This window comes from Neptunomonas sp., from assembly GCF_041601355.1.
In the GTDB taxonomy this organism is placed as follows: domain Bacteria; phylum Pseudomonadota; class Gammaproteobacteria; order Pseudomonadales; family Balneatricaceae; genus Neptunomonas.
Window position 1 is genome coordinate 1 of sequence record NZ_JBFIIH010000013.1, and the last position, 48200, is coordinate 48200.

The following is a 48200-nucleotide window of genomic DNA, read 5'->3' on the forward strand; positions in this document are numbered from 1 at the left end:
ATGTTACTGATGCCTGAAAACAAAGATCAACTCGTTTCTGTGCTCACCTACCACGTAGTATCCGGCAAAGTGAACGCTGCTGATGTCGTGAAATTAGAAAGCGCAGATACAGTACAGGGTGAACAGCTAATGATTAAGACCACTGATGGGGATGTAATGGTCAACAATGCCAAGGTCGTTATGACTGATGTAGAGGCGAGTAACGGTGTTATACATGTTATCGACACGGTGCTTTTACCGGAATAAGTGACCACATAATGGGGCCTGGTTTTTCTAAACTACGTCCTTTTTTATTTCAAACGCAAATAGCCGCAAGATTACTGAAACGTTAGAAATAGCCAGATTGGCTGCAAATAGAAATAACAGGACAGTGGTTATAAATGGATAAGTATTTTTCACTGAGAAATGCTGAAACGATAACCTCGTTTGCCGTCAAAAGCGAAGCTTCGTTTTTTCGGCAGCAGTCCTCATAACACAGGAGGATTGAGTAAAGGCCTGGTGATAGTCTCTGCCAAGATTTAAAAATATCGAAGATACTTTTATTCGAGCACGATGCATCATTACTATTGAAGGAAGAAAAAATGAAACACAGTACGATTGATCTTAAACGTAGAAATCTTTTAAAGAAAAGCCTTGTTGGTTTAACGGCTGTTGCAGCGGGTTCTATTATTGCAACTAGCGCTTCCGCTGACGAGCTACCCGAATTAACCGAAGATGATCCAATGGCCATTGGCTTAGGTTACAAAAAAGATACAACCACCGTAGATGCAGCAAAACAGCCAAAGCACACCGTTGAACAAAGGTGTGATGGTTGTGCTTTATATACCAGTAAATCAGCTACAGCAGGAGCCTGTGCTATTTTTCCTGGAAAGCAAGTTAGCGCGTCAGGATGGTGTTCAGCTTATGCTAAAAAACCTTAATTTTATAACAATCTGTAGTAGCTCAGATTTAGTCTGAGCTACTACACTATGAAGCACGAAGATTTCACCTTTACATACAAAAACTCACTAACTTGGCAGTACCCTGTCGGGTTATAAAAGTGAGTATTGCACCTGGAAGTTGAATTAGCGGTTAATGTTTTTTACTGCTCTGTTTTTCCAGGTAATTCCTTTTGAATATCATCAAGCGCTTTACGAACTTCGTTTATAATTAACGTGTTTGTCAGACTCTCATCTATCTCCGGCACATCCCATTCAAAAATAGTCCGATATTTTTCAATTAAATCATTTACATCTTTAATAATGTCGCTGCGATGTGCCGATAATTCTAATTCCTCAATGTGGGCCATACTAATCACCTTGGTCAGCTCTTATATTTAGGAACATACTATAAGCAATTATTTACTTCCACTTAGTACGACAACGCACCGAACAAATGTGACGTTGCGTGTGAGCTCATGCTGAATTTTGCAACACACTATTGAAATGATCAGGCTGTAAATATCGATATATTCCGATATATCATATTATGACTCGCAGGATGGGATTGATTATGATTGATGAAAACCTGGATCAGATTATTAAAGCACTGGCAAATCCGGTACGTCGTGAGATTCTGCAGTGGCTGAAACAGCCTGAACAGGAGTTTACGGTGCAACCTAATGGCTTTGAACAGGGCGTTTGTGTGAGCCAGATTTTTGCAAAGTCTGGATTGTCGCAGTCTACGGTTTCTTCTCATCTGGCTTTAATGCAGCGTAGCGGTTTGCTGAGTTCTCAGCGCCGTGGACAGTGGGTCTATTATCAGCGAAATGAAGCGGTTATCCGCGAGTTTACTGAGCAAATTCAACAAACACTATAGAGCGTTTCAGGAGTCGTTATGAGTCCCTTGTTTAGCCCCGTTCAAATGGGTGATTTCTTATTGCCAAACCGTATTGTGATGTCACCTTTAACACGTTGCCGTGCCAGTGAAGGACGCGTGCCCAATGAGCTGATGGCTGAGTATTATGCACAGCGCGCCGATGCGGGTCTCATTATTACTGAAGCGACGTCGGTAACACCGATGGGGGTCGGGTATCCGGATACACCGGGCATCTGGTCCGATGCGCAGGTTGAGGGCTGGAAAAAGGTAACCAGCGCGGTACACAAGGCCGGTGGACGAATCGTACTGCAACTATGGCATGTAGGGCGTATCTCCGATTCGGTTTATCTGAATGGTGAACTGCCGGTTGCTCCCAGTGCATTGGCGGCACAAGGGCATGTCAGCCTGGTGCGCCCGGAGAAGGCTTATGAGGTTCCGCGTGCGCTTAGCATTGATGAGATTGACGAGATCATTCAGGCATTTAAAAAGGGTGCGGAAAATGCCAAAGCCGCCGGTTTTGATGGCGTAGAGGTCCATGGTGCGAATGGTTATTTGCCGGATCAGTTTCTGCAGGATTCGACTAATCATCGTACCGATAGTTACGGTGGCAGCATTGAAAATCGTGCCCGCTTCTTGCTTGAAGCCACGGATGCAGCCATCAGCGTTTGGGGGGCAGGTCGGGTAGGTGTGCATTTGTCGCCTCGCTGTGATGCGCATACGATGGGAGATAGTGATGCTGAAATGACGTTTGGATATGTGGCGCAGGCCTTGGCGCAACGTAACATCGCTTTTATCTTTACTCGTGAGCATTTCAATGCGCCAGGTCTGACGCGGATGCTTAAACAGCGCTTCGGTGGTGCCGTGATCATTAATGAGCAGTTGATTAAGTCTCAGGCGGAGCAGTTGTTAGAAGAGGGTGTTGCAGATGCCGTCGCGTTTGGTAAAACCTATATAGCCAATCCGGATCTGGTAGCGCGCTTGCGTCAGGATGCACCCCTTAACGAGCCGGATTCTTCGACCTTCTATGCATCAGGTGCGGTGGGTTATACTGATTATCCGGTGCTGACTATCCGGTAATGATAAGTTAACTCGTGTTACCTTCATTATTAGTACTCAAGTAAAATTCAAGGTGAGATTTATGTCTGTCGAGGAAACAAGAGGCCGTTTAACGACGCGCACCATCGCTATGCCTGCCGATACCAATCCTTCAGGTGATATCTTTGGTGGCTGGGTGTTGTCACAAATGGATATGGCTGCGGGTATTTGTGCCGGACAGCGTGCGCAAAGTCGTGTTGTTACGGTGGCGTTGGATAGTATGAGCTTTATTCGTCCTGTAAAAGTGGGTGATATATTAGGTGTCTACACTGATATTATTTCGGTGGGGCGTTCGTCTATGAATATACACGTTGAAGCATGGGCGAGACGGGGAAGAATTGGCACACGCGAGAAGGTTACAGAAGCGACCTTTAAGTTTGTTGCTATTGATGAAGCCGGGAGTCCGATTGCCGTGCCAAATGAAAAAGACCTCCCCGCCTATGCGATGGAAGGTTATTCTTACTAAGTAGCTAAACTGCTAGTCCCCAATCCAAGGATGGGGATTCAGTCCCCAATAGCTAATAGTCAATAGATACTGTCAAATTAACGCGGGCAACGAAATAATTAAACATAAATTCACCCTTGGGTAATTACATACATTATCGTTTTCGTCAGAAATCATCCAGTATGTAGTTTGGTTTATATCACATCAGCCAACGAGGGTTTGGAGCGGGGTATAAGACCATTATTAACCGTTGCTCCGGGTAAGTTGGAACAACGGTCAGTTATCTATCCGCGCAAGGTTATTTGATCAATGCTCTGTAACTGTACCAGGTAGCATACCCAAGAACAGGAAAGATGATGGCTAGACCGGCGAATGCCGTTGCTACACCAATAGCTGTCAACAGAACAATTGTCGCCGCCCAGATAAACATGGCTGCAGAATTAGCCGTTACAGTTTGGTAGCTGGTTGTCATCGCACTGATGAAGTTGACGTTTTTATCCAGAATATAGGGGATAGCCACTGCACTGAAAATAAACACGACAGTTGTCAGCAGCAAACCTATACCGACAAAAAAGGCCAGAGTTATCAAACCGTCTGAACTGGACAGCAGGCTCACATATGCGTTGACTGTCGGGTTTAGGGTGCTGGTTGTAACCGCAAGCAGCAGAGCTGAAAAACGGATCCAGGCTGCAAATACTAGCGTCAGCAGCAGCGAAAAGAGTGCCAGATCGGTCTTGCGTTTGATTACCAGGCGCAAACTGCCGACTATACTAGGCGTTATTCCCCGCTCGATGTCCCGGCTGGCGGCATACAGTCCCGCAGCCACAAATGGGCCGATAAATACAAGGCCGGTTAAGAACGCGAGAGTAAACCATGGCGCGTTCAGGGTCGCAAAAAACAAACCGGCGCATAGCCCGGCGAATAGGGCGCCGTAAAGCACACTTAAAAAGGGTGCACTGAGAAAATCCTGAACACCTTTTTGAATCCAGCGTAAGGACGCAGTTACCTCAACCTTGGCAGCAATGGGATTTACATCTGCTGGTATATCTATCTTTAGTTCTGAGGATAATGTTGACATGGTATTCTCCAGTCCGTTTTTCGGAAATAATTTCTTATTTGTGAAATATACGCCGCGGGTTATTTTTTGGATCACATTGGCGACCGAGCTATATAACGCTGGCTGGGAGAAGTATTGAATAACCACTTTAGCCATCCTGGCTATTGTTGTTCCTTGTATTTGGCTCATGCTTGTCGACAGCGACCACACAAACGAGGTGCGTGTCATTCACGCCTGACTCCGCGCGTTGTGATCTGAATTTCGGGGACAGTTTACTTAATCCCGCCTGTCTTTATGCACTAATTGTTATTGATATAATCAATCATATCATTCAGGGTTAATACTTTTGGGTAGTCTACTTCAGGAATATTGACCTTGGTTTTTTGGGATACTGCGATCACTAAACTAAGAAAGTCCATCGAATCCAGTTCCAGGGCTTCGCGGAAATCCTGATCATCAGGCACCTCATCTTTTTCTATTTCAGGAGCGATATTACACAACTCAGTCAGGATCAGTTCTCGTAGTTCCTTCGTATCCATAAACCCTCCATATACCAATTTTTATAAGTTTAACCTGGCGTTTGCCATAAACTTTCCGGATTTTGTAATAGTTGATTAAGTTGATATAAAAAACGTGCTCCACTATGGCCATCACTGACTCTATGGTCGGCAGCCAGACTGGCATCAATAACCCAGCGTATGTGGATTGCGTCATCAATTACCAGCACTTCCTGATGTGGACTTCCCAGGGCAATAATTGCCACCTGAGGAGGGTAGATAACAGCAAACATTTGCTCAGCCCCTCGCTCGCCAATACTGGTTACCGTGCAAGTGCCGCCAGTTAATTGCGAGTAAACTAAATTCCCATTCCGTGCCCGAGAAACTTGCTCTTTAAGCGCTTCCATCATCAATTCTACGCTAAGGTTTTGCGCATCATGAATCACCGGCATGACTAAACCGCCACCGCGTAAGTTGATCGCGTTTGCCAGATTAACAGTTTCACCAGGCTGGAATTTCCCTTCAAGATATTCACCATTAAATTGTATGTTGGTGATTAGTAAACGGGCAATGGCACATAATAAGGGAGCCGCTAGTAACAGGCGTTGCGAGACAGGCACGCTATTATTATAACGTTGTAGGTGATTCTGTAATGCGCTGATATCTAAACGCTGAGTTAAGTAATAATGCGGTATTTCTCGTTTTGAACGGGTCACCGTATCACTGATCGCCTGCCGCATGGCATCCTTATCAAAGCCTGTTTTTACCTGTGTGTGTTTATGCTGATGGCTGTTCGGGTCCTGATCTTGGCTTGCTTGCTCAACCATTGCTAAGGTGACGACTCTATTGTTGTTATTAACACATATTGCAGCGAGGGATAACTGCTGTTGTTGTGCTAACTGGCGTGCTGCTGGCGTTGCCAGAACAAAGTTTTTGTGTGTCGCTAAATGACTGTTTGCGGCTTGTTGGCTTGTTGATGTTTCAATCGTTGTTAAATCAAGCGCTTTTGCTGGTGTTGTCAGGGTGCTTTCTTGGTTAGTTGTTGCTGGTTTACTACTTGTCTTAGCTGCACTTAAACGCGCAATCGGCTCGCCTACTGCAACTATGTCACCCTCTTTAACCAATAATTGTAATACCTGCGCATCTTCAAATATGTCTAACTCGATGGCACCTTTGCTTGTTTCAATGACCGCTACCACATCACCCCGTTTAATATGATCACCTTCCTTAACTAACCACTCGGTCAAGCAGCCGTTATGCATATCTGAGCCAAAAGAGGGCATTTTTAAATCATGCTCGTTGGTGCTCATTATTTGTCCCCCATCGCAATTTGAGATTCTGCGACCATCTGCTGTGCAACCGCTATTATTTCGGCTACTTGCGGCAAGCTCGCTTGCTCTAAATGGGTGGCGTAGGGAATCGGTACTTCTTTAGAACAGACGCGGCGAATTGGCGCATCCAAATACCATAGCCCTTGTTCGGCGATAGTGGCACTTATTTCGGCGGACATACCAGCCGTTTTCCATGACTCATCAATAATCAAAGCCTTGTGAGTGCGTTGTACTGAGTCTAATATCGTTTCCCTGTCTAATGGTCGTAAACAGCGAAGATCAACAACTTCTGCGTTAATGCCTGAATTTAACAATTGCTCCGCAGCGTCCAGTGCTTTAAATAAGCAACCTCCCCAAGTGATGATACTTAAATCGGTTCCGGTTTTACGGATAACGGCTTTCTCCATGGGGGCAACGGTATGTTTTTCTGGCAAGCTAGCCTGTTGATTATAGAGCATCACATGTTCAAAAATGATCACTGGATCGGGATCAGCTAAAGCCATCTCTAACATGTAGCGGGCATCGCCGATAGTCCCGGGATAAAGTACCTTAAGACCCGGTATATGGGCATATAACCCTTCAAAACTATGCGAGTGTTGAGCGGCAAGTTGTTTGCCCGCACCGCAGGCCATACGAATCACCAGCGGCACTGAAACTTGCCCCCCCGACATATGCCTTAAGGTTGCGGCATTATTGATGATCTGGTCTAAAGCGAGCAGGCTGAAATTAACGGTCATCACTTCCACAATAGGACGCATTCCCGCTATTGCAGCACCAATGCCCGCACCGACAAACCCTGATTCCGATAGCGGCGTATCAATGATCCTTTGCGCACCAAAGTCATCAATCAAACCTTTGGAAACCGCATAACAGCCTCCATAATTTCCTACATCTTCCCCCATTAAAAAGACGCGCGGGTCGTTGTTTAATGCTTCCACTATGGCCGCTTTAAATGCTTCTCTGAAGGTTATTTCATTCATCAGAAATCTCCCCATAAACATGCTGCAATAGAGTCTCTAGCGGTTCAATTTCAGCCGCTTCCGCAAAATCGACAGCGGCAGTGATCTCCTCATCGACTGCCAACTCCATGGCTTGAATCTCTTCTTCTTGTATTTGGTGATTGTTTTTCAGCCACTGACTTAACTGTAAGACAGGGCCTTTTTTTTTCCATTCATTTACTTCTGCACTGTCACGATACAGCTGGGTATCGAACATGGAATGACCACGAAAGCGATAGGTTTGGCACTCTATAAATTGTGGTCCTGCGCCGTTACGTATTGCTGAACAGGCAAGTTTTGCAGCGCGTTCAACTTCAACGACGTTCATACCATCAATAACCTGTGCGGAGAGGCCATAACTCGCTGCTTTTAAATGAATTTGTTGATTGGACTCTTCTATTTCCAGGGCTGTGCCCATGGCATAACGGTTGTTTTCACAGATAAATAAGACAGGCAGTTGCCACAATTTAGCGAGATTTAAGCTTTCATGAAATTCCCCTTCAGCAACGGCTCCTTCACCGAAAAAACAACAGGTGACAGTGTGTTTCTGCTGCATCTTATCGCCTAATGCGATGCCAACGGCTAATGGCAAAGCGCCGGCAACGATAGCATTGCCACCATAAAAACGCTGTTCATTAGCAAACAGGTGCATCGAACCGCCGCGTCCGCCACTACAACCGCTCTTTTTACCAAACATTTCTGCCATGAGACTCTCCATGGGCACCCCGCGTGCCAAAGCATGGCCATGTTCGCGATAGGTGGCAAGTACCGCATCTTCAGTCGTTAGCGCTTGCATGACACCCACAGCAATGGCTTCTTCACCATTGTACAGGTGCAAAAAACCACGAATTTTTTCTTCGCCATACAGGCTGACACAACGTTCTTCAAAACGCCGGATACGTAACATTTGTTTGAGTAATAAATGTAGATGGCTACGATTGATATGCAATTTTTCATTGCCCATGATCTCATCTCCCTGGCAAACTTTCTGTCCATGTATTTGCCGATTATGAGGGTCTGTTTATCCTTGCTCAGCATTCATTCAGAACAACTAAACCTCATTTGTGGCGTCCTGATTGAGAAAATTTCAGACTCAACAGGGGCAAATTTCAAAGATAAACTGACCCTAGGCTTCATCACTTTCCAAAGTGGAAATATCACCCTCGGGTAAACCTAATTCCCGTGCTTTTAATAAACGACGCATGATTTTGCCACTCCGGGTTTTCGGCAAATTTTGGCGGAACACTATCTGCCTTGGGGCGACTGCCGGTCCTAAACGTTTCCGCGCATGGCCTAATAATTTTTTAGCTAAAGCCTCATCACCCGGATGGCCTGGCTTTAAAGCGACAAAGGCTTTGACAACCTCTCCGGCGATCTCATCGGGTAAGCCAATGACCGCCACTTCCGCAACGGCAGGATCTTCCATCAAGACGCTTTCCACTTCAAAAGGGCCGATTAAATGTCCTGAGCTTTTGATCACATCATCGGCGCGGCCGACAAACCAGTAATAGCCATCGTTATCACACATCGCTAAATCGCCAGTCAGATACCAATCGCCAATAAAACATTTTTGATAGCGTAGCTCTTCATTCAGGTAACCGCGGAACATAGATGGCCACCCTTTTTTCAAGGCTAACTCGCCAATTTCATTCGCTGCTGTTGCGGGTTTAATTGAGCCGTCTTTTTGCTTTTGCATGATGGCGACTTCAATACCCGGTAAGGGCTTACCCATCGATCCCGGGCGAACTGCGGTGCTGGCAAAGTTCGCGATCATGATGCCGCCAGTTTCGCTTTGCCACCAGTTATCGTGAAAGGGAATGCCAAATGCTTTTTGACCCCATACAACGGCTTCCGGGTTTAAGGGTTCTCCGACACTGGCGATAAAACGTAATGCACTCAGATCATATTTTTTGGCCACCTCCTCACCGGCTTTCATTAACATGCGGATTGCGGTGGGAGCGGTATACCAGACATTAATTTTCTGTTCACTGAGTAACTGATACCAATGCTCTACATCAAACTCAGCCTCATCAATAATCATGCATACACGGTTACAAAGCGGGGCAATAATTCCGTAGGACGTGCCCGTTACCCAACCGGGATCGGCTGTACACCAATAACGGTCTCCGGGTTTTAAATCGAGCGCATAAAAGCCAGAAATACTATGATAAAGCACGGCTTGATGGACATGCATGGCTCCTTTCGGTTTGCCCGTCGTACCGGAAGTGAAATGCAGTAAAGCCAACTGTTCCGGGGGGCATAAACGCGCTGGAAAATCAGGACTACCAGAGGATAATAGCGCATCAATATCGTAACAATTTTCAGGTAGATTATCTGAGGCATTATAGAGTAGTACTAATTTCAAACTACTCAATTGATCTCGCCAGGGCATTACCTTTTTACGATAAAGTGCCTCACTCGTAATTAACACGCGAGCCTGTCCTATCTCCATTCTTGAACGAATGGGTTCGGGACCAAATGCAGAAAATAACGGTGAAAATACCGCACCAAACCTGAGGGTACCCAGCAAGGCGATATAAAGTTGTGGAACCCGATTACACAGGCCAAAGACAGTATCACTGCTTTGTATCGCAAAGCGCTCGAGGATGTTAGCGAAACGGCTAGTCTGGTCCTTTAGCTCAGCGTAACTGATATCTTGTTGCTGGCTCTGTTTGCTTAACCAACGAATCGCAATTTGCTCACCAAAACCTTCATCTACATGCCTATCCACAGCTTCATAGGTAATATTGAGTTGCTTGTCATTGCCAGCGATGCGGTGTTTTGCGACCTGCCAATTAAAATCTTTACAGGTGTTTTGGTAGTCGATTAAATTGTGTTCGTTTGCTGTTAAGGGGGATTTTTTTATCTCAGGAAAACTCATGATTGTCTCCTTAGCTATAAATCATCTATTCATGATTACCCCTAAACGAGTAATGAGGCTTGTTAATGGCAGATGCAGTTCAAGCTTGCGATGAATAAACGCAACTGTCAAATTAACCCTGGCTAGGGGTTATTCAGAAATAAATTGATGCCTGTGTAAGTACAAACGTCATCGTTTTCCGTCAGAAAAATATCCTGCATGCGGTTTGGTTATATGAATCGCCACTCGTTTATTAGCCACTTTGCTGCTGTCTTTTAAGCGGTTTTTTGTGTCTGAAATTCCTGATACCTTATTCCCTAGACTGATCCGAACTACTCTTATATTTAACTTTTGGAAGAGGGCGGGGGAGTTCATACATCGATCAGCTGTTTCATATGGCGAACCACGTGATTATCGCCCCTGTAGGCAAAGATAGTGCAGCAACTCTTACTGGCCAAACGATGTAGCATTGCCGATAAATTGGTTTAGGCGATATTGAAGGAACCTGAGACCAGAGGCCACCCAGATAAAAGTTTAATGCTATTTCAAATGTAAGAAAAACTATGGATACCCATACACCAATTATATTTATAAGGTGAACGGGGTAGGGAAGCAGAGGGACCGAAACTGTTACATCTTTGGCAGTCGTATCTGAAGAAAAGTATGCATTTAATATAATAGCTGTTATAGCAACAAAAACAGTAAGCATTGCAAAACGTAAGGCGCTGTAATGTCTTATCGCGGCATGTTTATCAGTGTAATCTTTCATGCTTATTTCTCTATACAGCTAACGCCTTGTTTTTGCACCGCTTAGCAAATCGGCGATTTTCTTATCTGATAATAATGCGCAATTTTCTATCAAGATGCCAGAACAAGCCATGGCGCAGGGAAGTTATTAGAGACAAAACGTGTATGTATTCTGAAAAGTAAAAATGTTCTTGTGTCAGTGGCCCCGTTATATCCCCCTGAAATATCCTGAAGCACAGTCAATCCGTTCTTGGAACTCCCTTGGTGTGCCACACAAAGGAGATAGACTGTGTTACACGGGACCGAACTTAGACACACACTCTACAGTAACACAGGCGCTAGGGTGTTTGGGACGGAGGGTTAGAGGCCATCAGTTACCCGATTAAAGGTGCTTCCTGCTTACGGGGCACAGTTCAACGGATGTAACTAAAGTCTACCTTCACGGCATGGGCGACGAAGAGCTGAATTTATTTTTAGCCGCCTGGGGTGAGTAGTCGATTCAGAGGGTAAGGAGTGACGGAACGATTTCATTCCCGTTAACAGACAAACCCAAGACTACTATTGATGGAAAGGATTACCAGTCCAAGTTAAAAACCACTACACGGTATTTGGGAATAGCAGAAGAAATAGACAGTTGCCCTGATGAAAGCGATAGAATAATAGGCAAGTTGAAAAGCAAAATCGTTTGAGAGCAGATAAACAAGAAAGTCATGTGGGAAGAGAACTACCGGACGAATACCATCAGGCAGACAAAAAAACGACCCTCAGATGAGGATCGTGTTATTTTTAAACGTAATAAACAACAGTACCCATGCAGGCACTCTCGAAGCCTTACCTAATAACGAATGGATTGCTCATCGGTTCAGATGAGGTGTTGATCCAAGTTGTTTTGGTTCTGATATAATCAAGTACTGCTTGTACGCCAGCCTCACGACCATAGCCTGATTGGTTAATGCCACCAAAAGGAGCAATAGGCGATGTCACGCGATAGGTATTTACCCAACAAATTCCCGAATTGATTTTGCTCGATACGCGATGTGCCCTGGCAATATTTTGAGTAAAGACACCTGAACCTAAGCCGTAAATACTGTCGTTTGCCATCGCGATTGCTTCTTCTTCAGTATCAAATGCCACAATCGACATAACCGGCCCAAACATTTCAATTTTCAGAGTTTCAATCTGATCATTTGGGCACTCAACCAACGTTGGTTCAAAGTAGTTTTGTGAGCCAAATTGTGGGGCGCGTTTTCCTCCAAAGCGAATCGTTGCACCCTGCTCAATCGCTTTAGACAAGGTTCCTTCAATGCACTCAACTTGAGCGAGCGTACATAAAGGTCCTATATGAGTGTTGCTTGATTGAGGGTCGCCAATGATAATATTTTTTGCTTTCTCTACGATTTTATTAGTCAGCTCTTCTAAAACAGAGCGCTGAATAAAGGCACGAGACCCGGCAACGCAAGACTGGCCCGAGGCACCAAAATTTCCTGCAATCAAACCATTCGCTGCGCTTTCTAAATCGGCGTCATCAAAAACGATAATAGGTGACTTACCGCCTAACTCTAGCGATGTAACGGCAAAGTTTTCTGCTGTATTACGAATAACATGCTTAGCCGTTTCAGGGCCACCTGTGAATGCCAGACGGTCGATATCCGGATGTGAAGTCAAAGGAATGGCACAATTAGCAGCATCACCGGTGATAATAGATACAACGCCGTCAGGAATGCCGGCTTCTTGTATCAGTTTACCTAGCTCAAACATGGGGGCTGGCGCTAACTCAGACGCTTTTAGAACCACGGTACAACCGGCAGCCAACGCCGGACCCAGCTTTGAAGCGGTAAGAAACATTTGCGCGTTCCAAGGAACAACCGCGGCCACAACACCGATGGGAACAGGTGTCGTAAATACATGCATGTCAGGTTTATCAATCGGTAAAGTGGCACCTTCGATCTTGTCAGCCAACCCTGCATAATAACGATAGTAGCTAGCCACATACTTTGATTGACTAACGGTTTCGGCGGCAAGTTTTCCGCTGTCTGTCGTTTCGACTTCACCTAACTTTTGCGCATTCTTCTCGACTAAATCCGCTAAGCGATACAGTAATGCACCACGTTGGGTAGCGTTCATGCTAGCCCAAGGGCCAGAGTTCAGATTACGTCTAGCAGCTTTTACCGCACGATCAACATCATCTTTACTCGCACAAGCAAAGGTGGCCCACTCTTCTCCGTTTGCAGGATTGCTACTGCGCATAACTTGGTTGTCTGAGCCTTCGACCCATACGCCGTCAATCAATAACTGATAATGAGGTAAATTGTTGTCTTTCATTATTTTTATTCCAAAAAATCTAAGCGAATGCAGGCATTACTTCGTCAATAAAACGGGCGAGTGACGTTTCTTTTTGCACGCGACTCATACCGCAATCAGACCAGTAAGCAAACTCATCATAACCAAGATCCTGATAATGCTTTAAGCGGTCGATTATCTGTTTCGACGTACCTATCATCAGGTCTTTGCGCATCTGATCAGCGGAATAGAAAGGGTGTGAATCAATTTCTGTCTGACTCAAACGCTTAATTAAACCCTGATCGATAGGACGCTCATTTTTGAACCAAGCACCAAAATAGCAATAAAACTCATTTAATTGCTTAGCTGCACGGGCCAAATCAGCCTCGTCTTTACCTACATAAGCATGCTGCAAAATCATGATTTTAGGGCGCTTGTTATAAGTTTCACAGGCTTGATTGAACTTGCTGATCAAACTTTCTACTTCATCCAAGCCCTGCCACAAAGGTGTTACCTGCACATTACAGTCATTTTCAACTGCAAATTCATGACTATTAATATCTCTTGCTGCCACCCAAATCGGAGGACCTTTCTCCGATGTAGGTTTAGGCGCAGAGGTGGTTTTAGGGAAGTTGTAGTATTTACCTTCCTGAGTATGGTTGCCTGCCCATAGACCCTTAATGGCCGGAATCACTTCCCGCAACCTTTCGCCCGCTTCCCAGGCATCCATACCGCCTTGCATCATCCGCTCATACTCAAATGAGTATGCGCCACGCGCAATCCCAAGTTCTAAACGTCCCTGGGTAAGAATGTCGGTCATCGCTGCTTCGCCAGCAAGCTTAATAGGGTTCCAAAATGGTGCCACTACGGTGCCGGTACCTAGTCGAACATTTTTAGTACGGTGTGCCAAATCAACTAAGTTCAGGAACGGGTTAGGGGCAATGGTAAAATTCATACCATGATGTTCACCCGTCCAAACAGTACACATACCACCGTTATCTGCCATGTCGCACAGAGAAAGAAACTCTTCATATAATTGGCTTTGGGTCTGCTCATCGCTAACCCTTTCCATATGTGAAAAGAGAGAAAATTTCATCACATGTCTCCTGATCTATTTAGTGAATATTGCCGGTTTCATTGTCACCGACATATAAGCGGAAAGCGCCGTTTTGCTTCTCTGATACAAAACGTTGCATCATGCTTTGTATGTCTGAGGAGACAAAATCAAGATCTGCAATTTTGTCGATATCTATATATTCACCCAGCTCACCCGCCAAACCATTATTCGCACTAACGCGGTAATAAGTCGTAAACTTTTGAGCTTTCAAATTTTCATACACTGAGTAAACGGGGCCGATTTCGCAATCCAGACCTTGTGCATCTAAAAATTTGCGAACCGTTTTTTGTGAACCTTGTTCCGTGCTGGTAGCAATCTGTGGCAGGGTATACCCTTGCTCAGTTGCGGTTAGTAATACCTTATTATCGAACTCGATAATGCCGCCAACCACGCCTTCAAGTAGATGCGTAAGTTCTTCGGCTCTGCGTTCCATACCTAAGCTGAAGTAGCCGCCTTTGGCATAACCCAAACCCAGTTTTTCATTGGTCGCAAAACCATTAACTTGTCCAACCAGCAAAATGTGGTCGCCGGCAGGAATATTGCTATAAGTAGAGCAAGAAAAATGTGCCACTGAGCCTTCAATAATAGGGCAGCCATTTTCATCACTGTGCCAGTTAATGTTTTCGAAACGATCACCTTTAGCGCTGGCAAAGGTATTCGAAATATCCTTTTGATCTTCAGCAAGAATATTTACTGCAAAGTGTTTGCAGGTATTAAAAATATCAAAGCTCGACAGATTATTTGATGGGCATACTAATAAGAGCGGCGGCTCTACAGAAACGGACGTAAAGGAATTAGCGGTAAAGCCGACTTTCTCCCCCGACTCGCTTATCGCCGTGACTACGGTTACACCCGTCATGAATGAGCCGAATGCATTGCGCAGTTCTCGGGTATCAATAGTTGTCATTTTTATCTCCTGGTTTGTATGCCGCATTGCTGTACAAATTCGGCTAATAGGGGGTTAATTTCTTCAGGATGAGTCATCGGCACCATATGACGCGACTCTGCAATCACGGCATAGCTTCCATTCGCGCACAGTGCAGCCATGCGTTCTGACATCTGACCTGAAGAGTTGCTATCGCCGTCACCTGTAATAAAGATCACAGGGATATCCAGCGCTGCTAGCTCATCGTCCCTGGGACCATCATTTTGACTGAAGATCTGATAGGCACGGGCATAGCCTGTCGCCGGAGCAGCTAACAACCACTGTTTACAAAGCTCAGCCATTTGCTTTTCAAAGCCTTGCGGATTCTGATTAAACCAGCGAAGAACAGGTGTAGTAACCTTATCCAACGCCGGATTTTCAAGCATATCAAGGGCACGCTGTTGCACTGCTTGTTTTGCTTGAGGCGTTCTGCGGTAAACTGAATTGAGCGCGGCGACCCCAGCACACAGAGCCTTGTAACGAATAGCAAAATTAAGCGCGATCATCGATCCCATAGAGTGGCCCACCATAATGACAGGCTCCTCTATTTCTGTTTTTATCCAGTCTGCTATCGCATCAACGTATTCTTCTAAACCTGCATCATCTTGAGCGAGTAAAGCGCTTTCTCCATGACCCGGCATGTCAATCGCATACACCGTATGCTGTTGGCTCAGCACAGGGACTTGGTTAAGCCAGGCTTCTGCCCGCAGTCCGACTCCATGAATCAACACAATCGGTGCGCCTGTGCCGGTCTTGAAGTATGCAAGCCCGTTTGCTGACTTATACCGCTGCTGGGTTTTCAACGTCATGACCCAACTCCTTTAGTTCCTGATATCTATCACCGATTCTATGGTGAGGTCGTCCACCCGTTGCTCCCCCTAATACGATGACGACTTCATCAGGACCTGGGGCATCAGAGATATTGAATTGCAATGTCAGATAATGGGAGCGGCGGCCGCCATCATTCTTGTCCATCATAGGAATCGAGATAGGCGCATTCGCAGGACCACGCGTATTGGTGAACGATAAAAATGACTTCGCCTGTACCGCTTCGCGAAAGATATTACCGAAGTGAAGTGTATGGATTAGTGCTGAAGCGTGTTCTATCTCGCCATTCTGGCCAACCACTGCCGCTTTACCGAAAGCTTCTATATTCGTTGCACCACCGGCCATCGCACTGATTTTGTCAGTCAGTATTTGCCCCAAAATCGGACCGTAAGCCAGTATTTCAGGGCGTAAATTCTCTACAAATTTACCAGCCCACGGATTTTTGATCACTGCAGCAACCGCAAACATTCGCAGAGGAGTTTGCGCTTCTTTAAAACCTTCGATTAAGGTTTCTTCTTCAAAACAGACGATTTTTCTAATTTCAGGCTTCATTTCATACTCTCTTAGAGAATTAAGATCGTTTATTGTATTATGGTATACAATCATATAATCTTGCTGCATGCAACAAAACGTTAGAAAATATAGTAATCTGGATTCCTTGATGCTCCTGCTTTAGATAGTGAGCACTTACCAGTTTAAACAATGGGATCATGGACAATATGCTAAAGGTAGATAGACCAAAAACGTTAAAAGCGAATGCTTTAGAATCACTGCGCGATGCGATCACCAGTGATGTATTTAAGCCTGGCGAGCGCTTAGTTGAACGTAGTCTATGTGAAAGTATGGGAGTGAGTCGTACAGTAGTACGTGAATGCATCAGGCATTTGGAAAGTGAGCGCCTCATTATCGGTGTACCTAATGCAGGCTTTGTTGTCGCGACGATCAGTAGTGATGAGATTAAAGAGATTTATGAGATTCGCATAATGCTGGAGTGTTCAGCCGTTCGCAGTTGTGCATTGAATGCAAATAAGGCAGTTATCGCTGAGCTACGCCTGCTGTGCAATGAGATTGCGAGCTGTCTTCAAAAAGAAGACGTAATGCAGGCATTAAAACTAACGACTGAGTTTTATAAACTTATTTTTACCACCGGTGGTAAACATGTCGCTTGGGATTTAGTTGAACGCTTGAACGCTCGTATTTCCAGATTACGTGCACTGACATTAAGTTCGGTAGGGCGTAAGACAAAAGGCCCTGAAAATTTAAGAAACATTATTGATGCAATCGAACAGCAGGACACCGTGCGCGCAGAAGCAATTTGCATGAAGCATCTTAGGGAAGCCGCGGACATCGCATCTAAATTGATATAACGGAAGGAATACAATGAATAAAGCACTGTTTGAATTAGGTATAAGTAAACGTAAGGCCACTTTAGGTGACGATTATGTCACTAATAATTTGGCCAAGGCAGATGCTTTTAACTTACCTTTCCAAGAGGCAATGACCGAATGGTGTTGGGGGTTTGGCTGGGGTGATGACACCATTGATATGAAAACTCGCTCACTGATGAACCTCACGATGATTGCGGCACTGGGTAAAATGCACGAATGGGAACTCCATCTTCGCGGAGCCATCACCAATGGTGTCTCTGTCGAAGAAATTCGAGCCACTATTCACGCCATCGCTATTTACTGTGGCGTACCTCAAGGGGTTGAGTGCTTCAGAATCGCTAGAAACGTTCTGGAAGAACTCGAGCTTTTATAATACATAAAAGCTTGAACCCCTGGCACGTACATCGAAGCACCTGTCATGCGTCTAGCCGTATTTAGTTAATTTTTTTATTAAGTTTTATTGAGGCAGAATACTGCCTCACGGATCTTCGTCGCCTTATATAAAGGCTTTGTAGTATTGAGCCCATGGTCACTTTTACACCCATAAAATGGCCGCCAATCCCTCACAATTGTTAACGGGTAGAAGAAAAATATGTCAATTTCAAATTTGAAAGATACTTCATTATTGAAAACACAGTCTTATATTAATGGTCAGTGGGTTCAGGCTGACTCGGGAAAAACTTTTGCTGTAACTGATCCCTCTAGTGGTGCAGTAATAGCCCAAGTTGCTGATCTGGGTGCGGCTGAAACGCGTCGAGCTATCGACGCTGCTGACCAGGCAATGCAGTCTTGGAAAAAAAAGACAGCGAAAGAGCGTTCTATTTTATTAAGAAAGTGGTTTGATTTAATAATGGAAAATCAGGATGATTTGGCCATTATTATGACGGCAGAACAGGGTAAAGTATTAGCTGAGTCCAAAGGTGAAGTAGCCTACGGTGCATCCTTTGTTGAATGGTTCGCTGAAGAAGGAAAGCGTGTGTATGGTGATGTAATTCCAAATACGACGACAAACCGCCGTTCTATTGTTATCAAACAGCCCATCGGTGTTGTTGCTGCAGTAACTCCTTGGAACTTTCCCAATGCGATGATTACTCGCAAAGCAGCGCCCGCATTATCGGTAGGTTGTGCCATCGTCGTAAAGCCTGCAGCGGAAACGCCTCTCTCTGCATTAGCATTAGCAGAACTTGCCGGTCGCGCCGGTATTCCTGCAGGCTTATTTAATGTCGTTACCGGCATGGCGGCAGCTGACATTGGTGCAGAACTCACGTCAAACCCTATTGTTAAGAAGTTTACCTTTACCGGTTCGACCCCAGTAGGCAAGTTGCTAATGCAGCAATGTGCACAGACGGTTAAGCGCACATCAATGGAACTCGGGGGTAATGCACCGGTATTAGTGTTCGACGATGCAGACTTAGATAAAGCCGTTGCCGGTGCTATTTCGGCTAAATACCGCAATGCAGGCCAAACCTGTATTTGTGCCAACCGTATTATCGTTCAAGATACTATTTACGATACCTTCGTTGAAAAATTCACGGCTAAAGTAAACGAGTTTACGCTGGGTAATGGTTTTGCTAGCGCTACAACTATCGGCCCTCTAATTACAACGAAAGCAGCGGCAAATGTTCACTCACTTGTCGTTGATGCACTATCGAAAGGTGCCAACGTAACGACAGGAGGGCAGATTGATATATTAGGCGATGCTTTCTATCAGCCAACAGTATTATCAAACCTCAGCAGCGATATGCGTATTGCCAAAGAAGAAATTTTTGGCCCTGTGGCACCTATCTTCAGGTTCAGCACTGAAGACGAGGCAATCGCCATGGCCAACGACACAGAATTCGGCCTGGCTTCTTATATATTTACTAAGGATGTATCACGTATCTGGCGTGTTTCTGAAGCCATTGACTACGGTATGGTAGGCGTTAACGAAGTCGCCATCAGTTCTGAAATCATCCCTTTCGGCGGCGTCAAAGAATCAGGCCAAGGCCGAGAAGGCTCCAAATATGGCATGGATGACTATTTAGAGATTAAATATATTTGTATGGGTGATATCTAGCATCACTGGATGCATCCCAAGGAGACAACTAAAATAGAACAGAGGGGCGCAAGTACTTTTGTAGTCTCTCTTTACTTTCCCATTGTGCGTCAACACTTACCTTCCTGGACAGTATAACAGCAGCTTATCAATGAGCCTGTCAACTTAATAAAGTTTTTGATATTCAGGCAATCCGCACCAACAAGATTATGGCGTTAATAGTTTGAAATTCTATTGTAATATGGTATACCGTAATACAAGCAGTTTTGCTCTGCGCTTACTTGTTGGTCTTTTCCCTCTAAACAGAGAAGACTTACAAACACCAACCAACAGAAAATAAGAAGGGAGCATGCTCTATGCAGCCCAAAAAGATGATAGCCGATAAGGGGTTATTCCACGGGGCAAACCCCTTTATGGGAATTGCTTCCAAAGCGATGGTACTGGCCTTTGTGCTGTTCACCATTCTGAATGTAGATTTCGCGAATGGAATCTATAACGATGTCAAAGGTTGGATTCAAACAACCTTGAGCTGGTACTACATTACTGTAGTCACTCTGGTGTTGTTCTTCTCTATCTGGGTGGCTTTCAGCCGCTTCGGCAGCTTACGTCTAGGTGCGGATCATGAAAAGCCAGAGTTCGGCTTCGTCACTTGGTTTTCCATGCTATTCAGCTGCGCTATAGGAACTGGAATTCTATTTTGGAGTATAGCGGAGCCTGTGTTTCATTTTCAGGGCAACCCGTTTATGGACATGGCAGGCATTACCGCAGGTACCGCTGAAGCGGCTCAGATGGCCATGCGAATCACGCTATTCCATTGGGGTCTGCATGGCTGGGCCATCTATATTATTGTTGGTCTAACGTTAGCCTACTTTGCTTATCGCCGAGGCTTACCACTGACTGTTCGCTCTGCCCTCTACCCTATACTAGGTGATCGTATTTATGGACCTATAGGACATGCAGTAGACCTTCTGGCAATTTTCAGTACCTTGTTTGGCACTGCAACAACGCTGGGGTTGGGTGTGTCTCAAATGAATGCTGGGCTGAACTACCTGTTCGATGTCGAGATATCAACAACTACCCAAGTGATTCTCATCGCTATCATTTCTGTTATCGGCACCATGTCTGCAGTATCCGGCGTTGAGAAAGGCATAAAGTTCCTCAGTATCTGGAATATTCGCATCAGTGCGATTCTGATTTTGTTCTTCCTGTTCGCCGGTCCAACGGTATTCCTACTGGGTCTGTTTACGACCAGCGTTGGTGATTACATGTGGAACCTGATACCTATGGGGCTTTGGACAGACCCGAATCCAGAAGGTCAATGGCAGGGGTGGTGGACTATGTTTTACTGGGGATGGTGGTTGTCTTGGGGACCCCTGGTAGGTATGTTTATTGCGCGTATCTCTCGTGGCCGTACTATACGTCAGTTCTTGCTAACAGCCCTGACTATCCCACCATTGGGCGGTTTCCTATGGATTGTAATCTTCGGGGGTACTGCACTGCATATTGAGCTATACGGTGCTGGCGGTATTGTAGATGCCGTTAATAACGATATGACTCTTGCGCTATACAAAACCATTGAATCCATTGGTGTGGAAGCACTAACCTGGCCGATGGCCGCGTTGGCAACCTTCATGATAATCACCTGGTTTGTGACTTCAGCAGATTCAGGTACGTTAGTTATTTGTACGATTCTATCCATGGGTAACAAAAACCCACCGCAACGCTTCCGTGTTATCTGGGGTCTTGGTTTAGGTGCAGTTTCAGCAGCATTACTGTTGGCCGGTGGCCTTAAAGCCCTGCAGACAGCATCTGTTGCCGCAGCACTACCTTTCTCGGTAATACTTCTGTTTATGTGTGCATCATTGGTGAAAGGATTCAATGATGAAGCTAACGGTGTGGTATATAACCTCACACCACCGCAGCCTGAAACAGAAAACGATGAAGTCTTAGTGCCTGCAGAAGTAAAAATTTCATCCTGACCTAATGGCAGTCTGAACTGCTTCACTAACCCTATGAAGCAGTTCACTTCCACAAAGCCATCCGGTTTTGGTCATGTTTAGCGGTCACTATGACCGCTTTTTTGTATCTGATTAGTAAGTGAAGTTTGAAGCCCAATAGTTCTATTGTGCGTCAGTGCCCCCGTTCTATTCCTCTTGGCCTGATAGCTTTCCTCGTTACCTCCTAAGAGTTACGGTGGAGACAGACTGTGACAGTGTCCCCGTATAACCCCCTGAAAAAGGAAGGATTACCGGATGAACTCTGCAATGGAGGCGTTCGTTAATTGTTTAGAGGTGTCATAAGATGCTTCATCCGTGGAGGGAACTGCCAGAATAATGCGGTTGCTGGAAGCATTTTCCACCGATTAAAACGGGAGCATATTCGGTGGAACGTCTATAAGACGCCTGCTCAACCCTCGCCGAACCTCCATATATCGTGTTTTGGATTCCGGGGACAGTTTACTTATTTCATCGTTGGATTCCGGGGACAGTTTACTTATTTCATCGGCGCTGGTGCAATAAACTATATTCGACAAGGATGTGCTAAACAAAAGAAGCCAGAAAATGGCTAGGATGGCTATTGAGTGGATTCCAAACTACGCACACCGTATACCCAATACGCAAACTGTCGCCAGGAAACCTTTTTCATAGAGGGTGATTCGCAGGCTTATATTTCTCTGTTGTGCAATGCAAAGAGCAGGCTTACATAGATGTAGGCTCATGCTAAATCACGTACATCTGGTGGCGACTCCCGAACACAAAGCCAGCCTGGCGGTAAAAATGATTTTTTGGGTAAGCTTGAGCGACAGGCGTAGCATATTTTACCTGGAGGGCAGTCTGGGCCTAAAGGCAGGCCAGTTAAGTAAACTGTCCCCGTAATTCTGCTAAAGGCAGGCCAGTTAAGTAAACTGTCCCCGTAATTCTGTCCCCGTAATTCCGGTAAAAGGCTAAGCGGATGTGCAACGAAAGACGCTTCGATTTCGATTGATAATTACTGGTCGAGTAGGATCAAAAGGCTGATTTTTCAGCCTCTACTGGGGATGCTAATATTAGCGTCATTGCGCTCAGCCTCAGGCGAAATCCAATCGGTAAGTCGGTGATTAAAAATGCCGACGTTGATTGAACTAACGAGTCTGTCGGAAAAGTTACCGAGCGCAGTAGTTTTCTGGTAGCCTCAGTACACTACTAATGTCTGCATGTGCCAAGAGCTTCACGCCTAATAATCATTAGGGGTTAAGCGGATTCGGAGCATTTCCTACGGGACAGACTCTACGTTTATCCATTAATAAAAATAAGAGTATGTTATGAATACGGACATCAAAGACAGCGCTATCTATAAGCCCCGGCTTATCCATAGCGACGCCCTTAAGATCCCCACCTACAAAGTGTTGAAACAGGATGGCACCCTTTACAAAAATGCCCAGGCACCCGAGGTCGATCAGCCATTGGCGCTACGTATTTATTCCAGCATGGTGCGAACCCGCATGCTCGATGAGCGAGGCCTTGCCTCGCAACGCCAGGGTCGCCTGAGCTTCTATATGCAATCGACCGGCGAAGAAGCGACCACGGTTGGTTTTGCCGCCGCACTTGATGATCAGGACATGATTATGACTCAGTACCGCGAGCAGGGCGCGCTGGTGTATCGCGGTTTTACCCTGGATGAGTTCATGAACCAGCTGTTCAGCAATGCGCTGGATTACGGCAAGGGTCGGCAGATGCCGATCCACTACGGTTCTGAAAAACTCCATTTTATGACTATCTCCTCGACGCTGGCGACTCAGCTGCCGCAGGCGACCGGTTATGCCTATGGCCAGAAGCTGGCGGGTGAAGGCCACTGCACCGTGGCGGTGTTTGGTGAAGGCGCTGCCTCGGAAGGCGATTTTCACGCAGCTCTGAATATGGCTGCGGTGCTTAAAGTCCCTGCAATTTTCCTGTGCCGCAACAACGGTTATGCGATCTCTACACCTGCCAGCGAGCAGTTTGCTGGTGACGGTATCGCCCCGCGCGGGATCGGCTACGGCATGCATACCATCCGGGTCGACGGCAACGATATTCTGGCGGTGCTCGAAGCGACCCGCCAGGCACGTAAGATCGCGGTCGAACAGAATGAACCGGTATTGATCGAGTCGATGAGCTACCGCTTGGCGGCACACTCCTCTTCGGACGATCCCTCGGGTTATCGCAGCAATGCGGAAGAGGCCAAGTGGCGCGACCTGGATCCGTTGTTGCGGATGAAAAACTGGATGCTGCAGCAAGGCTGGTGGAGCGAAGAAGAAGATAAAGCGCTGTTTGAAGCCGATCGTCAGGCCGTCATGGCGGCGATGAAGAAAGCCGAGAAGGTGGCCCGGCCGCATATCGACGAGATGATTACCGATGTCTACGATACACCGCCGCCCCATCTGCAGCAGCAGCTGCGGGACCTTAAAGCGCATATCCGGCTTTACCCTGAGGTCTACCCCAAATCTGCTGTTCAACTTGATGATCCTGAGGGGGTGAAACGTGGCTAAAATGAATCTGTTGCAGGCGGTCAACAACGCTCTGGATATCGCCATGGCCGCCAATGAGCGGGTGGTCTGTTTTGGTGAAGACGTGGGTGTGTTTGGCGGTGTGTTCCGTGCCACCAGTCATCTGCAGGAAAAATATGGCCGCGCGCGCTGCTTTAACACTCCGCTGGTCGAGCAGGGCATTATCGGTTTTGCCAACGGTCTTGCGTCTCAGGGATCGGTGGCTGTCGCCGAGATCCAGTTCGCCGATTATATCTTTCCCGCATTTGATCAGATCGTGAACGAAGCGGCCAAGTTTCGCTACCGTTCCGGTAATTTATTTAACGTCGGTGGACTGACTATTCGGACCCCTTACGGCGGCGGTATAGCCGGGGGGCATTATCACTCCCAGTCGCCCGAAGCTTATTTTGCTCACACTCCGGGTCTGAAGGTGGTGGTGCCGCGTAACCCGCACCAGGCCAAAGGACTGTTGCTGGCGTCGATTCGTGATGCCAATCCGGTGATCTTCTTTGAGCCCAAACGGATCTATCGTGCTTCGGTGGGCGAGGTGCCGGAGGAGGATTATGAACTGCCGTTGGGCAAGGCCGAGGTGGTGCGTGAAGGCAGCGATATTACCCTGCTGGCTTGGGGCGCGCAGATGGAATATCTGGAGCTGGCCGCTGAGTTGGCAGATAAGGAGGGCATCTCCTGCGAACTGATCGACCTGCGTACCATTTTGCCCTGGGACGTTGAAACCGTGGCTGCGTCAGTAAAGAAAACCGGCCGCTTGCTGATCAGCCATGAAGCACCCGTCACCGGAGGCTTTGCCGGCGAGATCGCAACGACCATTCAGGAGCAGTGTTTCCTCCACCTCGAATCGCCGATCGCGCGCGTGGCAGGGCTCGATGTGCCCTATCCGCTGGCGCTGGAAAAGGAGTATATCCCGGACCAGTGGAAGATCTTTGAGGCGATTAAAAGCAGCGTTAATTTTTAGGGGGGACGGGACGATGATTAAGGATTTTATTCTGCCGGATATCGGCGAAGGGATAGTTGAGTGCGAGCTGGTCGAGTGGCTAATCAAAGAAGGTGATCGGATCGAAGAGGATCAGCCTGTTGCTGATGTAATGACCGATAAGGCGCTGGTGCAGATTCCGGCGCCGCACGCGGGTCTGGTCACCAAGCTATACTACAAACAGGGCGACACCGCCAAGGTACATTCGCCGCTGTTTGCGGTGGATCTGGATGAGGAGGGCGATTCTGTTGCGAGTGTCCCTGTCAGTCCGGCTATGGATCCAGCCGCTGTTGCCGCGGTTCAGTCTCAGACAGCTGCTGCCGCTACGCAGGCAAGCACAGCAGCCGCCACCATTGATTTTATCTTGCCGGATATCGGCGAGGGGATCATCGAGTGTGAGGTGGTCGAGTGGATGGTGGCCGTAGGCGATCGGCTTGAGGAGGATCAGCCGGTGGTTGATGTGATGACCGACAAGGCACTGGTGCAGATCCCTGCACCCCGAGCCGGTGTGGTGACCAAACTCTATTTTGCCCAAGGCGAGGTGGCGAAGGTACACGGGCCGCTATTCGCGTTGCTGCCCGATGATGCTGCAGTTGCGACCGCACCGGTCACCTCGGTTTCCACACCTAGTGTTACACCAGCGGCACCAGCGGCACCAGCGGCAGCCGTTGCTGCGTCTATCAACTCTGCTGCAGACAGTGTTAAGGGGAAGGCACTGGCGAGCCCTGCGGTACGGCGTATTGCCCGTGAGTTCGATATAGATATCCGTCAGGTTCCCGGCAGCGGAAAGAATGGCCGGATTTTCAAAGAGGATATTCTGCGTTTTCAGCAAAGTGCTGAACAAGCCGCGGGCTCAGTTGACGCTACGACAGCAACGCTTGCTACAGTTGCTCCTGCGACAGCGGCGTCTGCAGAGATCAGGGTCGAAAAGATTCGTGGCATAAAAGCGGCAATGGCGCGACAGATGACCCTGTCATCTTCGACTATTCCTCACTTTACCTACGGTGATGAAGTCGATGTCACGGCGTTGCTGGCGCTGCGGACTCAGCTGAAGATCAAGGCGGAGCAACAGGGGATTCGGCTGACGTTGATGCCCTTTATCATGAAGGCGATGGCGCTGGCGATTCAGAAGTTTCCGATCCTCAACAGCCAGGTTAACGCCGACTGTACCGAGATCCACTACCAGCCACACTGCAATATCGGCATGGCGGTGGATTCCAAGCTGGGCCTGATGGTACCCAATATCAAGAAGGTAGAGACGCTGAGTATTCTCCAGATCGCTCAGGAAGTCACCCGTCTGGCCGAGGCGGCACGTGCGGGACGGGTATCTCCGGCGGATCTACAGGGGGGTACCATCAGTATCTCCAACATCGGAGCGCTGGGCGGGACCTACGCCTCGCCGGTGGTCAACCCGCCGGAAGTGGCGATCGTGGCCTTGGGTAAGACCCAGACCCTGCCACGATTTAATGCCAGCGGCGATGTGGTGGCGCGCTCGCTGATGAATATCAGCTGGTCCGGCGATCACCGGATTATCGACGGCGGTACCATCGCACGCTTCAGCCTGCTGTGGCAGTCGTATCTTGAAGATCCTTCCTTAATGTTGCTCGATCTGTCATAGCGGCCTGGCCTCGCCTAATGGGGTGTGTAGTGGGTTAGTGAAAAGGGGAGTTTGCTCTCCTTGCGTTTATTGGAGTACATAGTCGCTATGAATAAACCGAATCTCCAGAAGTTTTACATCCCCGAAGAGCAGTCGATCTACCTGCTCAGTCATAATGATGCGCGCAAGCTCAAGGGCTGGTTCCGGCTCTGTCAGGAACAGCTGGAACAGCTGGGCTATCGCGATACCGAGATGATCGGCAAGGGCGCCTTCGGCTTTGTGTTTGGCGGAGTCGACCGCGAGGGACGGCAGTTGGTGTTTAAGTTTTCTCGCATCACTCTGCCGCAACATGTGCAGGACCGGTTGGAGGACGAGGCTTTCCTACTGTCTCAGGTGGATCATCCCCTGGTGCCCAAGCTGATCGAGTTTCAGCGCATTGGTCGTCAGGCGATCATGGTGATGGAGCGGGTGCCGGGGCTGGATCTGGAAAAGTTTGTGCTGCAGCGCGGCCCTCTTTCGCCACGGTTGCTGGTGCATATCGCTGCGCAGCTGGCCGATATCCTGCGCGCCCTGCGCGGTGCCTCGGTACGATCCCAGCGGCCACTGGTACACGGAGATATCAAACCTTCGAATATCGTCTTCGACCCGCTCACCGAACAGATCGGCCTGATTGATTGGGGCTCATCGGTGTTCGCCCAGCTCGATGAAAATTATCAGCACGTTAGTGTCAATGTAATGGAGTTGATGTCGGACGACCTGCAGCACAGCAACGCCCGTCTCGGTGACGTCTACTTTATCGGCGATGAACAGCTCAATGGTGGCCTTTCTACCCCCCGGTTTGACGAGCAGGGGGCGGCAGGAACCCTCTATGCGCTGGCTTCGGGACAGTCGAGCCGCTTCGGCCACCATGCCATACCCGCCACTTCGCTGGGGCTGCCGCAGGAGTTGGCACGGATCATGGACCGGCTTCTCGATACAGATCCAGGGGTACGAAATCAAGCGGGTGATTATTGGTTGCGGAATATGCCATCGATCAGTCGATTGATGCTGATCGAGCTGCCTAAGGTCCCGTTGCAGCCGCTAGTGCCTGTCTGGGTGCAGCCGCAGACAAGGGTCATGGACTCGGTGGTGTACAGCTCACGTAAAGCGTTCTTGAAGGAGGGGGGCGTAGATAACCAGACTATGGATATCGATGATGTCCAGTTCGATCGCTACTACAAGAACTTCCTTCATGGGATGGGGGATACCGAAAAGGCCTTTCTGGCGGCGGTAAGCCGGTTGGGTAAGTTCCCCGTGGTCGGCGGCCTGGCGGTGCGCTGGGAAGCCGAAGGGGTATATATCGATTCCAGTCTTAATCTGTACAACCCTGAGCAGCAGGAAGCCTTTGTGGCGACCGTCAATAATCTGGTTAACCTGGCGCGCGCTGTCTACCGTAAGGGGATATTCAAGAGTTGCCTGTTCGACGCCCGCTGCACTTTGCATGTGGAGCGCGAAAACAGCGAGCAGGAGTTTATCCCAGCGCCCGGGCAGCGGATCCCCTACGAGGTGGCGGCGGTACCGGATCTGGAGGAAAAGAGCCGGCTGCACTCCTATTTCGAGGATGGCCGTGATCCGGAAGAGAACCTGGAGTTACCGGCCACGATTATTGCTGCCATCAAGCAGCTGAACCGGCTTCACCACACGGGCTTGATCATCTTCGAAAGCATGGAGCTGCATCTTAAGATCCACAGCCAGTTCAAACTGCTCAACCCGGAGCAGGAGGCTGAGTTTTCAACCTGTTTGCAGCAGATCATGTCGGCGATACCGCAGATACGGGGGTTGGGGGTAGCTGGGTTTATGAAGATGCCTTATAAGGACACCCGTTTCTTTAGCCATATCGACCGGCAGCCCGAACGGTACTACCCGCGTAACCCCAAGCAGGGGTAGACAGGGGAAACGGAAAATATCCTACGCAAAGCTCGTGGCCAGCAGTATTCTCCAGTTTCTGCCTAATACGGGGTTTGAAGTCCAACGGTACAAACGATTTAAACTGCGCCACGCTCAGTTCATTTTGCCTATACCCAAATAGAACCCCACACTATCCATGACAATCGCCTGTCAATAAAATACGAAATCACGTTAAATGAACCTCTTAAAGGTGAACCACTCAAAACAGACGAGTGCAGATGTGTTTTTTTGAATAAATAAATCTGTCCCCTTTATCAGCAGAATGTAATTATGTTGCAATAGCGGGGACGCAGCCGTACTACCCGTGTCATAAGGAGCCCCTATGATTAATCGACTGTCTGAGGAAGTCTCGCCAACCGTGGCGACGCTCGACGATCTCGCCACGTTGGCAAACTACTCGCTTATGGATACGCTCAACGCCGATCCTGACGCGAAAGCTAACGGAGCCGACCACGCGCCGCGTCAGGTCTTCTCGGGCCACTATGTACCCGTCCATCCCACGCCAATTCAAGACCCCGAGTACGTCGCGCACAGTAAAGATTTTTTTCGCGAACTGGGTTTTGCCGACAGCCTTGCGCAGTCGGAGGAGTTCGTCCGGATGTTCTCTGGCGATCTCTCGCAGGTGCCTGCGCCGATGCGTAAGGTCGGTTGGGCGACTGGCTACGCACTTTCCATCTTCGGCACCGAATACTACCAGCAGTGCCCGTTCCGTACCGGCAACGGATACGGCGACGGTCGTGCCGTTTCGATACTTGAAGCCGTCATCAAGGGGCGACGCTGGGAAATGCAGCTCAAAGGTGGCGGCCGGACGCCATACTGTCGCGGCGCGGATGGTCGCGCTGTCCTGCGCTCAAGTGTCCGGGAGTTTCTGGCACAGGAGCATATGCACGCGCTCGGCGTGCCAACCTCACGGTCGCTGAGTTTGTACGTTTCTAAAACGGAGAGGGTCAAGCGGCCGTGGTACTCAGAGGGCTCGCGCTTGCAGGATCCCGACATAATGATATCTGAGGCCGTCGCCATCTCGACGCGCGTCGCACCGTCGTTCATTCGGGTTGGTCAACTCGAACTTTTCGCTCGCCGTGCCCGTAAGCAGGAACATCCCGAAGCGATGCAAGAACTCGAGATGCTTGTGTTGCACTTGATCGATCGTGAGTACGCTGATGTCATCGACACGACACTCACCACCGCCGAAAAAGTGGTGTTGCTGGCACGTGAGTTCCGCAGCCGCCTTACGTCGCTTGTGGCAAACTGGATCCGCGTCGGCTACTGCCAGGGCAATTTTAACAGCGATAATTGCGCGGCCGGAGGTTTCACGCTCGACTACGGTCCGTTCGGCTTTTGCGATGTGTTCGACCCGCAATATCAACCATGGACGGGTGGCGGACAGCACTTCTCGTTCCTCAACCAACCTGTGGCAGCGGAACGTAACTTTCACATGTTTTGGGCGGCATTGCGGCCGTTGCTGGCGTCGCATCAGGACTCTCTGCAACAGCTCGACGAGATTCGAAGCGGCTTTGCCGAAGTGATGCAAACGAAAATGGAAGAGATGTGGGCTGCCAAACTCGGACTAGACACTTTTGACGCGGGATTGTTCAGTGAACTCGGAACACTCTTGCTGCAAGCGCCCGTTGATTACACCATCTTCTTTCGCGAACTTTCGGGAGTACCGGATGACATTGGCCCACTCCAGAAAAGCTTCTACAAGCAATCGTCGTATGCAGCAGACTCCGAAGGGATGGACAAACGCTGGTCAGCGTGGCTGACACAATGGAGATCACTTATCAGCGCTAATGCTGCCGGGCGTCGCTCCCGCGAGGAGCTCTCTCGGCAGATGAAACTCGTCAATCCAAAATACCGTTGGCGAGAGTGGTGCGTTGTGCCTGCGTATCAGCAAGCGGCGGCGGGGGACTACTCTCTGGTTCGGGAGCTGCAGGACGTCATGACGCAACCATACGCTGAGCAATCGAAAGAGGTGGAGGAGAAATACTATAGGCTGCAGCCGCCTGAGTTCAGCGAGGTTGGTGGCTTGTCGTATTACAGCTGCTCGTCGTGAATTTTCGCAACTGATAGGCAGCAGCGACACTCGTTGGCGGACTGCCCGCTGCTTTAAATCAATGGATCAGACGCAGAGATTTTTAAGTGTTCGATGGCACAGCTCATCCTGGAGCTGTGCTTTTATGCAGAATAAAACATCTCTATCAGCCGGCAAAGTCTTCCTTTGCGCGGGTGGCCAGCTCATCTTCAGACAAATTTTCAATCTTGGACGCCTATAACAGAGGATGCACCAGAATCTAGCGCCTGTTGCCAAAGTGTATCGATATCAGTGATGTAAAGGTGAAGGCTGGCGGCTGCACCCACTGAGGTTCAAAGCTTTGCGTGTAATAATTTCCGAATGCTGCGGTCGCCCCAAATAGGCAATAAGGAATATAAAAACATGAGCGTCCTGCGGTTACTTGCCATTGCGGCTCAGGAGCAAAGCCTTCGCCTGATTTACTTTTGCTGCCAGGTAATTGCTGCCACCTCGATCTGGATGGAGTTTTTGCATTAATTTGCGGTGCGCTGCAATGACTTCTTCTTTCGTTGCATTTTGATTAAGGCCCAGCACAGCATAAGCTTCACTTGCAGTCATCTCAACGCTATCGCTTCCGCGAGAGTTTTGTCCACTCTCTCCAGAATAGCTTCCGGCATTGGCAGCTTCGCGCCAGTCAGAACCATGCTCGCGATCAAGATAGGCAGCCAAGACTTGGATCGAATCCGGATATTGCTTTTCTGCCAGGCCATAGAGAGAGATTAATTCTGACAGACTTAATTCAGACAGATATTTTCCCTTGTTATCAGTCGCCAGTAATTCACCATCCAAATTGCCACTTTCGTGATCAAGGGTCATTTTTAGTAAGCTGGTTTCAACCGTAGAACGCTGCGATGAGCCCGAGCTCTGCGTAGTTTTGGCCTTCTGGTAAAGCCCTTTTAAAAACGGAAAATAACGTAGCAATGGAAACAAGCGTTTGGCAAATATCATTAAACCTGCTCCCAGCGCTGCCAAAACATGAAGCTTTCCCGTGATCGTTAGCAAGAGCAGTAGCGTAATCAGCGCGACCGCACCGGCTTTCGCACTGGCTTTCTTTCTTTGTTCCGGTTTCAGGGCTCGAATATATCGTACTGTGATATAGCCGATGATGATAACCGCTACTAAAACGGCAAGTCTGGACATAAAGTATTCACTTGTTTGAGGTATCAGTTGAATTGTTTACAGCTTTCTAATCACGACTACTTTAATTGCTGTAATAACCGTCGCACGCTCGCATCCTTACTCAACAAATTACTTTTCAAAGCAGATTTGCCGCCCGTTGCATATACCGCAACCGCGGCTAACAACTGACCTAACTGTCTGGCACTGCCTTGATCAAACTGGCAATGTGCGCCTCCGCTCAATGTCGCCAGCTGTGAGAAGATACTTCCTACCTCTGGATTGTTTCCTTCCTGAAAAACAAATAAAGGTAGATTTAGTATTCCCAACTGACCTGCCAAGGCGCCGAGTGCATCCGGGTTTTCTTCAACACAATCACCGACAAATACCAGTGCGTTTACTTTGCTTGCGCGAGTTTCACTCAATGCATGCGATAACACTTTTGCAATCTGGGTTTTTCCGGCCAGGCAGCGTACCGAAAGTAAGGATTTTTTGATTTCATCTGCGCCGCTTGCCCAGGGAAGCGCTTTGAACTCTCCAAAACCCCGGTAATAACAAAGCTGCACATTAAGCGCACTCACCTTATCTGCTTCGGCAAACATGGCCGCATGCTGTTGACTAGCCATATCCCAACAGTGCTCACGACTCGCTGTGGCATCCATTGCAAATATTAATCTGCCTTTGTCTACACTAGTGACCGGCGGAGCATTTTTGACTTTGCCAATGAATGCTTGAATATCTTGGGCGCTAGACTTTTTATCAGGGAGCTTTGAAGTCATGTCGTATTCCAGTTTTTGTTAAAAATAAAGTCAAAAATAGAGTAACAAAAAAAGTAAGCTAACAAAAAAGAGTCTCTATCTTCACGGACAGGAACCTAGGTACAGAGAGAACCGCAATGTATGGGGCACTTTTTGAAAGATCAGGCGGACACTTCAACAATAGTTACCATGCTTAATTCCGGATACCCTTGCTCAAGGTAATCTCGTAGCTCCCCGTGCAGCACGGCGGATCTTGTTTATAGTAAGCACAGCGGGCTGAAAAGCTGAAGTCACGGTGCCTCAGACACTACTACGCGCTCCTCACTAAAGGCCAGGAATCACAGAGCGAATCTTATGTCTGCTGCAGCACATGGTTAGCACCGATTCCATCGGCTAGCGTGGATTCGAAGCGAAAAGGTTTAAATTCAACTTAAAGATACGCATGAGCAGCTTGGTTTTAATGAAATAACTTTGTTCCAACTGATTCTGATTTGTCAGTTGTGCAAGCTGAGTAACATTTGAATGTCACGATGATCTAAATTTTCAAGTAGATCCTGCTCTTCCTTAGATAAGTTACCTGTTGTATCAATGTAGGTTTTGATTTCAACCGCAACTTCGTGTGTAGAAAGGTAATAAAAAGAAGGATGAGCGTCAGAAATTTTAGCTATGATTTTATTAATAATGGCTTTTTGCTTTGTGCTCTTTAAGTCTTTATGTATTTCTTCCATCCTTTCATTAAGCCTATTCGGAGTTAGATAATATAAAAACTATAACATTAAACCAACGCTACAAGTTTCGATATTTTTAAAAAATTACACGCTGAAGCTCAAAAGCATAAAAATCGTATATAACTAAAAACTTTTAAAAAATAGTTCCTTATTTCAGTTTCGTTTCAGCTGCGGGTTTTAAAGTAGCTCCATCAAACAGCGATACACGCTGACGAATTTAAGGAAACGACTATGAAAACTTTACTGACTACTGCTCTTCTTTCTTCAGCTCTTTTGACTTCACAGGCATTTGCCGGTGGTTTAAGTGACTTCTCTGCACCGTCTGTTGAGGCTAACCTGGCAGTTGGCCATGTAGCCACCGCTCAGGGGTTTGTATCCGTTAACAGTCCTCTGTCTGATCTGGGTGTATCGGCTCAAGCGCATTTTGGTGATGCTAACCACAATCTTGTCAGCACTTATAACCATACGGTTGCGTTGACAGGGTTAGCAGTACCCGCTCAATCAACAGAAGCACGCCTTTAATCGTTTTATGGGAGGCGTTGCCTCCTATGACAGGTATTCGCATTTATTTAAGCTCTCATCATGAAGTAGATATAGACCTTTGCCGCTAACTTAATAGTTCAGCGGCTTTTTATGCCTGGAATTCCTGATGGATAAGGGAATTGAGCGCTTGAGACAGCAGGGGCTTGTATATCCTTGAGCCGTGGGTGCTTTGAGAGGGTTTATGATATGAGAAAACGTCTAGAATCCCTGTATCACTTAGTGCTATACTTCAGTTAATCACTCAGGGAAGTCAATGCGAGTATTTAAAAACAAGGCGTTCAATAAGTGGGCAGCAAAGGAAGGCTTAAGTGATGATGTCTTGTTGGCGGCGGTTGACGAGATGGCGCGTGGCTTGGTCGATGCCGACTTGGGCGGACATGTGGTAAAAAAGCGCGTGGCGCTCGCAGGAAGAGGCAAGAGCGGCGGAGTAAGAACGTTACTCGCCTACAAGGTCGGAAACAAAGCGTTTTTTGTATATGGTTTTGCTAAAAATGTTCGAGCCAATATTAAAGATGAAGAGCTGAAAGCGTTGAAACGTTACGCAAGAGAATTACTAAGTTATAGCGATAAATTATTAACAGAAGCTATCAAGTATGGCGAGTTAATCGAGGTAGAAAATGATGGATAAATCAATCTTAGATATGGTTCACGATAGCGCTAAAGGCTTGCATGCCGCCGGTGTTATGAAAGAGACCACATTACGTGAGTTCGATGCGCTTTGCTTGCCGCCAGTGAAAGAATACTCCGCAGTACAGATTAAGCGTATACGCACCCGCCTAAAGGCGAGCCAAGGTGTGTTTGCAGCTTACTTAAACATCAGTAAATCCACGGTACAGAAGTGGGAGCAAGGTGTTAAGAAGCCCAATGGCCCCTCTCTCAAGTTGCTAAACCTAGTGGCGGAAAAAGGTTTAGAAATACTGGCCTAAGCTAAGTTGTAACCGAGTTCAAATCTTACATTCCATCTACAGCTAAGTTAAAGAAACTTAATCGGATTTTCCCTCAGTATATTTTTTGTATTCTTTTAACGACATATTTCCATCATCGTTATTGATATATATGCCTGCTTCCAGTAGCCGCTTAACTGCGGCAAAGGAGGCTTGGGTAGCCCGTTCGCTCAATTCTTGTGGCGTTAGATCCAGGATTATTTTTTGTACCGTACTCTGATAGGAATATTACTGCTTATTGTGATGGCTATCCATTTAAGTACAATATTTCAGCTTTTCGCCTATTTATACAGGCTCATAAATTAAAATGTAGGAATGACAACGGGTACTTTCTGATGAATAAATTAGATGCTGCATTACTCAATATATTGACGAAGGACGCGCGAGTTTCGTTTGCTGACATTGCTCGGCAGCTGGATATTTCGCGTGCTCATGCCAGAACCAGGGTTCAGGCTCTCGTTGATGACGGGGTTATAGAGCAGTTTACTGCTGTAGTAAACCCTGAAAAACTAGGGAAGGTTATTTCTACGTTTATTGATCTGAAAATAGTTCCGCAACATATAGAGCAAGTGGCCGAAGAGTTGGCGTCTAAGCAGGAGGTGGTGAGTCTTTACATCATGACAGACCTCAGAAGCCTCCACATTCATACGCTTACGGACAGTTATGAAGCATTTGACCTTTTCGCCAAAGAAAACCTATTTGGCCGGCAAGAAGTAATCTCTGTTGAGTGTAATAGTTTATTGAAGCGTGTTAAGCATCGACGTGGTGGAGCACGGTTATAAACAGTCGTTTGGTGTTAAACCATGCATTATCTTGGTGCGGTCGCATCATAGCGTGCGTGGCTAAACAAACGGCTGTGTTGTCATCGGCTATCTAACAAATGGTATTTGATAGCTTACTTTTGTAGTCGTTTACATTACAAATGACACGAAATGATCATATTTTTGTACCTTGTCGGTATTCTTGTTAGCAAATCTTTGCTTTTGGTCAGGCATTCTTTTTCCATAGAGTTTAAACATCTTTAAAATTAATATCATCAATATCAATAGGTTAGTTGTTTTTTGGTGGTGTTGGCATACTCCCTGCTTTACTAGATTATGAGGTCGGTGCATATCGGTCTTTTTTTATTCAAATGTAAAGGGCATAAAGTATGACTAATAGCAGGCGTGAATTTCTAGGTAATGCACTTGTAGCGACTGTGGCCGGAGCGGCTGCCGTTACACCTTCTTTAACCCAAGCTGCTGGTAAAGATAGTTTTAACTTTAAGATGACAAATGCTTACCCCCCGGGTTCGCCTTTTTATGTGCAAGGCCCGGGCAGTCCAATGGACTTTTGTAAAAAGGTTGAGGCTATGTCAGGCGGTCGCCTTAATATTCAACATTTTGCCGCGGGTGAGCTCATTCCTGCAATGGAAGGATTTAACGCGGTTTCCAGTGGCACCATTGAAATGAATGCTGCCAATGCCTATTTCTGGGCTGGTAAAATTCCTGCGGCTCAATATTTCACCACAGTTCCATTCGGATTGAATACGCAGGGAATGAATGCCTGGCTTTATCATGGCGGTGGTATGGAGTTATGGCATGAGCTGTATGAACCCCATGGCTTAATTGCATTCCCAATGGGTAACACCGGTGTACAAATGACCGGTTGGTTCAGAAAACCGGTTGAATCGGTTGCTGACCTGCAAGGTCTTAAAATGCGTATTCCCGGATTAGCGGGAAAAGTTTATAGCGAATTGGGAGTGACGGTACGCTTGTTACCTGGAGGGGAGATTTTTCCGGCCTTAGAAAGAGGGGTCATCGATGCAGCTGAGTTCGTTGGTCCATATCAGGATCGCCGCTTGGGGCTGCATAAAGCAGCCAAATATTACTATACGACCGGCTGGCATGAACCGACCAATGTTACAGAATTACTCATAAATAAAAAAACATGGGACTCGCTGCCAAAAGACTTACAAATGATTGTTCAAATAGCCGCTCAGGCTTCAGTGACAGATAGTTTGTCTTGGTCTGAATCTGTTAATGCTGACGCTCTCACAGACTTAGTTGAAAATGAGGGGGTTATTGCCCAACCATTACCGCAAAGTATTGTTACTCGTTTAAAAGAGGCTACTTTCGATACGTTGGAAACCATGGCGGCGGCTGATCCCGATACGAAGAAAGTTCATGAGTCCTTCATGGCATTTCGTAAAAAGCATGCTTCATGGGCGGCTCTTAGCGAAAAACCCTTTTTAAATCTTTAAACGGATATTTAACATGAAATCACTAATTCATTTTATTGAAGGGGTGGTTGAGGGTTTTGGTGGGGTGGCACGTTTATGCGTGCTGGCCCTCGTTTTGCTCGTCGCCACCAATGTTATTTTGAGGTACCTATTTTCTATAGGCCCGGTCGCCCTTCAAGAGCTTGAATGGCATTTAATTTCTCCCATTGCGTTATTGGGTCTGTCTTATTCGATGAAGCACCGGGCCGATGTTCGTGTCGATGTTCTTTATGACAAATTTTCTTCACGCAAGCAGGGTGTTGTGGACTTTATAACAGCGCTAGTAACTGTCGGAATAGGCGGCTATATCTGCTGGCTAGGTATGAATTACGTGGGTCAATCCTATCAATTACAGGAGGGGTCTCCTGATCCTGGCGGTTTGCCGATGCGTTATCTCCTCAAAGCTTTTATTCCGTTAGGTTTCGGCTTACTGGTTCTTCAAGGCATCGCTGACATGATGGGAGCGGTATTGAAGTGTCGTGAACCGACTGATTCAGTATTCCAGACAGCTAGGGGCGATACTTTATGATTGGCAATGAGTGGATCGTCTTAGGAATGATCAGTGGATTCCTGTTTATGATGATTGTGGGTATCCCTGTAGCTATCTCATTAGCGGTCTCTGGTTTTATTGCAGGGTATATAGGTTTTGGACCGATGCTCTTCAATTTAATGCCCGCCCGGCTATTTGGTGTGGTAACAAATTACACCCTGTTAGCTATCCCATTATTTGTGTTTATGGGGGTCATGCTCGAAAAGTCTCGGGTTGCTGAGGATATGCTCGAAACAATTGGTAAGGCGATGGGAGGCCTTAATGGAGGCATGGGGTTAGCCATCATTTTGGTGGGTGTGTTGATGGGGGCCTCGACAGGTATTGTTGGGGCAACAGTGGTCACTGTTGGATTATTGACCCTGCCGGTGCTCATGCGCCGTGGATATCACCCAAGCGTTGCGTGTGGGACTATTTGTGCTTCAGGTACGTTAGGTCAGATTATCCCTCCAAGTCTTGTCTTGATACTGTTGTCAGATATTGTTGGAGAGTCTGTAGGTACTTTGTTTGCTGCCGCTTTTATACCGGGTTTAGTACTCGCGGTTATTTATATCCTTTATTTGTTGTTGTTAGGCGTATTTAAACCAGAGCTCGTCCCCGCTATTCCGGCTGAAGAGCGGGCGTTAACCAGTAAAACTCAACTTTTTAAAGACTTGCTGCGTAATGTTTGCCCGCCGTTACTGTTGGTTGTTGCCGTGCTCGGGTCAATAGTAGGTGGGGTTGCTGCGCCAACTGAGGCTGCATCCATGGGCGCGCTGGGCGCTATTTTAATCTCTGTTGTGGTGAGAAGGCTTAACTGGAAGCTGTTGAAAGAAACATTACACGGTACTTTAACGATATCTGCCATGGTGTTTTTTATCTTACTGTGTGCTCAGCCTTTTTCTTTAGCTTTCAGAGGGCTTGGTGGTGAGCAGATGGTGCATGGTTTATTCGAGATGCTGCCTGGCGGAGAGTTTGGTGCCATTCTGTTCTTGATGGCTGTTCTCTTTGTTTTAGGTTTCTTTCTGGAGTGGATAGAGATTTCTTATATTGCACTGCCGATGTTCTTGCCTGTTTTTAGCAGCTACGGTACAGATATGGTCTGGCTTGCCATTTTAGTCGCGATGAACCTTCAAATGTCTTTTCTTACTCCTCCTTTTGGTTGGGCCCTTTTCTTTCTGAAAGGTGTCGTACCACCCGGGATATCGACAAAGGATATCTACTTAGGAGCACTGCCTTTTGTTGCGTTGCAACTATGCGCGTTGGTTATTTTGTTTAACTTCCCGGGTCTTGTGACTTGGCTACCGGATGCTATTGGCTGGTAACTCTGCTTTGGAAATATAATGATGGATATTTTTAATGACTATTCAACAGGCTGGCTGTTGGGTTTAGCGCTTTCATTGATGGCAACCGGCATGATTGCTGGAATAATGGCTGGTTTACTGGGTGTGGGTGGCGGCATTGTTATCGTCCCTGTCTTGTACCATCTGTTTACTTTTTTAGGTGTTGATGAAGCTATACGTATGCATGTCGCGGTCGGCACGTCTTTAGCGACAATTATTCCTACATCTATTATCTCCTCCCGGTCTCACTTTAGGCGGGGGAGTTTAAACATCGGCTTACTGCAACAACTCATTCCGGGGGTTATTGTCGGAGTGGTATGTGGTGTTGTTTTAAGTGGATTAATGAGCGGGGCATTTTTAACAGCTGTCTTTGCCGTTGTCGCCTTACTTGTGTCGTTGAACATGGCCTTTAAAAAAGAAGGGTTTTCGATAGGTGATGGACTACCTAACAAAACCGGTACGTCTATCATAGGTTTTTTTATCGGTGGTATTTCGACATTAATGGGTATTGGAGGTGGGACATTAAGCGTGCCTGTCCTGAGTGCTTTTCGTACGCCGATGCATACAGCGGTGGGTACCGGTGCCGCATTAGGGTTAGTCATCAGTTTACCCGGAGCAATCGGATTTTTGATCAACGGCCTGGACGTTGATAACAGACCACCTTTCTCTCTTGGTTACGTAAATCTGATAGGTCTGTTTCTGATTATCCCCGCCACGATGGCAATGGCACCTGTTGGTGCACGCTTAGCACATGCCATTAACGCTAAACGTTTACGCCAATTATTTGCGCTTTTTCTCCTGATAACATCCTTAAAGATGTTTTACGGCCTCTTATAAATTAGTCGGTAGGTAGTCTTATGTTAAAAACAGTTTATTCTACATCGGGAATGATGGTTGCTCCGCATCACCTTGCCGCACAGGCTGGACGGGATGTGCTTGCTGAAGGCGGTAATGCTATCGAGGCTATGGTGAGTGCTGCCGCTACTATCGCAGCCGTCTATCCGCATATGAATTCTATCGGTGGTGATGGTTTTTGGCTGATCAAAAAACCGGGACAAGAACCAATAGCTATTGATGCATCCGGGCCTGCAGCAGCGGGGGCGACATTGGACTATTATGCGGGTCATGAGTCCATTCCTCAGCGAGGACCGTTGGCGGCATTGACTACAGCAGGAACCATCAGCGGTTGGCAGGAAGCCTTGAAAGTGTCAACTGAAATAGGAGGGCGCTTACCGCTAACTCGCTTATTATCGCCAGCTATCTCACATGCACGTAATGGTATTGTTGTAACCGAAAGCCAGGCACGTTTAACGGCTGAGAAGCTATCTCAATTAAAGGATGTGCCTGGATTCCAAGATCATTTTATGTCGAACGGAATGCTGCCTGATGTTGGATCGTTGATGCGGCAATCGAAATTGGCTGACACATTAGAGCGTTTGAGCAAGGCTGGTTTAGATGATTTTTATCGAGGCGAGATAGCAGCGGCCATTGGTGATGAATTTGCGCGATTAGGTAGTCCATTGCGGAGTTCAGATCTTAATGCTTATCAAGCTGATCAGGTAGCAGCATTATCTGTGAAGTTGCAGGGTTCTACTGTCTATAATTTACCCCCACCCACGCAAGGACTAGCCTCTCTGATGATCCTTGGGATTGTCGATAAGCTTGGTTTGAAAAGTGTTGATGACTTTGAATATATGCACACTCTGATCGAAGCCACTAAAAGAGCTTTTCGTGTACGTGATAGAGTTGTTACAGACCCTGGCCGGGTACCTCAAAATCCAATGGATTTTCTAAAAACGGATGTATTAAAACAGCTGAGCGAAGAGATCGATCCTTCAACCGCGTTACCATGGCCAGATCCAGCCCAGCCGGGAGATACTATCTGGATGGGTTGCATTGATAATGAGGGTGTCGCTGTTAGTTTTATTCAAAGTATTTACTGGGAGTTTGGCTCTGGAGTGGTACTTCAGGATACGGGGATTAATTGGCAGAATCGAGGTATTAGCTTCTCTTTAACGCCGTCAGATTTGCAAGTGCTAGAGCCTGGACGTAAGCCATTTCATACCTTAAACCCAGCAATGGCTGCATTTGAAGATGGACGAGTGATGACCTACGGTACTATGGGAGGAGAAGGTCAGCCACAGACCCAGGCCGCTGTATTTAGCCGTTATGCAATGTGTCATCGTCCATTACAAGAAGCTATTACTTCGGCGCGTTGGCTATTGGGACGTACGTGGGGTGATGAAACAACGACGCTGAAACTGGAAAATCGTTTTTCACCAGCACTCGTGAATCAGCTTCAAGAAGCCGGGCATGTGGTAGAGGTCTTGGATGAAGCGTTCAGTGATACTATGGGACACGCCGGCGCCATAGTTAAACGTCCAGATGGGGTCTATGAAGGGGCTGCCGATCCACGAAGTGATGGAGCTGTCGCGGCACTATAATTTTATAGGGCTCTGATTAATTATCTCGTGTGACGGGATGTTCTATGGAAGAAATCATCCCGTCATCCCACCTGAGACAAGGCCCTGGAAAGACCGATTGAAATGCCTCCGGGGTCAACGTTAACGACTTAATGTCGTCGAGTTTTTATACATAGGCGGTGTTTTGGTAATCCCCCCGAAAATTAATAGTGATGGTTAATAAAGGGAGAGTTACCGACCTGAACAACGGCATAATTGATTGGGCTGATGTAAAGTCCTTACCAAATGCGCTCATGAGGCGTTCCTTGAATGTAAAGCTAATGAAAGTTCTTACTTTAAAAACAGTATAACGCTTTTAAGTGCCTCGAAAACGAGTGACGCCCCAATTCTATTCTGACTTGATTTTTGCTTTTTTTGAGCTGCTGCACAAAAATTAATAATTATAATTTATGAATAAATTCAAGTAATTAGCTAAAGTAGTATCAATATAATAAATAAAATTGTTGCACTGCAGCATTAAGCGATATATTATCAATTCATCAACTACTTCTCTATATGGGTACACATCATGTTAAATAATATTCCAAATGCTGACTTCTCTGCTTTCGGTGCTCCTGTTCAGAAGCTCATCGAACTAAACACAGCGACTTTTACTAAGGCATTCGAACTTCAGAAAGCTACTGCTGAGAAGCAAGATGCAAAGGCACAAGCTGATTTTACAGCTCTCTCGGCTATTAAAGACGTTGAAGCGCTAACTTCTTTTCTTACCGTTAAATCTGAAGAAGCTAAGGCTAACCTTGAAACGCTAAAAACCGAAGCTCAAGCATCTGTAGAAAACAGTAAGGCTTACTTTGCTGAAGTGCAGGCAATCCTGACGACAAGCAAGTAGCTTTAACGGCTAAAAAGCTTACCAAAAGCTGTTTAATTTAAACCGCTTTTAAAAAGAACCCTGTCAGAAATGATGGGGTTTTTTGTGCCTGGAAGATACGGAAATTGAGTTAAAGGCTTAGGGTCGTTGACCTTGTCTTATTGATAAATATCAGATCCACTGAATCAACTATACAAAACAGACGTGCTGCCGAACCCATTCCAATAGCAAATAAGGCGGCATGCCTGCTGATTTTATCATCCTATTTCATGATCTTTGACAGCTGTTAATGGTAGTTTTTTACAAACTACGATTTAGCCTTTTTCGGAAGTAACTTTATGTAAAATCTGGTGGAAACAACACGTATGGCCTATGCGGTGTCAGTGACTCAGCTAAATTCTCTCTGAAAAAAGCCCGCACCGCTCACGCCGTGCCGCATAATCTCCCTCTGCTATGAAACATAAAGAGAGAGTCTGTGTCACGCACACATGTGGCGTACACGCGGGGGCAGGGGAGGAGAGACAAATAAGCGCCGCGTTTATCGGCTACTCCGGCGCTACGCATCATCGTCATCCCAATCATTCATCTACAATCCTTAATGTGTTTGAATCATGGCTGTTGAATCATGGAGACTACTATCATCGATGGAAGTAATTTTTACACCGGTGGATAGAGTTTTTACGATGTTAATAACCATAAGAGCCACGAACCTGTTTAGAGGATTGATATGATCGAAATATTTCAGGGTGATATTACCGAACTTGATGTTGATGCCATCGTTAACGCTGCAAATCATTCATTACTTGGAGGTGGCGGTGTTGATGGCGCTATTCACCGTGCAGCGGGTATGCGATTAGTTGAAGCGTGCAAATTATTAAACGGATGTGACACCGGTGATGCAAAGAATACCCCCGGGTTTGATCTGTCAGCCAGTTATGTGATCCATACCGTCGGTCCAATCTGGTATGGCGGAGATAATAATGAAGCGGCATTACTGGAGAGTTGTTATCGCCGCTCATTTGAGATTGCCATAGCGCAGGGCGATATTAAAACCATCGCATTTCCCAGCATCAGTACCGGTGTTTATGGTTACCCGAAAGAGAAGGCCGCAGATATTGCGATCAATGTCATGAAGGAATTTGAAGGCGAATTTGAAAAAATCATTGCCTGTGTATTTAGCCCCAATGATTTTGAACTATACCGATCAAAACTATCCGATCCAAGTTGAACCGACTTCTTGCCAAAAACTAATTATCAAAATAAACCGTTAGTGCCACGATTTTCATAAAGAGCTTCGCGCAAGATCTATTTCTGACAAGTACCGATCAGTTTTGCCTGTTTGATGATATGCCCCTGCATGGCTGCTTCTACTTCGGCTTTGTTCGGTTCGTTTAATCCTTGCAGTACGATATCCAGTGCAAACTGCTTGTGGAAATAGCGATGACGTCCAACGGGTGGGCAGGGGCCGCCATAACCGGGGCGTTGCCAGTCGTTGATACCTTCGATTACGCCGGACGGGAGTGTTGTCGACGTCATGTGTTCGGGCAGACTGTTTATATCTGGTATCAGTTACGCCTGTACCCAGGTCATCTTGCTCTGCTATATCGAGGGCTCCTGGCCCGTTTTCAGGTTCTTCGCTCAGCTCAATATTTAGACTACGCCATTCATCAACGCTTAATTCTTCAATTAAGCCATCAAAATGCTGTATTTCAACTGTGTCATCTCCTTCATCTACGGCGATGACGTAAAAGCGCTGCCCTTTATCGAGATGGGCATACCATTGGTCATTTCCTTCGAGTTAATTTCGCATTGTCTTCTCCTGGATGACTCTGTCATTAAGTATATCGTTGTTATCTCTAGCTGTTGTGCCGCTTCTATATCGTTATTGCTGGCTAGCAGATAATTACTGGGCTCAGTAGTCATCAACCTTAGAAAAGCCCTTTTCATGGCTGTAGTGGCCGTGACGAACACCACTGAGCAAAGTCTTAAAATCTTCGCCACTGATATGCAGCAGATGTTCGTGGTCGCCGGCTTCTAGATAGACATTGGCCAGACTGGTTAGCGCTTCATCGAGAAAAGTTTCGATCTGGTAAGCAGGGCCTAATGGTGGCACGGCGCCAGACTCGCAGTCAGGAAACAGTTTGGCGAATTCATCTTCGGCAACAAGCTCGAATGCTCGATCGAGTTCCTTGCGCAGGTGTTTCATCTCGACATAATTGCTCGCAGGAACCAGCACCATCGCATAGCCGGATTCATCCTTAACAATGACTGCCTTTGCGATATGGTCTTCACTAACTAATGTTGCCTGCGCAGTCTCATGACTAGAGCCGGTGTGTGCATGGGTTGTCAGATCATACTTAACGGATTTTTGTTGAAGAAAGTTTTTTACAGTTATTGCGATAGCCATGAATAAACTCCCTATAAATAATTATAAATACATAATTATAATAACGCAGAGAGGGGAGTATATATTGACCGACGTCAATTAATAATCAGCTACTTTTAGGACTCGTTTTTAGCCGGGATAGTTAAAAAATGAAATATCGATACGGTTAAACTCTCATAAAGGCATGCAATGAATAATCAACGATCAATGGCAGAAAAATTTACTCGGCTATCATATCGAGGTTATCGATCATCTTTTTCAACTTCTGATAATGACTGCCTTTCCAGTAAATTTTCTTACAGGATTTACATTGAAAAAACTCGTCATAGTACTTTTTTATTTTTACTAACAACTGTGATTCTATAAGCTGTTTGTCTACTGGTTTTGTTATGCCATTGCAGTGCATGCAACGAGTGAAAGGTCTGGTCTTACTGGTTAAGTCAAAGTGGGATAATATTTCCAGTAACTGCTGTTTCGGTTGTCTGTTACGCACGCAGTAACCATAGCTCACCTGCTTACGCATCAGCAATAACAGGTCGCAGGTGAGCAGTAAACGCTGTTCACTGGCAGACAGTTCTGCGAGTTCCAGGTCATGGCAGTCATTGTAATACAGGGTATCGAAACCCAGCAGACGCAGGTAAGCGGCAAGTTTGCCCAGATGCACATCAAGTACAAATTTGATCTCTGCTAAGGGTTGATGCTGGTTATGATGAAGTCTTTCAGCTGCTATCGGTAGATTCTCTATGCTCAAATCCTCTGGCTTCGAATGTAGACCCGGATAAACACTGATGTGGTCGCCGGCTAAAACCTGGTAGCTAAAATCAACTGATTGCGTTACAGAGGAATCTCTATTGATAATTATCAGGTCGATCTCGGGATGCGGTATACCGATGGATTCGATGAGATCTTTGACAGACCTGGCTTTTGAAAAGTCGACACTAAATTCTCTGCCGCGTTTGTCCTGCGCCAGGAAATCGTTGAGCTCACGGTAAAAGCATAGTGTTATCGGTTGTGGCATAGCGATATGATAACGAAATATAAATGATATTGTTGCTGCATGCAGACGATGATAAATATTCTCTTTTGAGTGTTATGATGAGATGACTCTGTAATTATGGCCCTTAAGTTGGCAGCCGCCTCAACCCTGATTAGAGCGAATGAATAGCTGATCGAATGCAGTCCGGCCAAATTCCGGTCGATTCGTTTACTTCGGGGGATAATCTACAAACACTATTGCCTCATCGGGGCTAAGTTTCGCGGTTTTTTTGTGCCTGAAATGCCTAATACCGTATGGCCTATTCTTTGTCAGCGAGGCCGCTAAACCTCCCTAAACAAGGCCGCACCGCTCACGCCGTGCCGGATAATCTCCCTCTGTTATGAAACACAACAGAGAGAGTCTGTGTCACTCGGGACCGGTCGCGGTTAGGCGCGTCCTGGATACAGCGACCCGTCAGCGCCGCGCTGATCGCTGCGTCACCTCGACAGCAACCCAGGCGCGAGTAGCTTGAGAAGACGCATTAGCACTTTCGATTAATGATTCGGATCCAGTTCCATCGCTAGGTTGTGGCGTTACCTTTCTCTCTCTTTTTGCCCCCGTAATACAAGTGTAAAAGATTGGATGTTTATGCAATTCATTGAATTTTCTTGTACAATTCATTGAATGATATATTGATTGGCTTTAATGCTGATAGAGGGTTGTGAATATGACTGTTATTCAAAAAACTGAAGAGTACATAAAGCATAAGCCTTTTGGCGCTATATTTAGTTTTAACCAAGTTGCGCGTAAATTGAACGTCCCCAAAGACTCTCTGTCGCATGCGCTCGCTAAGCTAAAAGCAGAGAACCAAGTAAGTCAGCTTGAGCGAGGTCTTTGGTATCGTCCTAAATCTACTCGTTTTGGTGTTATTGGCCCGAAGCCGGAAATCGTAGCTGATATTATCGCAGAAGAGCGTAATGCATTTATTCTTCCTGCAGGTGCTGCCGCTGTTCATGCTCTCGGCTGGTCGACGCAAATGAGTATGCGTTATAACTATATGTCTACAAAGCGCATAGAACCCCTGTGTGTTAATAAGCATCAGATTACCTTTCGATACAGCCGGGCTTTTGAAGACGCAGTAAAGAAACTAGAAGGAATAAACCCAGAAGAAAAGAAGCGAGCTGCTACGCTTTGGATCGCGCTTGAATTTATGGGTAACGAAGAATCACAGGCCAAATCAAGACTAGTTCAGGATACATTTTCTCGGCTGTCTGCCCGAGCGCAAACAAAACTATATATAGCGTTTAGCGGTAAGTTACGCTGGGTAACTGCAATCGTGGGAGTTCACTAATGTCAGATCCTTTTCTTTTTCTCTCAGCGATAGTGACAAAGTTGATCTGTTTGAAGCCGCGTCGACTCAGACGGGGCTACCGGCATATGTGGTAGAAAAGGACTACCACGTCACCTTGATTTTAAAGCTTCTGTTTGAGGAGCTGAAGCCTGTATGTCAGCAACAAACTGATACCCCTTTCTTGTTCAAAGGGGGGACAACACTTAGTAAGGTGTTTAAGTGTATTGAGCGCATGTCAGAAGATATCGATCTCTCATTACATATGGACTACCTAGGTCATCCAGTACCAGTAGGGGGTGACAGGTCCAGTAGCGCCAGGAAAAAACGAATTGAAAAGCTTGATGTCGCTGCAAGGAATGTAATTAAAGATACAATCGGCCCATTTCTGATTGATAGGCTTAACTCTATTCATGAACAATATTCCGTACAGATTATTAATAATGGGTTAGATATTGAGGTGAATTACCCCCGATTCCTTAGTGATGACGTGTACGGTGATACCTATGTAAAGCCTCGGGTTTTGCTGGAATGTGGAGGTAAGGCTGGTTTTGATCCTAATGAAAGTCACCGTGTGGCCCCTATTGCCTTGATGTCTATTGGGCAGGTGGGTGATGAGTGCTCGGTAGATGTTCTTGGTTGTGATCGAACATTTTTTTAAAAAATCACGCTAATGCACGAGCTCAATAACCGTGGTGCCGAAGCTCTAGGTGAGCGACAGTCGCGACATATCTACGATATCGTTCAGATTCACGCAGCTTTTCCTCATTTTGTTACGGATCGAGCTTTGCTCGATGCTGTTGTTGATCATAAGCGTAAGTATTTTCATCGTGGCTCAGCAAAGTGGGACCAAGCAAAATCCGGTACATTAAATATTGTTCCCTTTGGAGATGTGGCGAAAAGGCTTAAAGAAGATTGGGATAAGATGGCCGATATGTTTCCTTCTGAACTCCCGTACACCTTTGCCGAGTTACTAGAGCAACTGAACCTAATAGATAAAGAGCTTAATGGGTGATTCAGGCATCAGGATGTGGCAGTTGCCAGGGCGGCTCCGTTTCTTCCTAAGTAAGAAAATTAAGAAAACCTATCCGGTTTTTATTTTCTAATGCCTCATATGTCCTGTGCCGCCCCTTCTCCAACGCATGTTCAAAGTTAGCTGAAAGCAGTTTTCTTGTTTTCTAGAAAAGCCTTCATTCCCTGTTGACGGTGGTCTGTTGCGAAGCTGAGCCCGAACAGAGAGAGTCTGTGTCACGGGTGTGTGACGTAGAATCGGGGGAGGGGAGGAGAGACCCGTCAGCGCCGCGCTTTTCTCTTCGCCGCACTCCCGACAGCTACCCCGGCGCCAGGGGCTTGAGATGACACATCACACATTACCTCACCACCACCCGCACCGTGACACGCTAACCCGGGACACCCCCCAACAGGGCATCGTCCAGGAAATGCGCCTGTTCTCGCGCACCGGCGCGCGCTTGTA

Annotated in this window: 45 protein-coding genes and 3 pseudogenes; 27 read left to right on the top strand and 21 right to left on the bottom strand. The window is 46.8% G+C overall.

The genetic code is table 11. The features are described from left to right. Together ABY436_RS03640 and ABY436_RS03645 are read left to right on the top strand one after the other, a co-directional pair. Positions 1-246: fasciclin domain-containing protein (locus tag ABY436_RS03640; RefSeq protein WP_372737669.1), on the top strand; the 246-nt coding region annotated here is incomplete at its 5' end. 320 nt (positions 247-566) lie between these two features. Beyond that, positions 567-920: a high-potential iron-sulfur protein gene (locus tag ABY436_RS03645; RefSeq protein ID WP_372737670.1), complete on the top strand. Its 354-nt coding sequence runs from the start codon at positions 567-569 to the stop codon at positions 918-920. 161 nt (positions 921-1081) lie between these two features. On the opposite strand, the gene ABY436_RS03650 is transcribed toward ABY436_RS03645, so the two are convergent. Next, positions 1082-1288, bottom strand: a complete 207-nt coding sequence (locus ABY436_RS03650; protein WP_372737671.1) for a hypothetical protein — start codon at positions 1286-1288, stop codon at positions 1082-1084. Between the two features lie 203 nt (positions 1289-1491). Between ABY436_RS03650 and ABY436_RS03655 the strand changes: the two genes are divergently transcribed. The 3 genes from ABY436_RS03655 to ABY436_RS03665 all read left to right on the top strand — a co-directional run bounded on the left by ABY436_RS03655 (position 1492) and on the right by ABY436_RS03665 (position 3358). Then, a complete protein-coding gene (locus ABY436_RS03655; RefSeq protein ID WP_372737672.1) occupies positions 1492-1797 on the top strand; it encodes an ArsR/SmtB family transcription factor in 306 nt (101 codons plus the stop codon). Between the two features lie 18 nt (positions 1798-1815). Next, positions 1816-2874 (top strand): alkene reductase, encoded by a 1059-nt coding sequence (locus ABY436_RS03660; RefSeq protein ID WP_372737673.1) that lies wholly within the window; start codon positions 1816-1818, stop codon positions 2872-2874. 61 nt (positions 2875-2935) lie between these two features. After that, complete coding sequence (locus ABY436_RS03665) at positions 2936-3358, top strand: acyl-CoA thioesterase (RefSeq protein WP_372737674.1); 423 nt, start codon at positions 2936-2938, stop codon at positions 3356-3358. Positions 3359-3635: 277 nt separating this feature from the next. Here the strand turns inward: ABY436_RS03665 and ABY436_RS03670 are convergent, their stop codons facing one another. The 12 genes and pseudogenes from ABY436_RS03670 to ABY436_RS03725 form a co-directional block, all read right to left on the bottom strand. Beyond that, complete coding sequence (locus tag ABY436_RS03670; RefSeq protein WP_372737675.1) at positions 3636-4550, bottom strand: DUF2189 domain-containing protein; 915 nt, start codon at positions 4548-4550, stop codon at positions 3636-3638. 143 nt (positions 4551-4693) lie between these two features. Continuing rightward, complete coding sequence (locus tag ABY436_RS03675; RefSeq protein WP_372737676.1) at positions 4694-4933, bottom strand: acyl carrier protein; 240 nt, start codon at positions 4931-4933, stop codon at positions 4694-4696. Continuing rightward, positions 4896-5078, bottom strand: a complete 183-nt coding sequence (locus ABY436_RS03680) for a hypothetical protein (RefSeq protein ID WP_372737677.1) — start codon at positions 5076-5078, stop codon at positions 4896-4898. The genes ABY436_RS03675 and ABY436_RS03680 overlap by 38 nt, the downstream gene beginning before the upstream one ends. Further along, a pseudogene (locus ABY436_RS03685) lies at positions 4993-6201 on the bottom strand (dihydrolipoamide acetyltransferase family protein); the annotation flags it as partial. The gene ABY436_RS03680 and the pseudogene ABY436_RS03685, both read right to left, overlap by 86 nt. Continuing rightward, complete coding sequence (locus tag ABY436_RS03690) at positions 6201-7202, bottom strand: alpha-ketoacid dehydrogenase subunit beta (RefSeq protein ID WP_372737678.1); 1002 nt, start codon at positions 7200-7202, stop codon at positions 6201-6203. The pseudogene ABY436_RS03685 and the gene ABY436_RS03690, both read right to left, overlap by 1 nt. Continuing rightward, positions 7195-8184, bottom strand: coding sequence for a pyruvate dehydrogenase (acetyl-transferring) E1 component subunit alpha (gene pdhA / locus ABY436_RS03695; RefSeq protein ID WP_372737679.1), 990 nt, complete (start codon positions 8182-8184; stop codon positions 7195-7197). Before pdhA ends, ABY436_RS03690 begins: the two co-directional genes overlap by 8 nt. A gap of 162 nt (positions 8185-8346) precedes the next feature. Then, positions 8347-10101: an acetate--CoA ligase gene (acsA, locus tag ABY436_RS03700; RefSeq protein ID WP_372737680.1), complete on the bottom strand. Its 1755-nt coding sequence runs from the start codon at positions 10099-10101 to the stop codon at positions 8347-8349. Between the two features lie 1557 nt (positions 10102-11658). Further along, the gene (locus ABY436_RS03705; RefSeq protein ID WP_372737681.1) at positions 11659-13149 is read right to left on the bottom strand and encodes an aldehyde dehydrogenase; all 1491 of its coding nucleotides are present in this window, start codon (positions 13147-13149) and stop codon (positions 11659-11661) included. A gap of 19 nt (positions 13150-13168) precedes the next feature. Then, positions 13169-14203, bottom strand: coding sequence for an LLM class flavin-dependent oxidoreductase (locus ABY436_RS03710; protein ID WP_372737682.1), 1035 nt, complete (start codon positions 14201-14203; stop codon positions 13169-13171). Positions 14204-14222: 19 nt separating this feature from the next. Further along, positions 14223-15131, bottom strand: coding sequence for a flavin reductase (locus ABY436_RS03715; RefSeq protein WP_372737683.1), 909 nt, complete (start codon positions 15129-15131; stop codon positions 14223-14225). Between the two features lie 2 nt (positions 15132-15133). Then, positions 15134-15958, bottom strand: a complete 825-nt coding sequence (locus ABY436_RS03720; protein ID WP_372737684.1) for an alpha/beta fold hydrolase — start codon at positions 15956-15958, stop codon at positions 15134-15136. Continuing rightward, on the bottom strand, positions 15930-16529 hold the full coding sequence (locus ABY436_RS03725; protein WP_372737685.1) for an amino acid synthesis family protein: 600 nt from the start codon (positions 16527-16529) through the stop codon (positions 15930-15932). Before ABY436_RS03725 ends, ABY436_RS03720 begins: the two co-directional genes overlap by 29 nt. 167 nt (positions 16530-16696) lie before the next feature. On the opposite strand from ABY436_RS03725, the gene ABY436_RS03730 reads away from it, so the two are divergent. From ABY436_RS03730 to ABY436_RS03770, 9 genes are all read left to right on the top strand, one after another. Continuing rightward, a complete protein-coding gene (locus ABY436_RS03730; protein WP_372737686.1) occupies positions 16697-17344 on the top strand; it encodes a GntR family transcriptional regulator in 648 nt (215 codons plus the stop codon). Between the two features lie 13 nt (positions 17345-17357). Next, positions 17358-17738 carry a carboxymuconolactone decarboxylase family protein gene (locus tag ABY436_RS03735; RefSeq protein ID WP_372737687.1) on the top strand — a complete coding sequence of 127 codons (381 nt, stop codon included), beginning with the start codon at positions 17358-17360 and terminating at the stop codon, positions 17736-17738. A gap of 219 nt (positions 17739-17957) precedes the next feature. Then, complete coding sequence (locus ABY436_RS03740) at positions 17958-19421, top strand: NAD-dependent succinate-semialdehyde dehydrogenase (RefSeq protein ID WP_372737688.1); 1464 nt, start codon at positions 17958-17960, stop codon at positions 19419-19421. A gap of 335 nt (positions 19422-19756) precedes the next feature. Further along, a complete protein-coding gene (locus ABY436_RS03745; RefSeq protein WP_372737689.1) occupies positions 19757-21379 on the top strand; it encodes a BCCT family transporter in 1623 nt (540 codons plus the stop codon). A gap of 1322 nt (positions 21380-22701) precedes the next feature. Continuing rightward, positions 22702-23904, top strand: a complete 1203-nt coding sequence (locus ABY436_RS03750; protein ID WP_372737690.1) for a thiamine pyrophosphate-dependent dehydrogenase E1 component subunit alpha — start codon at positions 22702-22704, stop codon at positions 23902-23904. Continuing rightward, on the top strand, positions 23897-24874 hold the full coding sequence (locus tag ABY436_RS03755; protein WP_372737691.1) for an alpha-ketoacid dehydrogenase subunit beta: 978 nt from the start codon (positions 23897-23899) through the stop codon (positions 24872-24874). Before ABY436_RS03750 ends, ABY436_RS03755 begins: the two co-directional genes overlap by 8 nt. Positions 24875-24887: 13 nt before the next feature. Then, entirely contained in the window at positions 24888-26510 is a 1623-nt protein-coding gene (locus ABY436_RS03760) for a dihydrolipoyllysine-residue acetyltransferase (protein WP_372737692.1), read from the top strand. A gap of 87 nt (positions 26511-26597) precedes the next feature. Continuing rightward, the gene (locus ABY436_RS03765) at positions 26598-28415 is read left to right on the top strand and encodes a protein kinase (RefSeq protein WP_372737693.1); all 1818 of its coding nucleotides are present in this window, start codon (positions 26598-26600) and stop codon (positions 28413-28415) included. 343 nt (positions 28416-28758) lie between these two features. Next, positions 28759-30489, top strand: coding sequence for a YdiU family protein (locus ABY436_RS03770; protein WP_372737694.1), 1731 nt, complete (start codon positions 28759-28761; stop codon positions 30487-30489). A 396-nt stretch (positions 30490-30885) separates the two neighbouring features. On the opposite strand, the gene ABY436_RS03775 is transcribed toward ABY436_RS03770, so the two are convergent. The 3 genes from ABY436_RS03775 to ABY436_RS03785 all read right to left on the bottom strand — a co-directional run bounded on the left by ABY436_RS03775 (position 30886) and on the right by ABY436_RS03785 (position 33109). Next, positions 30886-31647, bottom strand: coding sequence for a DnaJ domain-containing protein (locus ABY436_RS03775; RefSeq protein WP_372737695.1), 762 nt, complete (start codon positions 31645-31647; stop codon positions 30886-30888). 56 nt (positions 31648-31703) lie between these two features. Beyond that, a complete protein-coding gene (locus tag ABY436_RS03780; protein WP_372737696.1) occupies positions 31704-32402 on the bottom strand; it encodes a VWA domain-containing protein in 699 nt (232 codons plus the stop codon). Positions 32403-32875: 473 nt separating this feature from the next. Beyond that, on the bottom strand, positions 32876-33109 hold the full coding sequence (locus tag ABY436_RS03785; RefSeq protein WP_372737697.1) for a hypothetical protein: 234 nt from the start codon (positions 33107-33109) through the stop codon (positions 32876-32878). Positions 33110-33340: 231 nt separating this feature from the next. On the opposite strand from ABY436_RS03785, the gene ABY436_RS03790 reads away from it, so the two are divergent. From ABY436_RS03790 to ABY436_RS03840, 11 genes are all read left to right on the top strand, one after another. Next, a complete protein-coding gene (locus ABY436_RS03790) occupies positions 33341-33631 on the top strand; it encodes a hypothetical protein (protein ID WP_372737698.1) in 291 nt (96 codons plus the stop codon). Positions 33632-33905: 274 nt separating this feature from the next. Further along, positions 33906-34280, top strand: a complete 375-nt coding sequence (locus ABY436_RS03795; RefSeq protein WP_372737699.1) for a type II toxin-antitoxin system RelE/ParE family toxin — start codon at positions 33906-33908, stop codon at positions 34278-34280. After that, positions 34273-34578: a helix-turn-helix domain-containing protein gene (locus ABY436_RS03800; protein WP_372737700.1), complete on the top strand. Its 306-nt coding sequence runs from the start codon at positions 34273-34275 to the stop codon at positions 34576-34578. The genes ABY436_RS03795 and ABY436_RS03800 overlap by 8 nt, the downstream gene beginning before the upstream one ends. 353 nt (positions 34579-34931) lie before the next feature. Next, a complete protein-coding gene (locus ABY436_RS03805) occupies positions 34932-35378 on the top strand; it encodes an Lrp/AsnC family transcriptional regulator (protein WP_372737701.1) in 447 nt (148 codons plus the stop codon). 368 nt (positions 35379-35746) lie between these two features. Continuing rightward, complete coding sequence (locus ABY436_RS03810) at positions 35747-36838, top strand: TRAP transporter substrate-binding protein (protein ID WP_372737702.1); 1092 nt, start codon at positions 35747-35749, stop codon at positions 36836-36838. Between the two features lie 13 nt (positions 36839-36851). Further along, positions 36852-37385 (top strand): TRAP transporter small permease subunit, encoded by a 534-nt coding sequence (locus ABY436_RS03815; protein ID WP_372737703.1) that lies wholly within the window; start codon positions 36852-36854, stop codon positions 37383-37385. Continuing rightward, positions 37382-38707, top strand: a complete 1326-nt coding sequence (locus ABY436_RS03820) for a TRAP transporter large permease subunit (RefSeq protein ID WP_372737704.1) — start codon at positions 37382-37384, stop codon at positions 38705-38707. Before ABY436_RS03815 ends, ABY436_RS03820 begins: the two co-directional genes overlap by 4 nt. 18 nt (positions 38708-38725) lie before the next feature. Then, positions 38726-39562, top strand: a complete 837-nt coding sequence (locus ABY436_RS03825; RefSeq protein ID WP_372737705.1) for a sulfite exporter TauE/SafE family protein — start codon at positions 38726-38728, stop codon at positions 39560-39562. 20 nt (positions 39563-39582) lie between these two features. Further along, a complete protein-coding gene (locus ABY436_RS03830) occupies positions 39583-41169 on the top strand; it encodes a gamma-glutamyltransferase family protein (RefSeq protein WP_372737706.1) in 1587 nt (528 codons plus the stop codon). 547 nt (positions 41170-41716) lie between these two features. Further along, the gene (locus tag ABY436_RS03835; protein WP_372737707.1) at positions 41717-42037 is read left to right on the top strand and encodes a hypothetical protein; all 321 of its coding nucleotides are present in this window, start codon (positions 41717-41719) and stop codon (positions 42035-42037) included. A 706-nt stretch (positions 42038-42743) separates the two neighbouring features. Beyond that, positions 42744-43244, top strand: a complete 501-nt coding sequence (locus ABY436_RS03840; protein WP_372737708.1) for an O-acetyl-ADP-ribose deacetylase — start codon at positions 42744-42746, stop codon at positions 43242-43244. A 77-nt stretch (positions 43245-43321) separates the two neighbouring features. Here the strand turns inward: ABY436_RS03840 and ABY436_RS03845 are convergent, their stop codons facing one another. From ABY436_RS03845 to ABY436_RS03860, 4 genes and pseudogenes are all read right to left on the bottom strand, one after another. Next, complete coding sequence (locus ABY436_RS03845) at positions 43322-43585, bottom strand: YbhB/YbcL family Raf kinase inhibitor-like protein (protein WP_372737713.1); 264 nt, start codon at positions 43583-43585, stop codon at positions 43322-43324. Between the two features lie 40 nt (positions 43586-43625). Continuing rightward, positions 43626-43757, bottom strand: a pseudogene (locus tag ABY436_RS03850) (DUF6763 family protein); the annotation flags it as partial. A 171-nt stretch (positions 43758-43928) separates the two neighbouring features. Continuing rightward, the gene (locus tag ABY436_RS03855; RefSeq protein ID WP_372737709.1) at positions 43929-44423 is read right to left on the bottom strand and encodes an aminoacyl-tRNA deacylase; all 495 of its coding nucleotides are present in this window, start codon (positions 44421-44423) and stop codon (positions 43929-43931) included. Between the two features lie 199 nt (positions 44424-44622). After that, positions 44623-45420 (bottom strand): Mut7-C RNAse domain-containing protein, encoded by a 798-nt coding sequence (locus tag ABY436_RS03860; protein WP_372737710.1) that lies wholly within the window; start codon positions 45418-45420, stop codon positions 44623-44625. Between the two features lie 685 nt (positions 45421-46105). On the opposite strand from ABY436_RS03860, the gene ABY436_RS03865 reads away from it, so the two are divergent. Together ABY436_RS03865 and ABY436_RS03870 are read left to right on the top strand one after the other, a co-directional pair. Then, complete coding sequence (locus ABY436_RS03865) at positions 46106-46729, top strand: DUF6088 family protein (RefSeq protein WP_372737711.1); 624 nt, start codon at positions 46106-46108, stop codon at positions 46727-46729. A gap of 88 nt (positions 46730-46817) precedes the next feature. Continuing rightward, positions 46818-47741, top strand: a pseudogene (locus ABY436_RS03870) (nucleotidyl transferase AbiEii/AbiGii toxin family protein). A gap of 278 nt (positions 47742-48019) precedes the next feature. On the opposite strand, the gene ABY436_RS03875 reads toward ABY436_RS03870, so the two are convergent. Next, positions 48020-48200, bottom strand: a 181-nt coding sequence (locus tag ABY436_RS03875; RefSeq protein WP_372737712.1) for a hypothetical protein, incomplete at its 5' end; no start/stop codon positions are given.

What these genes read in the sequence shown, in the direction of transcription:
- ABY436_RS03650 (WP_372737671.1), bottom strand. Translation starts at nt 1,288, where the DNA reads ATGGCCCACATTGAGGAATTAGAATTATCGGCACATCGCAGCGACATT.
- ABY436_RS03655 (WP_372737672.1), top strand. Translation starts at nt 1,492, where the DNA reads ATGATTGATGAAAACCTGGATCAGATTATTAAAGCACTGGCAAATCCG.
- ABY436_RS03660 (WP_372737673.1), top strand. Translation starts at nt 1,816, where the DNA reads ATGAGTCCCTTGTTTAGCCCCGTTCAAATGGGTGATTTCTTATTGCCA.
- ABY436_RS03665 (WP_372737674.1), top strand. Translation starts at nt 2,936, where the DNA reads ATGTCTGTCGAGGAAACAAGAGGCCGTTTAACGACGCGCACCATCGCT.
- ABY436_RS03670 (WP_372737675.1), bottom strand. Translation starts at nt 4,550, where the DNA reads ATGGCTAAAGTGGTTATTCAATACTTCTCCCAGCCAGCGTTATATAGC.
- ABY436_RS03675 (WP_372737676.1), bottom strand. Translation starts at nt 4,933, where the DNA reads ATGGATACGAAGGAACTACGAGAACTGATCCTGACTGAGTTGTGTAAT.
- ABY436_RS03680 (WP_372737677.1), bottom strand. Translation starts at nt 5,078, where the DNA reads ATGCCAGTCTGGCTGCCGACCATAGAGTCAGTGATGGCCATAGTGGAG.
- ABY436_RS03690 (WP_372737678.1), bottom strand. Translation starts at nt 7,202, where the DNA reads ATGAATGAAATAACCTTCAGAGAAGCATTTAAAGCGGCCATAGTGGAA.
- pdhA (WP_372737679.1), bottom strand. Translation starts at nt 8,184, where the DNA reads ATGGGCAATGAAAAATTGCATATCAATCGTAGCCATCTACATTTATTA.
- acsA (WP_372737680.1), bottom strand. Translation starts at nt 10,101, where the DNA reads ATGAGTTTTCCTGAGATAAAAAAATCCCCCTTAACAGCAAACGAACAC.
- ABY436_RS03705 (WP_372737681.1), bottom strand. Translation starts at nt 13,149, where the DNA reads ATGAAAGACAACAATTTACCTCATTATCAGTTATTGATTGACGGCGTA.
- ABY436_RS03710 (WP_372737682.1), bottom strand. Translation starts at nt 14,203, where the DNA reads ATGAAATTTTCTCTCTTTTCACATATGGAAAGGGTTAGCGATGAGCAG.
- ABY436_RS03715 (WP_372737683.1), bottom strand. Translation starts at nt 15,131, where the DNA reads ATGACAACTATTGATACCCGAGAACTGCGCAATGCATTCGGCTCATTC.
- ABY436_RS03720 (WP_372737684.1), bottom strand. Translation starts at nt 15,958, where the DNA reads ATGACGTTGAAAACCCAGCAGCGGTATAAGTCAGCAAACGGGCTTGCA.
- ABY436_RS03725 (WP_372737685.1), bottom strand. Translation starts at nt 16,529, where the DNA reads ATGAAGCCTGAAATTAGAAAAATCGTCTGTTTTGAAGAAGAAACCTTA.
- ABY436_RS03730 (WP_372737686.1), top strand. Translation starts at nt 16,697, where the DNA reads ATGCTAAAGGTAGATAGACCAAAAACGTTAAAAGCGAATGCTTTAGAA.
- ABY436_RS03735 (WP_372737687.1), top strand. Translation starts at nt 17,358, where the DNA reads ATGAATAAAGCACTGTTTGAATTAGGTATAAGTAAACGTAAGGCCACT.
- ABY436_RS03740 (WP_372737688.1), top strand. Translation starts at nt 17,958, where the DNA reads ATGTCAATTTCAAATTTGAAAGATACTTCATTATTGAAAACACAGTCT.
- ABY436_RS03745 (WP_372737689.1), top strand. Translation starts at nt 19,757, where the DNA reads ATGCAGCCCAAAAAGATGATAGCCGATAAGGGGTTATTCCACGGGGCA.
- ABY436_RS03750 (WP_372737690.1), top strand. Translation starts at nt 22,702, where the DNA reads ATGAATACGGACATCAAAGACAGCGCTATCTATAAGCCCCGGCTTATC.
- ABY436_RS03760 (WP_372737692.1), top strand. Translation starts at nt 24,888, where the DNA reads ATGATTAAGGATTTTATTCTGCCGGATATCGGCGAAGGGATAGTTGAG.
- ABY436_RS03765 (WP_372737693.1), top strand. Translation starts at nt 26,598, where the DNA reads ATGAATAAACCGAATCTCCAGAAGTTTTACATCCCCGAAGAGCAGTCG.
- ABY436_RS03770 (WP_372737694.1), top strand. Translation starts at nt 28,759, where the DNA reads ATGATTAATCGACTGTCTGAGGAAGTCTCGCCAACCGTGGCGACGCTC.
- ABY436_RS03775 (WP_372737695.1), bottom strand. Translation starts at nt 31,647, where the DNA reads ATGTCCAGACTTGCCGTTTTAGTAGCGGTTATCATCATCGGCTATATC.
- ABY436_RS03780 (WP_372737696.1), bottom strand. Translation starts at nt 32,402, where the DNA reads ATGACTTCAAAGCTCCCTGATAAAAAGTCTAGCGCCCAAGATATTCAA.
- ABY436_RS03785 (WP_372737697.1), bottom strand. Translation starts at nt 33,109, where the DNA reads ATGGAAGAAATACATAAAGACTTAAAGAGCACAAAGCAAAAAGCCATT.
- ABY436_RS03790 (WP_372737698.1), top strand. Translation starts at nt 33,341, where the DNA reads ATGAAAACTTTACTGACTACTGCTCTTCTTTCTTCAGCTCTTTTGACT.
- ABY436_RS03795 (WP_372737699.1), top strand. Translation starts at nt 33,906, where the DNA reads ATGCGAGTATTTAAAAACAAGGCGTTCAATAAGTGGGCAGCAAAGGAA.
- ABY436_RS03800 (WP_372737700.1), top strand. Translation starts at nt 34,273, where the DNA reads ATGGATAAATCAATCTTAGATATGGTTCACGATAGCGCTAAAGGCTTG.
- ABY436_RS03805 (WP_372737701.1), top strand. Translation starts at nt 34,932, where the DNA reads ATGAATAAATTAGATGCTGCATTACTCAATATATTGACGAAGGACGCG.
- ABY436_RS03810 (WP_372737702.1), top strand. Translation starts at nt 35,747, where the DNA reads ATGACTAATAGCAGGCGTGAATTTCTAGGTAATGCACTTGTAGCGACT.
- ABY436_RS03815 (WP_372737703.1), top strand. Translation starts at nt 36,852, where the DNA reads ATGAAATCACTAATTCATTTTATTGAAGGGGTGGTTGAGGGTTTTGGT.
- ABY436_RS03820 (WP_372737704.1), top strand. Translation starts at nt 37,382, where the DNA reads ATGATTGGCAATGAGTGGATCGTCTTAGGAATGATCAGTGGATTCCTG.
- ABY436_RS03825 (WP_372737705.1), top strand. Translation starts at nt 38,726, where the DNA reads ATGATGGATATTTTTAATGACTATTCAACAGGCTGGCTGTTGGGTTTA.
- ABY436_RS03830 (WP_372737706.1), top strand. Translation starts at nt 39,583, where the DNA reads ATGTTAAAAACAGTTTATTCTACATCGGGAATGATGGTTGCTCCGCAT.
- ABY436_RS03835 (WP_372737707.1), top strand. Translation starts at nt 41,717, where the DNA reads ATGTTAAATAATATTCCAAATGCTGACTTCTCTGCTTTCGGTGCTCCT.
- ABY436_RS03840 (WP_372737708.1), top strand. Translation starts at nt 42,744, where the DNA reads ATGATCGAAATATTTCAGGGTGATATTACCGAACTTGATGTTGATGCC.
- ABY436_RS03855 (WP_372737709.1), bottom strand. Translation starts at nt 44,423, where the DNA reads ATGGCTATCGCAATAACTGTAAAAAACTTTCTTCAACAAAAATCCGTT.
- ABY436_RS03860 (WP_372737710.1), bottom strand. Translation starts at nt 45,420, where the DNA reads ATGCCACAACCGATAACACTATGCTTTTACCGTGAGCTCAACGATTTC.
- ABY436_RS03865 (WP_372737711.1), top strand. Translation starts at nt 46,106, where the DNA reads ATGACTGTTATTCAAAAAACTGAAGAGTACATAAAGCATAAGCCTTTT.